Genomic DNA, 56018 nt, shown 5'->3' with positions numbered 1-56018 from the left:
GATCGCCGAACAGTCGCTGTCCGAAAAGGAGAGCGAAGCGGAGGAAGCCGCGGCCGAGGTCGATGATGGCGGCTTCACCATCGGCTCCGTCGCGCATTACCTGCAGCGCCACGATGTGCCTGTCGCGATCGCCATTTCTCCGGGCGGTGACGAGGGCTCGACTGCGACCGTCATGCTTGCCCGCGAAGTTGCCGAGAGCGGCCGTACGGTCGTGCTGGTCGATATGACCGGTTCTGCCGCCCCGACCCAGATGATGGCGGAAAATCCGAAACTGCCCGGCATCACCGACCTTCTCTGCGGTGAAACCGCCTTCGGCGATGCGATCCATCCGGACCGGCTTTCCGACGCGCATATCATTCCGCACGGCGCTTCCGATCCGGCGCGTGCCATGCGCGGCGTGGACCGCCTGGCGATGGTCATCGACGCGCTGGCGGATGCCTATGACCTGGTGTTGATCGAATGCGGCCCGGCCGAGATCGCCGGCATATCGCGCCTGACCCGCAACGCTATGGCGGAGATCGTCCTGTCGGTTCCGGGCTTCAGGGATGAGGAAGTCGCCGAGCTCGTGACGGATTTCGAAGCGGCCGGTTACAGCAACCTGCTGGTCATGGCACAGGCCGCCGACCGGCATTCGCCCCGCCCCGGCAAGCGCCGCGCCGCCTGACTAGTCGGCTGACGGTTCTGCGTCGGAGGCGGGCGCTTCCGACGCTTTCGGGCAGCGGCGCGACCGCCAGCGTTGCGCCATCGCATAAAGGTGCGGACTGCGCTTGACTGCCGCCTTCGCCCTGGTCACTCCGATCAGGACCGGGCGCATCGCCGAACCCTTCCAGGTCAGTGGCAGCAACATGTCGTGCTGCACCGTTTCCTGGGTGCACCAGTTGCGCTTGTAGGGCTGGTCGCCGACGCCGAAATCGAACACCGAAGCACCTTCCCGGCAGGACTGCTCGATCATCAGCCAGAACAGCAATTCGCCGGGGCTCGCCTCCGGGCAGATCGTTTCGTCGATCGAGCTGAACTGGCAGATGACATGGTCGCCTTTGCGCGACAGGCCGGCGATCGCCGCGATATGCCCCTCGTGCTCGCCGCGCAGTCGGATGGCATGCAGCGTCAGCGGCGTATCGGTTCCCCTGACCGGGACATCCATGAGGCGGTGGAAGAAATCCTGGATGCCGGGCAGCTGGAAGACGTCCGGCAGGCCGAACAGTCTCAGCCGCTCGCTTTTCTGGTGAAAGAAGGTATCGAGCAGGGCGTGTTTTTCGGCGGGATCGGTCGGGATGAAATGGTCATAACCGCCGATCGCCTCAAGCTTGCGGCTCTGCGAGCGGAACTTCTTGCGGCGGCTTTTCGCATTGAGTTGTGCCAGCGTCGCCTCGAAACCCTGAAGGAGCGGCAGCTGGAAGGAATGGTTCTGGTTTTCGATCGAAGCAAGCGCCGACAGCGGATGTTGCATGCCCCGCCAGGCGAGCGGGATATTGTCGAGAACGATCAGATCCGCCCGGTCGGAGAGCGCGAGCCTCAGGCCATGGGCAAAATTCTGCAATTCTTCCGCATCGGGTGCGGCGAGTTCGGCATCGAAGAGACCGGTATTGACGTTGTTGAACCGGTGGCCGAGCAGGCGGGCGATCCGGGCGCGGCGTTCCGACACGATTTCGAGCGGCAGGATGAAAAGCGTGCGGCCATCGACCACGCCCTGGACGATCGCAAGTTCGCTGCGATGCGCTTGAGCCCAGGCGCGACACCAGTCGAAACCCTGGTGCAGGGAATTCTGCGCAAGCTTTTCGAGCCGCCGCCACTCGGCTTCCACGGACCCGAGATCGTCGGTTGAAACAAGCGACAGCTCGGCGAGCCGGACGGTCTTGTGAGCCTTCGGCGCGTCGAGCACGTCCTCGACCTGATCTTCGTGGTGGATCTTCCGCTGCTGCATGGCTTTGCCCGCTGATGCCGTTTGGCCGGCAACATAGGGGGAGGGCACAAAAATTCGGTTTACCGGCGGCCCCACGCCCCGCGAAACCGCTGCCGCTGGTTAACCGACCGTAAAGCCGGCTATCCCCTGGGCTTCGGTCCTGCCATCCATTTGATGATCAGCATGGCCGGCAGGATCCAGAGGAGGCCGCTGATCAGGAAGTAGAGGAAATGCACCCACCACGGCGAAGTGGCAAGCAGCAGCGTCGCGAAGGTCGTCGCGGCAAGCGCATAGACGATCACCAGGATGATGATCAGGATGGTGCCGATGAAACTTCTCAAACGCGGGACCAAAACGTCTTCTCCTATCCGCGACCGCATGCCGCAAAGCGCCGGGGCTTGTTTTGCATGGGTTGATGGGGCAAAGCAACGCGAAATGCTTGTGGACGCTTATCCTGCACCAGCGTCCTTTTGGCTTGAGCGACAGGAGCATACCCATGTCGGCAACCGATGCTGTGATCATCGATGTCCTGAACCACACCAAGCGCCGCGAGCGTGACCGCAAGGCCGTGCGCATCTGGCTCGGCGTCGTCGTTTTCACGCTGTTCTGTCTGGTCCTTGTCGGCGGCGCGACGCGGCTGACCGATTCCGGCCTGTCGATCACCGAATGGAAGCCGATCCACGGCGTTATCCCGCCGCTGTCGGCCGAGGAGTGGGACGAGGAATTCCGCCTCTACCAGCGCATTCCGCAATACCAGGAAATCAACAAGGGCATGACGGTCGACGAGTTCAAGTCGATCTTCTGGTGGGAATGGGCGCACCGGTTCCTCGCCCGCTCGATCGGCCTGGTCTTCGCCCTGCCGCTGATCTTCTTCTGGCTCACCGGCCGCATCGAAAAGCGTTTGCGGGGTCCGCTGGTCGGTCTGCTCGCGCTCGGCGGTTTCCAGGGGTTCATCGGCTGGTGGATGGTATCTTCCGGCCTCACCAAACTGGTCAGCGTCTCGCAATACCGGCTCGCGACCCATCTGGTCATCGCCTGTCTGATCTTCGCTGCCTGCATCTGGATCATGCGCGGGCTGGCGCCGCATAGCCGTGACCTGCCGCCGACGGCAAGATCCAAATGGGCGGCCGGCGGCATCGCCTTCCTGGTCCTCTTCCAGATCTATCTCGGTGCGTTGGTGGCCGGGCTCGATGCCGGCCTCTCCTACAATACCTGGCCGCTGATGGACGGTGCCCTGGTCCCGGGCGATCTTTTCGTCCGGCAGCCCTGGTGGATCAACCTGTTCGAGAACCCGAAGACGGTGCAGTTCGTGCACCGCTGCGGCGCCTACGTTCTGTGGGCCGCCACCCTCGTGCACATGATCGCCTCTCTCCGGCTGGCTCCCGGCTCGACCCATGCCCGCCGTTCCGTCCTGCTCTTCGGGCTCGTGACGGTCCAGGCGGTCATCGGCATCTCGACGCTCGTCATGCAGGTGCCGCTCGATCTGGCGCTGACGCACCAGGCCGCCGCGCTGATCGTGCTCGGCTTTGCCGTCGCCCATTGGCGTGGCTTCGTCGGCGAATATCCGCCGGAGACCGCGATCGTCACGCGGAACTGATCTCCACCGCATTGCCAGAGACCTGCGAGAGGCGGGCGGATCGATTCCGTCCGCCTTTTTGCTGCGAAAAATCTGCGGCCCGATGTCGGCCACAGTGTCCGTCGCCCGTCCTTGAGACATAGTTCAAACGGCTTCGGCCAAAGGAGAGGGTAGGGTTATGGCAAGGACAATCGCAATTCTCGTCGCAAGGCTGATCTTCGGCGGCCTTTTCGTCATGGCGACGACATTCAAGTTTCTCGACATGCAGGCGACGGCCGTCTTCATCTCAGGCGCTGGATTTCCGTTCCCGCTGTTCCTCGCCTGGATCGCGGCGATCTTCGAGGTGGGGCTGGCGCTCGCATTCCTGACCGGCGCCTTCTTCTCCGAAGCGGCCTTGCTTGCCGGCGCCTACGTCATCTTCCTGGCCTTCGCTTTCCATGGCCCGAGCCATTGGGAAACAAACCAGGCGGAGTTCGGCTTCTTCGTCGACCACTTCACCTTCCTGGCCGGCCTGCTGTTTGCCGCCGTGCACGGTCCGGGCGAGAAGCTTGCCGTCAATCTGGGTCTGAAGCGGACGTTCGCTTAGGCCTGGAGCAATACGGTGCCGACGACCGTATCGGCGATCTGTCTGGCGGTTTCGATCCGCCGTTCGCCAGGGAAGGAGAAAGGGAAGGGAATGCTTTCGGCCATCAGGCCGAAAGCATCAGGTCCATGTTCTGGACGGCAGCACCCGAGGCACCCTTGCCGAGATTGTCGAGCAGGGCCACAAGATTGACATGCGCGCCGCCCGGCGTGCCGAACACGAAAAGCTTCATCGTGTCGGTATCGACCAGCTCCTCCGCGTCGACGCGGGCAAGCGCCTTGCTCTCTTCGAGCGGCACGACAGTGACGATGTCCTGGCCGGCATAATGCTCGACCAGCACCTTGTGGATGCCTTCGATCGTCGTGCCTTCCTGGAGATCTTCGAGGAAGAGCGGCACCTGCACGATCATGCCCTGTGCGAAGCGGCCGACCGACGGCGAGAAGAGGGGCGCGCGGTCGAGCTGGCCGTGGATCTTCATCTCCGGCACGTGCTTGTGCTTGAGCGGCAGGCCGTAGAGGAAATTGTTGGCCGAGATGGCGTCTTCCCTGGCCTGGTCTTCCATCTGCGCGATCATCTGCTTGCCGCCGCCGGTATAACCGGAAACGGCATTGACCGTGACCGGATAACCGTCGGGCAGGATGCCGGCAGCGCGCAACGGCCGGATCAGGCCGATCGCTCCGGTCGGATAGCAGCCCGGATTGGCGACGTGCCGGGAGGCCTTGATCTTGTCGGCCTGCGTCTTGTCCATTTCCGCAAAGCCATAGGCCCAGGACGGATCGACGCGGAAGGCGGTCGAGGTGTCGATCACCCGCACCTTGTTGTTGCCGGCAAGCATTTTCACGGCTTCCCGCGACGCATCGTCGGGCAGGCAGAGGATGGCGATATCGGCGCTGTTCAGGAGATCCTCGCGCATGGCGGCGTTGCGCCGCTCCGCTTCCGGGATCGACAGCAATTCGACGTCGCGGCGGCCGGCCATGCGGGTGCGGATCTGCAATCCCGTGGTGCCGTGTTCGCCATCGATGAAGATTTTCGCTGTCATGGTCATTGTCCTGTTAGATCAGTGCCTTGGATTGGATGCCGGATTCAGTTTACCAGCAAGTTGATTCAGAAAATTAACGGGCCGCGCATCGTTCGGCGCGCAGGCCGAGCATATACATCGCAACCGTCGCCCCTGCAATGGCGGTGATATCCGCATGGTCATAGGCCGGCGCCACTTCGACGACATCGCCGCCACGGATATCAAGGGGCCTAAGCTGGCGCAGGACCGAGAGGATTTTCGCGCTCGAAGGCCCGCCGGCGACCGGCGTGCCGGTTCCGGGCGCGAAGGCCGGGTCGAGGCAGTCGATGTCGAAGGTGAGATAGGCCGGCGTCTGTCCGACATGATCGAGGATCGCCTTTGCGATCTCGGCCGCAGTCATCTCCTCGACCTCGTGGCCATACAGGAGGCGGATCCCGAAATCTTCCGGCGCGTGGGTGCGGATGCCGACCTGGATAGACCGGGCAGGGTCGATGATGCCGGCCCGCACCGCCCGCGCGACGAAGGAGCCGTGGTCGATGCGTCCCTCGTCGTCGAGCCACGTGTCCTGATGCGCGTCGAACTGCACCAGCGCCATCGGCCCGTGCCTGGCGGCATGGGCCTTCAGGAGCGGCCAGGTGACATAGTGGTCGCCGCCGAGCGTCAGCAAAAACGCGCCGCTGTCGAGGATGACAGTCGCCTGGGCCTCGATCGCAGCCGGGGTCTTCTGGTGGTTGCCATAGTCGAGCAGGCAGTCGCCGTAATCGATGACGGCCATGTCGGCGAAGAGATCGCGCCGGAACGGATATTGCGGATCGTTGTCGAAGATCGCCGACGCCCGCCGGATCGCCTGCGGCCCAAAGCGGGCGCCCGGCCGGTTGGAGGTCGCGGCATCGAAAGGAATGCCCCAGACGACGGTATCGACACCCGCCAGATCCTTCGCGAAGCGGCGGCGCATGAAGGACAGCGCGCCGGCGAAGGTTGGATCCGTCGCGGCCGAGGTAAGGCTCTTTGCGGTGAAGGCGTGATCGATCGACTTTTCTGCCATGGCGTCCCTCCATCGTCAGGTGGCGGGACGTTGGACAATACCGGCCGACAAGGCAAGCCTGGAGGAAAGAAAATGCCGCGTTCAGGAAGCCTTGGCTTCGAATGCCGGCGCGAAATCCCCAAGCGCCTTGGCTTGCCTGATGCGCGCGCCGATATCCTCCTCGATGATCGATTCCAGCTGCGCGAAGCTGTCGATGACATAGTAGATCGGCTGGACGATATCGATGCGGTAAGGGGTCCGGAGCACCGTCATAAGATCGAAGGGCCGGAATTCCGCTTCCGTGCCTTCCATCGCCGCCCGCGTCTCGTTGGGGGAGGAGACGATGCCGGCACCGAAGCAGCGCCGGCCCTGCGGCGTGTCGATCAGGCCGAATTCGACGGTGAACCAGAAGATCCGGAACAGGTGCCAGGAATATTCCTTCCCGAGCCCGACCGCTTTTTCGCCGAAGCGGCGAACGAAATTGGCATAACTCTGGTTGGTCAGAAGCGGGCAGTGGCCGAAGACCTCGTGGAAGATATCCGGTTCCTCGATGTAGTCGATGTGTTCGCGGCGGCGGATGAAGGTCGCCAGCGGAAACTTGCCCTGCGACAGCAACTCGTAGAAGCGCGATGGCGGAATGAGGGCGGGAACGCCCTCCACGCCGAAGCCGGTGGTCTCGTTGAGACGCCGGTCGACATCCCGAAGCTGGGGAACTTTGTCCGGCTTCAGCCCGAGCGCCTTGACCCCGTCCAGATATTCCCGGCAGGCCTTGTCGGCCAGAAGCGTCATCTGGCGCTGGTAGAGCTCGCTCCAAATCAGGTCTTCCTCGCTCGTGTAGCGGTAGATGCCCTCCGCATCCGGCAGGTTTGCCGTGTAGGTGCTTTGCTTGCTCATGAACGACCTCCCATTCGTCAAGCCAATGAGCCAAGGGCATTCCAGCCGCCGGCTGCTAGATCACCAATATATCTCTGAATACGCGGGTAATCATTTCAGCTTTGCCGGATTAAGCGTAAATAATGGGAGGATATTTCGGGAGGAGGAAGCTTCATGAAAGAAAACCTGCAGGCCGCCCGCAAGCTTCTGCAGCTCGTGCAGGCGGGGGATGGTTCGTCGCTCGCCGAGCTGGCGGAGAAGGCCGGCATGTCGCAAAGCACCGCCTGGCGCAAGATCCAGGAACTGGAGGCCGAAGGAGTCATTCGAAAGCGGGTAGCACTTCTCGATCCCGCAAAGCTCGATCTCAAGCTCTGCATCGTCGCCCATGTGACGCTCGAGGACCACCACGAGGAGGCGATCGAAGCCTTTGCCACGGTCGTCCGCGACCGGCCGGAGATCATGGAGTGTTATGCGCTGTCCGGAACCTTCGATTACATGCTGAAGATCAGGGCGCGCGATGTCGAAGCCTATGAGGCTTTCATGACCCGCCATCTGATGCGCAACCCGCATGTGCGCAACGTGGTCTCCAGCTTTGTTCTTCGCGAACTGAAATCGACGACCGAACTGCCGATCTGAGCGTTGCCCAAACGAAAAAGGCCCAAACGAAAAAGGCGGAGCCGAAGCCCCGCCTTTTGAAAGTACAAGTTCCGAAGCGATTAACGCTTGGAGAACTGGAAGGAGCGGCGGGCCTTTGCCTTGCCGTACTTCTTGCGCTCGACCACGCGGCTGTCGCGGGTCAGGAAGCCACCCTTCTTGAGCACGCCGCGAAGGCCCGGCTCGAAATAGGTGAGGGCCTTGGAGACGCCGTGACGAACGGCGCCGGCCTGGCCGGAAAGACCACCACCGGTGACGGTCGCGACGATGTCGAACTGGCCGGTGCGGGCAGCGGCGATGACCGGCTGCTGCAGGATCATCTGCAGGACCGGGCGGGCGAAGTAGGTCGAGAAGTCACGGCCGTTGACCGTGATCTTGCCGGTGCCGGCCTTGACCCAGACGCGGGCGACGGCGTTCTTGCGCTTGCCGGTCGCGTAGGAGCGGCCGAGGCTGTCGACCTTGCGGACATAGACCGGAGCGGCAGCTTCGGAAGCCGGCGCGAGGTCCTTCAGGGAGGAAAGATCGGCCATTATCAGGCGCTCCTTACGTTCTTGCTGTTCAGCGATGCCACGTCGAGGGCGACCGGCTGCTGTGCTTCATGGGGATGGTTGGAACCGGCGTAAACGCGCAGGTTCTTCATCTGGCGACGGCCGAGCGGACCACGGGGAACCATGCGCTCGACAGCCTTCTCGATGACGCGCTCCGGGAAGCGGCCTTCGATGATCTGGCGCGCGGTGCGCTCCTTGATGCCACCCGGGTAACCGGTGTGCCAGTAATAGGTCTTGTCGGAATACTTCTTGCCGGTGAGGACGCACTTTTCCGCATTGATGATGATGACGTTGTCACCGTCATCGACGTGCGGAGTGTAGGTGGCCTTGTGCTTGCCGCGGAGACGGTTGGCAACGATGGTGGCGAGACGACCGACAACGAGGCCTTCGGCATCGATGATCACCCACTTCTTCACCACCTCTGCAGGCTTCTGAACGAAGGTTGACATGTTTTCAGCTCTTTCTTCTAGGACCCATGACATCCGAAACCTTCGAAAGCAGGGCGTTTCTTGTTGCTTGGATTGCCTTGGTCGAGACCGGCAAAAAGAAAGCGGGCCGAGATGGTCCGCGATCTGGGGCGGCTTATACCGAGGGAGGCCAAAAGCGTCAAGGCGACGGTTTTCCTGGGTCGAAAAATAGATACAGCAAAATCAATGGTTTATCTATGTGGTTCTATGATACCACAATTTTTCGGACGAAATACGAAGCGGCAAATGCCAAATCGTCGGCTGGGGCGCGCCGCGACTGCCAAGCAGCCGTCCGATCGCTCTTCCCCTGTCTCTCTGGTCCTGTCTCTCTGGTGATGGGAAATAAAACCTATCTTGTATCCGCGAACTGGAATTCCGGCGCGCGGCAAACTGGCTTGGAAACGGCTCCCGGACGCTTGAAAAGCTGTCGGGACGGCAGGGTGAGTTGCGCCACCCATCGTGCTTGTCCCTCGTTTAACATATATCCAAGGTTGCATAGGCGGACGGACGGCGGGGTTGGGGTCGAGCGGGCGAAATCCATGCTTTTTTGAAGGTCTCAGGTGGATTCCGCGGTGGCAGTAGCTGTCACCTGCTCACATTTCAATGGGATGCGAGGCAGAAGGGAAAACCTGACAAATGTTCAGAGAAGCAAGTTTGCCCCGGCAAAATTTAGTAGCAGTTTCTAATTCAACCATAAGATGGTGCTAATATGTACAAGTACAAATAGGGATCATAGTACGAACATTAAGGGAGCGCAGGCATCCGGGCATTCTCGATTTTTTCACTCAGGAAGCCACCTAATATCTCAGGCAGCCGGGCTGGAGAGGAAAACAATCTTCGGGATCGGGTCTTCTTTTGCACGCCCGGACGGGGCAGTTCGGCGTGTCGGCCGTCGGCACCGTCGCCCGGTCGGCGAATTCGTGGCCGTCACAGTAGCCGCTGTCGATGACATAGCGGTCGTAAAGGGTCATCCGCGCCTTGTTTCGGGACGGGTAACGCAGGATCACCGCGCCCTCCCGGCCGATCACCCGCTGTACGGCGGCGCAGGACATGCCGGTGGAATTGTAACGCGATATCGCGGCTGCCGGCTCGCCGGAGAGGAGGGTGACGGAGGCAATGATCGCGAGGCAGCCGATAAATTTTTTCATGACCTGCATCCCTTTTGACGAGACGCGGACTTACATAGCGCGGAAGCACTGCGCCGCCAGAGGCGCGCCACCACCGGAGCCGCCGTCATGAACCATGACCACTACGACAATGCCTACATCGCCGATATCCTAAAGGGCACCCGGACGATCGCGCTCCTCGGAGCGTCCCCGAACCCCGACAGGCCGAGCAACCGGGTCATGGGTTTCCTCATCTCCAAGGGCTATACGGTATTTCCGGTCAATCCCGGCCAGGCCGGCAAGCAGATCCTCGGCCAGACGGTCTACAGGACGCTTTCGGACGTGCCGCAGCCGGTCGACATGGTCGATGTCTTTCGGGCGGCCGAGTATCTGGACGGCGTGGTCGACGAGGCAATCGGGCTTGAAACCCGGCCGAAGGTGATCTGGGGCCAGCTGAGCGTGCGGGACGACAAGGCCGCCGAAAAGGCGGAAGCCGCCGGCATCAAGGTCGTCATGGACCGCTGCCCGGCGATCGAATACCCCCGCCTCGTTGCCTGAGAAGTCCATCTAAGCTGGGCTATTTGGCGAGCAGTTCCGGCCGGTTGCGCATGTCGTCGAGAACATCGGCATTGCCGCAATAGCTTGCGAAGTCGGAGGCGGCGCTGCCGTCGGCCAGTTCGCGCCGACAGCGGGTCTTCTCGCCGCAATGGGCACAGGTGATGTTCATGTCGCGGAATTCCGCCGGCTCTTCCAGCCTTGCTTCCTCCGGGTCGATGTTGAGCAGCTTCATCAGCGCCAGCATTTCGTCGGCAGCATGCGGGCCTTTGGCGATGAGTTCGCGCAGTTCCTGCGCCGACAAGGCGTTGTCCTGCGCCAGCAGCTTGACGGTTTCGTCGTCGAGGCTCGCGAGGAGCTTGGCTTCGTTGATCGCCGTCCATGTGGCGGAACACCAGCGCTTCAGCCTGTGGGTGAGATTTTCCGGGTTGGGGGCCGGGGTGGGAATTGTGTTGTCCATTGCAATCTCCTCTCTATTTCTTCGGAGGATAGATTCCGGAGAACGATATACCTTGATCGCGATCAACCGCCGGGGTCTGCTGGGGCGCTAACAACCATGCGCCAATTCTAAGGGGAGGGACTAAAATGCCGACACTCAATCCGGGGTTTTCGACGCTGGCCGTGCATGCGGGCGCGCAGCCCGATCCGACGACCGGGGCGCGGGCGACGCCGATCTACCAGACGACGTCTTTCGTCTTCAACGATGCGGATCACGCAGCCGCCCTTTTCGGCCTGCAGCAGTTCGGCAATATCTACACCCGCATCATGAACCCCACCCAGGCGGTGCTGGAGGAGCGGGTGGCGGCCCTCGAAGGGGGCACCGCCGCGCTGGCGGTCGCCTCCGGCCATGCGGCGCAGATGCTGACTTTCCACACGATCATGCAGCCGGGCGACAATTTCATCGCGGCGCGAAAACTCTATGGCGGCTCGATCAACCAGTTCGGCAATGCGTTCAAGAGTTTCGACTGGCAGGTGCGCTGGGCCGATACCGATGATCCGGCAAGCTTCGAGGCCGGCATCGACGAGCGTACCCGGGCGATCTTCATCGAAAGCCTCGCCAATCCCGCCGGCACGTTCGTAGACATCGCGGCGATCGCCGAGGTGGCGCAACGACGCGGCATTCCGCTGATCGTCGACAACACGATGGCGACCCCCTATCTCGTCCGGCCGCTCGAACACGGCGCCGACACCGTCATCCATTCGCTGACCAAGTTCATGGGTGGGCACGGCAATTCGATGGGCGGCGTGATCGTCGACGGCGGCACGTTCAACTGGTCGAAATCCGGCAACTACCCGATGCTCTCGGAGCCCCGCGCCGAGTACGGCGGCGTCGTCCTCTATCAGGCTTTCGGCAATATCGGCTTTGCCATCGCCTGCCGCGTGCTGGGCCTGCGCGATATGGGACCGGCCATCTCGCCCTTCAACGCGTTCATGATCCTGACCGGCATAGAGACGCTGCCGCTCCGGATGCAGAAACATTGCGACAACGCCGCCGCCACGGCCAAATGGCTGAAGGGACATCCGAAAGTCGCCTGGGTCAGCTATTCCGGCCTGGAGGACGACCCGAACCATACCCTGCAGATGCAATATTCGCCGAAGGGCGCCGGCTCGGTATTTACCTTCGGCGTCACTGGCGGCTACGAGGCGGGCAAGACCCTGGTCGAAGGCCTGCAGCTCTTCTCCCACCTCGCCAATATCGGCGATACCCGTTCGCTGGTCATCCATCCCGCCTCGACGACGCACCGGCAGCTGACCGAGGAACAGCAGATTGCCGCCGGCGCCGGGCCGGACGTCGTGCGCCTGTCGATCGGCATCGAGGATGCAGCCGACATCATCGCCGACCTCGACCAGGCCTTGTCGAAGATCTGAGAGAGGGGACAACGGCAAGGGTGAGGCGACGAACCGGCCGTCAATCGTCCGCCGGAAGCCGGTGACAAAAGGGACCAAACAATGAGCGCCTGGATCAAATACGACCTCTCGTCCCTCGAACCGGAGGAGGGCGCCCCGGCACCGGACCGGCTGGTCTCCGGCACCCCGACATTCCGCACCTGGAATTTCGAGGAAGCCGACGGCGGGCTCTATGCCGGCATCTGGGAGGCAACGCCCGGCAAGTGGCTGATCGTTTATGAGGAGTGGGAATATTTCCACATCCTCTCCGGCCATTCGATCGTCACGGAGGAGGGCGGCGAACCGGTCCACCTCAAGGCCGGCGACAGCATGATCCTCAGACCCGGCTTCAAGGGAACCTGGGAAGTCGTTGAAACGACTCGCAAGGATTACGTGATCAGGGTTTGAGAGGGGGCAGGCTTCAGTCGTTCCGGTTGAAGGCCTTCGCGAATTCGTCCGACGAAATGAATGCCAGCGTCCGGCGCAATTCCTCCGACTTTTCCTTGCCGAAAGCCTTGTCGAAACGGTCCTGGGCGATCTGCCAGCGGGCGGTGAGGTCGCGCTGCGTGGCTGCGCCCATGTCCGTCAGGCGGACGCGTTTGGCGCGGCGGTCTTGGGCATCGGGCACCAGTTCCACCAGTCCGTCGCGGATCAGCGGCTTCAGGGTGTGGCCGAGGGCTGAGAGATCCATCACCATCGCCTCCGCGAGGTTTTTTAACGTCGGCTCGTTGGATCGGGCGATCTGCGACATCAGGGAAAACTGCGTTCCCCTGAGGCTCGTATCGCCCATGGCATCCTCGTAGAGCTGGCCGAGATGCCGCGAGGCGCGGCGCACCGCGCTGTTGCTGCAATGAAGCCAGATGCCGTCCTCGGTCTGTCCTTGCTTGTCCTGCTTGTCTTTGTCCGTCATGTCTCGTTCCGATCTTGCCGCGGGACAATGCCCGCTTTTGGCCGGCCCTTCCACTCCGATGAAAAATTTGCGGCCGCCCCTTGCAGCTTCAAATCGTGCCTTTCATATATAGTGGCATATACCAGTAAATTCCAGATGCCGGAACCGCCGGCCGCAATCCCAGCCAAAACCAAAGGAGATGGACCATGACCAACAATTCGAAACTCGGAACCGCACTCGTGACCGGCGCATCGTCGGGCATCGGCGCGACCTATGCGGAAAAGCTTGCGCAGCGCGGCTATGACCTCGTCCTCGTCGCCCGCGACGCGGATCGCCTGAAGGCGCTTGCCGGCCGGCTGGCAAGCGAACATGGCGTCAAGGCAGATGTGCTGCGCGCCGACCTCAGCCAGCGCGCCGATGTGCTTCTTGTCGACAAGCGCCTGCGCGACGACGGTTCGATCACGCTCTTCGTCAACAATGCCGGCATCGGCCCGAAGGGTCCGCTGCTGAAGGCTGATCCGGATTATCTCGACCAGATGGTCGACCTCAACGTCACCGCCGCCAATCGCCTCGCCGTTGTGGCAGCCCAGGCCTTTGCCGCCCGGGGTAAGGGCGCCATCGTCAACATCGCCTCCGCCGTGGCGCTCGCCGCGGAATTCTTCAGTGGCACCTATGCCGCCAGCAAGGCCTTCGTGCTGGCTCTGACGGAAGCGCTGGCTTCCGAGCTGAAGGATACCGGCGTCGCGATCCAGGCCGTCCTGCCGGGCTATACCCGCACCGAAATCTTCGATCGCGTCGGCGGCTCGATGGACAATCTCGACCCGAACACGGTCATGGAAGTCGGCGACCTCGTCGATGCGGCGCTTGCCGGTCTCGACCGCGGCGAACTCGTCACCATGCCGTCGCTCTCCGATACGCAGCTTTATGATACCTACACGACCGCCCGCGGCGGGCTGCGCCCCTATCTGTCGCTCAACAAGCCGGCAACCCGTTACGGCGTTTCCGCCAAGGCTTGATCGCGACAATCGATGCGCAACTGCGGCAAGTGTCTGCAGTTGCGCAGTGATTCTTCGCATTGTTCTCAGCGGTTTACGCGATCGTTTTGATTCAGTGCCGATAAGCCGTGCCTATGCCTCACCAAGCCAGGTCCAGCCGCTCAAGCCCATGGAAATGGTAGACGTCCTTGACCACTGGCGGCGTGGCGATCCGCATTCCGGGCAGCCGCCGGAATAGGATCGGCAGCACGGTGTTCAGTTCCAGCCTTGCAAGCGGCGCGCCGATGCAGAAATGGATGCCGGCACCGAAGGAGAGGTTGGCGGCTTCCTGCCGGTCGGGCTTGAAGGCCAGCGGATCGGAGAACTTCTTCGGATCGAGATTGGCGGCGGCGAGGATCAGGCTCACCTTGTCGCCGCGTTTGAACTCAAGCCCGTCGATCTCGACGTCCTCGAGCGCCCAGCGCTGGAAGATGTGCACGGGCGCGCAGATGCGCAGCGTCTCCTCGACCGTTCGCTCGGTTGCCGCCTCGTCGCGGAAAAGGTCTGCCGGCGGAAGGCCGCTCTCCAGGATCACCCGCACCGAATTGCCGATCTGGTGCACCGTCGCCTCGTGACCGGCATTGAGCAGCACGATGGTCGTGGAAACCAGTTCGTCGTCGGTGAGATACTGGCCCTTGTGCTCCGTGTGGATCATGTGGGTGAGAAGATCTTCGCGCGGTTCCCGGCGGCGGTCGGCGATCAGGCCTTTGACGTAGTCGGAAAATTCTTGCGCCGCCCGGTCGGCGGCATGTTCGTCGTCCTCGGTCCGCTTGAACATGTACATGCCGACATAGGCATGTGACCATTTGAGAAGCTGCGGTCCCATCTCGTCCGGGATGCCGATCATCCGGGCGATCATCGTCACCGGGATGATGTCTGCGAAGGCGGAAAGCAATTCCGTCTCGCCTTGGCCCTCGAACTCGTCGATCAGCCTTTCGGCAAGTTCTGCGATCTCGGGCCGAAGCCTCTCGATATGCCGTGAGACGAAGGCGCGGTTGACGAGCGTGCGAAGCCGCGTGTGCTCGGGCGGTTCAAGCTCCAGCAGCGAATACCGCTCGGCGAGATCGAAGTTTTCGAGATGAGCCGGGGGTTCGGGCAGGCCGAGTTCCTCACGGCTGGCGATATGCAGGATCTGCCGGCCGAACCGACGGTCGCGCAGCAGGCCGTTCACCTGGTCGTAGCCGGTGAAGAACCATTGTCGCTGCTCTTCCCAGTAGAAGGTTGGACAGTGCTCGTGGAGGAGGGCGTAGACGCGGTTCGGATCGCTGTAGAAAGCCGGGTTGCGGCCGTCGAGCGAGACGCGGCGGGTTTTGGGATCGATGTGCAGGAAGTCGGGCAGAATGGTCATCTCTGGAGACCTAGCGGATTTTCTCCGCGCCGGAAAGATTGCACAATTGACGCAATTCAGGATTGCGGCCATGTTTCGCTACAGGAGCGGCTACCGAGCGGGGGGAAGCCTTGCGTCTGCAATCGCGCGAATACAAGGTCATGCTGCATGCCAAGGTGTTCACAGGCGATGAGACCGCCTGCCGGGCCGCGGTGGCGCGCTTCTGGGAGTATATCCGCGCGGAGTTGCAGGCTGCGGATATCGATACTCACGGCAAGCTCGATGCCCTGAACGACAGCAAGCAGCGCGACGTCTTTTTCCTGGATACCGGAAAACGCGACCTCTACCATCGTTCCGATCTGGTTTTCCGCCTGCGCCGCAAACTCGGCTCCAGCAAAGCCTGGGAGGCGACGCTGAAATTCCGGCATGGCGACCGCCTGCTTGCCAGGGCACAGGATTTTGACCTGAGGGACAAGGACGACAAGGAGCCCAAGTTCGAGGAGGATGTGAAGGGGATGCTGTCCGGCGACACGCCCCGTTTATGGGCGCTGTTCAGCCGCTCGGTGGACGCGGATTTCGATCCAGGGCACATGCCCGCGACGGTCGGCGAGTGCCTCGCGCCCTACAAGGAAATTCGACAGGCCGGGCTGCCGGACCCGGACACCCCGGTCCAGACCGTCGCCGGCCTGCATATCGTCGAGCATGTCTACGAGGAGGGGTGGATCCGGCTTTCGAAGGAGATCGACGGGGAATGCGCCCTCATCCTCTGGTGGAAGAACAGCGAGCCCCAGACGCCGATCGCCGCAGAGTTCAGCTTCCGCTTCGCCCTCGAAAAAGGTCACGCGGATATCAAGGTCGTGCGCAAGGCCTGGGTGACGCTGATGACGCTTCTCAAGTCGCCGCTGGTCGATCCCAACGGGCCGACCAAGACGGCCCTCGCTTATGGCGACGCGGAAATGTGATCATTCCCCGACCGCCACGCCCTCGCGGCGCGGGTCGGCGCTGCCGGCAAGGCCGCTCGCGGTGATTTCGATCGCATGCAGGCCGGAATTCATCTCGCCGGGCTTCACCTCGTAACCCAGTGCCTTCAAAGGCTCGGCAAGCTTTTCGGCCTCGGTGCCGGCCTCGATCTCATAAGGTCCGAAACGGTTGATGAAATGCGGCTGGGCGACGATCTGCTCCACCGGCATGCCCCAGTCGATATAGGCGATCAGCGCCTGGGCAACGTAGCCGATGATCTGGCTGCCGCCGGGTGAACCGATCGCCAGCAGCGGCTTGCCGTCCTTCATCACGATCGTCGGCGCCATCGAGGAGCGCGGCCGCTTGCCCGGCTCGACCCGGTTGGCGACGGCCAGGCTGCCGTCATGGGTCTTGAAGGAGAAGTCGGTCAGCTCGTTGTTGAGCAGGAAGCCGTTGGTCATCAGCCGCGAGCCGAAACCGCTTTCGATCGTCGTGGTCATCGAAACGACATTGCCCTCTCTGTCGACGATGACGAAATGGCTGGTGGAAGGCAGTTCGATCGCCGCATCGCGGCCGAACAGCAGCGCATGGTCCCATTCCGGCTCACCGGCCTTCACCAGGTCGGCGCCGAGAGCTTTCGTCCCGTCGAGCAGCGAAGCGCGCTTGCCGAGATAATCCTTCTTCAACAGGCCCTTGATCGGCAAGGGTTGGAAATCCGGGTCGGCGAGGTAGCGTTCGCGGTCGGCAAAGGCAAGCCGCTGCGCGTCGCCGATGATCCGCCAGCTCCCGGCGTTCTGTGGGCCGAGGGATTTGACGTCGAAATTCTCGATCAGCCCAAGCATCTGGCCGATCGCGACCGCGCCGGAGGAGGGCGGACCCATGCCGCAGACGTCGAGCGCCCGGTAGGCGGCGCAGACCGGCTCGCGTTCCTTGATGCGGTAATTGGCAAGGTCGGCGAGCGACAGGACCCCGGGATTTCCCGGTGCTTCGCGCACCGTTCTGACGATCGCCTCGGCAATCGGCCCCTTGTAGAAGGCGTCGGCGCCGCCGGTCGCAATCGCCTTCAGCGTTTCCGCATAGGCAGGGTTCTTGAGTACCGTGCCGGCCTTCAGGGGCGCGCCGGATGCGTCGTAGAAGTAACCCCTCGGACCGTCGTGTTTCTTCAGCCGGTCGCCGTCGGCGGTAATCAGCGAAGCCAGGCGGGGAGAGACCTGGAAACCGTCGGCGGCAAGTTTCTCCGCCCGCTCGAACAGGCTCGCCCAGTCGGCTTTGCCGTAGCGCTTATGGACTTCGGAGAGGAGGCGCACCGTGCCCGGCGTGCCGACCGAACGGCCGCCGATAACCGCCTCCATGAACTTCAGCGGCTGGCCCTGCGCGTCGAGGAAGAGTTTCGGCGTTGCCTCCATCGGCGCCGTCTCGCGGCCATCGAAGGTGGTGAGCTTGTTGGCGGCCGCATCGTAATAGACGAGGAAGGAGCCGCCGCCGAGGCCGGAACTCTGCGGCTCGACGAGACCGAGCACGGTCTGCACCGCGATCAGGGCATCGATCGCATTGCCGCCGCTGGCGATCACATCGCGCCCGGCTTCGGCCGCCAGCGGATTGGCGGCAGCGACCATGAAGTTTTTCGTCTCGACGCGCTTTGCGGATGTGAACCCCGTTGCCCGTTCCGGCGCAACGGTATCGGACGCCTGCTGGGCAAGCGCCGTGCCGCCCGGAAATATCGAGGCAGAAAGAAAAATGCCCGCGAAAAGACTGATCCCCGAAAATCCGGCCCGCATGACGCACCCTCCGCGTTTTATCCCTGCGGAAGAATGTGGGTTTCAGGATGACGAGGACAAGAGCACGTCAGCGCTTGCCGAGCGAAGCGAGGCGTTTCAGGGCTGCGACCTGGTGGCTGGCGCGCACGTCGGTTGGCGTCTCCTCCTCGCCCTGCCGGTCGACGGCCGGAACGATCGAGGCTTCGGTGCCGGTATCGATCGCCGTGCGGTCGCGGCCGCTGTCCTTGGCGGTATAGAGGGCCCGGTCGGCGGCGCTGAGCAGGAGGTCGAGGTCGGCGGTTGCTGCGCCCGCGAGCGCGATGCCGGCGCTGACGGTGACCGTGATATTGTGCTCGCCGGCGGCGATGGTCTGGCGCTTGAGCGTCAGGCGGATCGCCTCGGCGATGCTGGCGGCCTCGATCATGTCGACGACGCGCAGGATGGAGGCGAACTCCTCGCCGCCCATGCGGCCGAAGAAGCCGCGGCCGCGCAGCGAGGTCTGGCCGACCTGCGAAAAGGCGACCAGCACCGAATCGCCTGCCTGATGGCCGCAGCGGTCGTTGATCTGCTTGAAGTTGTCGAGGTCGAAATGCAGGAGCGCGATGAGCGGCTTCTCCTCGTTCTCGAGTTTTTTCAGGGCATGGAACTGGTCGATCAGGCCGCGCCGGTTGAGAACGCCGGTCAGCGGATCGGTAACGGCAAGCGTCTTGAGTTTCTCTTCCGACCGCTCGGTCAGCAGCTTGGAGCCGGTCATGATGCTGGCGATGAAACAGATTGCCGCCGGAACGAGCAGCCAGGGGGATTGCGGCGACGGCCCGAAGGATTTTGCCTCACCGATGACCGCCAGAACTGCGACCACGCCGTTCGCGCAAAATTGTATGGCAATGAAGGCCGCAAGCACCCGCCGCGTTATCCTCGACGCGCCGTTGTTCCTGAGGAGGATGGAGATCATCATCGCATGGCCGACCATGGTCGCGACATTATGGAGAGCCACCCGGTTGGCGAAGTTCTCGCGTATCGGATAGAGGAACATGCCCGCCACCCAGAGAAGCGCCGGAATGGCGATATAGGCGTCCACCGGCTTTCGGTCGAACTGCAGGAGGCCGGCGATCCACAGGCCTACGCCGGCGAGCGCGAGCGTATTGGCGATCTGGATGGAGACGAAATCGGGAATGTCGCCGCGCAACGCGACAAGGATAACGCCGATCCCGTGCAGCGCAAAACCGCTGCCCCAGCTCAGGTAGAACCGGTCCCGCTCGTAATACCAGCGTGAGCACAGGAGGACGGCAAGCGTCAGCGCCTCCGCCGCCCAGATCATCAGGCCCGTTAAAATATCCACCCGAAACTCCAATACTCGAAATCGAGCGGGTCCAACATGACATGCAGTCTTTAAGACGAGGTTGCATCGAATCACGGAAAATCCCCGTTCGGCCCGTCGCGGGGGAATTTTCGAGACGATGTTCACGCCTGCTTTACCCTGATCGCGCAAAAACCTGTGCCATCAGGGAAAACGGCGCCTCTGCCGGCTGTGATCCGGGGAGAATCGTAATAGCGGTCAGCCTCGCGCATCCCCGGGCAGTTAAGGATATCGGATGCTCCGTCTTGAAGTACCGGGCGTTGACACTCTATGTAGGGATGACCCATTCCATTTGATTCCGGAGCGCTTATCCGCCTTCGGCAAGTGCTTGACAAAGGACGGACATGAGAAATCCAGTTGATACCGCAATGGCCTTGGTGCCGATGGTCGTCGAACAGACCAATCGCGGTGAGCGCTCCTACGACATCTATTCGCGTCTTCTGAAAGAGCGCATCATCTTCCTGACGGGTCCCGTCGAGGACTATATGGCGTCGCTGATCTGCGCCCAGCTTCTTTTCCTGGAAGCGGAAAACCCGAAGAAGGAAATCGCCCTCTACATCAATTCGCCCGGCGGCGTCGTTACCGCCGGTATGGCGATCTACGATACGATGCAGTTCATCAAGCCGGCGGTTTCGACGCTCTGCATCGGCCAGGCCGCTTCCATGGGCTCGCTGCTCCTGTGCGCCGGCGAGAAGGGCATGCGCTTTGCTACCCCGAACTCGCGCATCATGGTGCACCAGCCCTCCGGCGGCTTCCAGGGCCAGGCGTCCGATATCGAACGCCATGCCCGTGACATATTGAAGATGAAAAGACGTCTTAACGAGGTCTACGTGAAGCATACGGGCCGCACGTTGGAGGAAGTCGAAAAGACCCTCGACCGCGACCACTTCATGACGGCCGACGAAGCCCAGGATTGGGGTGTCATCGACAAGATCCTGACATCGCGTCAGGAAATGGAAGGTGGCTCCGGAGACTGAGTCTGATTGCGGGACCTGTGCACCTCACCCCGATGTGAGCAAAAAGGGGTTTCAAGTCGCACGGAAAGCGCTATTAGTACTTATTAATGCTGTGGTGAACTTTTATGACATAGCATTCGTTTCTTAGGGGTTTCGTTGCCGCTGATCCCGCATGGTGTGCGCAGGATCGGTAGAGTACCCTTAAGGCAAGGCAGGCGCGCAAGGCCCGTCGGGCGCGCGCCGGCAAGCGGTAGAGTGGACCGCGCCCGTTTTGACGAGAGTGCGGAGTGCTGGAAGGAAAGTGATATGAGCAAAGTCAGCGGCAGCAACGGCGGCGACTCCAAGAATACCCTGTATTGCTCTTTCTGCGGAAAGAGCCAGCACGAAGTCCGGAAGCTGATTGCCGGGCCGACCGTATTCATCTGCGATGAATGCGTCGAACTGTGCATGGACATCATCCGCGAAGAGAACAAGACCTCGATGGTCAAGTCCCGCGACGGCGTGCCCACGCCTCAGGACATCATCAAGGTCCTCGACGAATACGTCATCGGCCAGAAGCAGGCAAAGCGCATTCTGTCGGTCGCGGTGCATAACCATTACAAGCGCCTGGCGCACGCCTCCAAGGGCGGAGACGTCGAGCTTGCGAAGTCGAACATCATGCTGGTCGGCCCGACGGGCTGCGGCAAGACCTATCTTGCCCAGACGCTCGCCCGCATCATCGACGTTCCCTTCACGATGGCCGATGCCACGACGCTGACCGAAGCCGGCTATGTCGGCGAGGACGTCGAAAACATCATCCTGAAGCTTCTGCAGTCTGCGGATTACAATGTCGAACGCGCCCAGCGCGGCATCGTCTACATCGACGAAGTCGACAAGATCTCCCGCAAGTCCGACAACCCGTCCATCACCCGCGACGTGTCGGGCGAGGGCGTGCAGCAGGCGCTTCTGAAGATCATGGAAGGCACGGTTGCCTCGGTTCCGCCGCAGGGCGGCCGCAAGCATCCGCAGCAGGAATTCCTGCAGGTCGACACGACGAACATCCTGTTCATCTGCGGCGGCGCCTTTGCAGGCCTCGACAAGATCATCTCGGCCCGCGGCGAAAAGACCTCGATCGGCTTCGGCGCCTCCGTGAAGTCTGCGGAAGACCGTCGCGTCGGCGAAGTGCTGCGCGAACTGGAGCCGGAAGATCTCGTGAAGTTCGGCCTCATTCCGGAATTCATCGGTCGTCTGCCGGTTCTGGCGACCCTCGAGGACCTCGACGAGGACGCGCTGATCCAGATCCTGTCCGAGCCGAAGAATGCGCTGATCAAGCAGTACCAGCGCTTGTTCGAGATGGAAGACGTCGATCTGACCTTCCACGAGGATGCGCTGCGCGAGATCGCCAAGCGGGCGATCACCCGCAAGACCGGCGCCCGCGGGCTGCGCTCGATCATGGAGAAGATCCTTCTCGACACCATGTTCGAACTGCCGACGCTCGAAGGCGTGCGTGAAGTGGTCATCTCGGACGACGTCGTGCGTGGAAACGCCCGGCCGCTCTACATCTATGCCGACCGGCAGGATGAAAAGGCGAACGTTTCGGCCTGATCCGTCTGTGTTCCGGATCGCACCATGGAGAGGCCCTATCGGGGCCTCTTTTTTATGTTGGTGGATAGCCTTGCTTATTTCGATTTTTCCACCATTTTTGTCTCGCGAAGAATTGCACCATATTCGTCTTGCATTAGAGACGTTGCGGGAAGATCATCGATGTTCGGGCTGCTTCGCCTGCATGTGATCGCAGGTTGGCCGTTCCGGTGAGTCGCGTCCCGTGTCCTTGGCGTTTCGCGTGGCGTAATGTGCGCACGCTTTGTAATACCCCTGTCACAATCCCATGCGGCGGCGGCCTTGCAAGGCTTGAAATCAAATTTCGAAAACTCCACTTTGGGCGAGAGTGAAGTGCCCGGGTGATTTGCCCGGGACGTATCCCGGAAACGGGACGATGGAAAGGAAATGAAATGACGAATTCAACGTCTGCGACGCCTGGTAGCGAAACCTATCCGGTGCTGCCGCTGCGCGACATTGTGGTCTTTCCGCATATGATCGTGCCTTTGTTCGTCGGACGGGAGAAGTCTATTCGCGCGCTCGAAGAGGTGATGGGTTCCGACAAGCAGATCATGCTAGTCACCCAGATCAACGCCGGCGACGACGATCCCGAACCCTCGGCAATCTACAAGGTCGGCACCGTCGCCAACGTGCTGCAGCTCCTGAAGCTGCCCGACGGCACCGTCAAGGTTCTGGTCGAAGGCCGCTCGCGCGCCAAGATCGACGGCTATACCGATCGTGAAGAGTTCTACGAGGCGACGGCGAGCGTTCTTGCCGAACCCGACGAGGATGCGGTCGAGGTCGAAGCCCTGTCGCGCTCCGTGGTTTCCGAGTTCGAAAACTACGTGAAGCTCAACAAGAAGATCTCGCCGGAAGTGGTGGGCGCCGCAAGCCAGATCGAGGACTATTCGAAGCTGGCCGATACGGTCGCTTCGCATCTGTCGATCAAGATCACCGAAAAGCAGGAAATGCTGGAAACGGTTTCCGTCAAGCTCCGCCTCGAAAAGGCGCTCGGCTTCATGGAAGGCGAGATTTCCGTCCTGCAGGTGGAAAAGCGTATCCGCTCGCGTGTCAAACGCCAGATGGAGAAGACCCAGCGCGAGTACTACCTCAACGAACAGATGAAGGCGATCCAGAAGGAGCTCGGTGACGGCGAGGAAGGCCGCGACGAGATGGCCGAGCTGGAAGAGCGCATCTCCAAGACGAAGCTGTCCAAGGAAGCCAAGGAAAAGGCCGATGCCGAGCTGAAGAAGCTCAAGCAGATGAGCCCGATGTCGGCGGAAGCCACCGTCGTGCGCAACTACCTCGACTGGCTGCTGGGCATTCCGTGGGGCAAGAAGTCGAAGGTCAAGGCCGACCTCAACAATGCCGAGAAGATCCTCGAAGCGGATCACTTCGGCCTCGACAAGGTCAAGGAACGCATCGTCGAATATCTCGCCGTGCAGGCCCGCGCGACCAAGCTCAAGGGCCCGATCCTGTGCCTCGTCGGCCCTCCGGGCGTCGGCAAGACCTCGCTCGCCCAGTCGATCGCCAAGGCGACCGGCCGCGAATACGTGCGCATGGCTCTCGGCGGCGTCCGTGACGAAGCCGAAATCCGCGGTCACCGCCGCACCTATATCGGCTCGATGCCCGGCAAGGTCATCCAGTCGATGAAGAAGGCCAAGAAGTCCAACCCGCTCTTCCTGCTCGACGAAATCGACAAGATGGGCATGGATTTCCGCGGCGATCCGTCCTCGGCCCTGCTCGAAGTGCTGGATCCGGCGCAGAACTCGACCTTCATGGACCACTACCTGGAAGTCGAATACGACCTGTCCGACGTGATGTTCATCACCACGGCGAACACGCTGAACATCCCGGCGCCGCTGATGGACCGTATGGAAATCATCCGCATCGCCGGTTACACCGAGGATGAGAAGCGCGAGATCGCCAAGCGTCACCTTCTGCCGAAGGCGATCAAGGAACATGCCCTGCAGCCGAACGAATTCTCGATCACCGACGATGCCCTGATGGCGATCAGCCAGCAGTACACGCGGGAAGCCGGTGTTCGTAGCTACGAGCGCGAGCTGATGAAGCTCGCCCGCAAGGCCGTCACCGAGATCATCAAGGGCAAGACCAAGTCGGTTGCGATCACCGCGGCCAACATCTCCGACTACCTCGGCGTTCCGCGGTTCCGCCATGGCGAAGCCGAGGGCGAGGATCAGGTCGGCGTGGTCACGGGTCTCGCATGGACGGAAGTCGGCGGCGAGCTGCTGACGATCGAAGGCGTGATGATGCCGGGCAAGGGCCGCATGACGGTCACCGGCAACCTCAAGGAAGTCATGAAGGAATCCATCTCGGCGGCGGCATCCTATGTCCGCAGCAGGGCCGTGGATTTCGGCATCGAACCGCCGCGCTTCGACAAGTCGGACATCCACGTCCACGTTCCCGAAGGGGCGACCCCGAAGGACGGCCCGTCGGCCGGTGTCGGCATGGCAACCGCGATCGTCTCGATCATGACCGGCATTCCCGTTCGTAAGGACGTGGCGATGACGGGCGAGATCACCCTTCGCGGCCGCGTTCTGCCGATCGGCGGCCTCAAGGAAAAGCTGCTTGCCGCCCTTCGCGGCAACATCAAGACCGTTCTGATCCCGGAAGAAAACGCCAAGGATCTGGCCGAGATTCCGGACAACGTGAAGAACAACATGGAGATCATTCCGGTTTCCCGCATGGGCGAGGTGATCCGTCACGCGCTTGTCCGTCAGCCGGAAGCGATCGAATGGGACGGTACGGTGGAAACCCCGCTGATCACCACGGTCGAAGGTGTGGACGACGCAGGCGTGACCATAGCGCACTGATCGATAGCCTTTTGGGTTATGCCAAATTGGCACCAGCAATGAAAAAAGCCGGCACAACGCCGGCTTTTTTTGTGAAAAATAACGCGTACCCCTTGTTTTTCAGGCGATTGCGGAGCTTTTGGGTTGCCACGGGCGGGCTCCTGACTATTGTCTGCCCCGATTACATGAGTCGTTCCAAAACCGTTTGAAAGGGGTGGAAACATGAATAAGAATGAGTTGGTATCCGCAGTGGCCGAGAAGGCCGGCCTCTCCAAGGCTGATGCCGCATCCGCTGTAGACGCCGTTTTTGAGACCGTACAGGCTGAACTGAAGAAGGGCGGCGACATCCGTCTTGCCGGTTTCGGCAGCTTCTCCGTTTCCCGTCGCGAAGCGTCCAAGGGTCGTAATCCCTCGACCGGCGCTGAAGTCGACATCCCGGCACGTAACGTGCCGAAGTTCTCGGCCGGCAAGGGCCTGAAGGACGCAGTCAACAGCTAACGCGCTGCCTTTAAGGCATCCTGTTGCAGTCTCGCATTTGAAAAGGCCCGGGTTTTTCCCCGGGCCTTTTTTTACGAACAGCTAATCTCCGCCCGCCACGACCCCGGATGCGAAAACTGTCATCCGCCTGTCACGACCGTGGCTCACAAGCCACCTGTGTTTCATGGACAGGAGGGCTTCCCATGACGTTTTCACTTCGTGCCGCGTTGACCGCAGCACTTCTTGCTTCGGTTGCCGTGCCGGCAAGCGCCGAACAGGTTTTCAACCGCATCGCGTCTTTCCCCGTCGCCGCCAATCTTCCCGCCGACAAGGACAAGCTGAGCCCGAGCTCGGCCGAAATCGTCACTGCCAGCGAAGACGGCATGACGCTCATCTATACCGATAGCCCGCTCGGCGCGATCGGCTTCGTCGACATCACCGATCCGAAGGCCCCGAAGCCGCTCGGCGCGCTGACCTTCAAGGGCGAACCGACCTCGGTTGCGTCGGTCGGCAAGAAGGTTCTCGCCGCCGTCAATACCGGCGAAAGCAAGCAGAAGCCGACCGGCATGCTCGCCGTCGTCGACATTGCGACGAAGAAGGTCGACCTGACCTGCGATCTCGGCGGCCAGCCGGATTCGATCGCCGTCTCCAAGGACAAGACCTTTGCCGTGATCGCCATCGAGAACGAGCGCGACGAGGAGGTCAACGATGGCGCCCTCCCGCAGATGCCGGCCGGTGACCTGGTGATCGTCTCCCTGAAGGACGGCACCGCCGACTGCGCCTCGATCAAGCACGTGACGCTGACCGGCCTTGCCGGTGTCGCGCCGGAAGATCCGGAGCCGGAATTCGTCGCCATCAACGACAATGGCGAAATCGCCCTGACGATGCAGGAAAACAACGAGATCGTCATCATCGACGGCAAGACCGGCCAGGTCACCGGGCACTTCTCCGCCGGCAAGGCCGATCTCGAAGGCATCGACAACAAGACCGACGGCCAGCTGTCCTTCACCGGCAAGGCTTCGGCGCTGCGCGAACCTGACGCCGTCAAGTGGCTCGACAACAACCGTCTCGTCGTCGCCAACGAAGGCGACTGGAAGGGCGGCTCGCGCGGCTTCACCATCTTCGACCGCACCGGCAAGGTTCTCTACGAATCAGGCGCCTCGCTGGAGCGCGCGGTTGCCCGCCTTGGCCATTTCCCGGAAAAGCGCGCGCGCTCGAAGGGCATCGAGGTCGAAGGCATGGAAGCTGCGACCTTCAACGGCCAGAAGTATCTCTTCCTGCTCGCCGAACGCGCCTCTGTTGTCGCCGTCTACAAGGATACCGGCGCCGAACCGCAACTCATGCAGATCCTGCCGTCGGGCATCTCGCCGGAAGGTGCCGTCGCCATTCCTGGCCGCAATCTGTTTGTGACCGCCAACGAAGTCGATCTCGGCAAGGACGGCGGCGCCCGTTCGCATGTGATGATCTACGCCCTGGAAGAAGGCGTCGCCAACTATCCGAAGCTCGTCTCCAAGGACCTCGACGGCAACGTGCTCGGCTGGGGCGCTCTCTCGGGCCTCGTCGGTGACACCCAGAAGGACGGCATCCTCTATGCCGTCAGCGACTCGGTCTACAACATGCAGCCGTCGATCTTCACCATCGACACCACCAGAAAGCCCGCTGAAATCACCGGCGTCCTGCGCATCACCCGCGGCGGCCAGCCGGCCCAGAAACTCGACATCGAGGGCATCGCGCTCGACGGCAAGGGCGGTTTCTGGCTGGCGTCGGAAGGCGACTCCGCCAAGCTGACCGGTCACGGCCTCTACAATGTCGACGCCAAGGGCGAGATCAAGGCAGAGATCGGCCTGCCCGCAGACCTGCTCGCCGGCGAGACCCGCTTCGGTTTCGAAGGCGTGACGACGGTCGGATCAGGCGACGACATGGTTCTGTGGATGGCGATGCAGCGCGAGTGGAAGGACGACCCGAAGGGCACCGTCAAGCTCGTCTCCTACAAGCCGAAGTCCAAGGAATGGGGCGCCGTGCGCTACCCGCTCGAGAAGGCCGGGGCCGGCTGGGTCGGCCTTTCGGAAATCACCGCCCATGGCGATTATGTCTACATCATCGAGCGCGACAACCTGATCGGCGATGCCGCCAAGTTGAAGAAGCTCTATCGGGTGGCGATCGCCGACCTGAAGCCGGCCAAGATCGGCACCGATCTGCCGGTGGTCAAGAAGGAAGAAGCCCACGATTTCATCCCGGATCTGAAGGCTTCGAACGGCTACGTGGTTGACAAGCTGGAAGGCTTCACCTTCGACAAGTCCGGCAAGGCCTTCGCCGTCACCGACAACGACGGCGTCGATGACAGCTCCGGCGAGACGCTGTTCTTCCCGGTCGATCTCAAGGGCACCAACTAAGCCCCTTCAAGGCTGAAGCGGAAAAGGCCGGGTTCTGCCCGGCCTTTTTGTGTAAGGAGATGCGATGGATATTGGCATAGAACTGGCGTCTGCTGCGCACAAACCTCTGCTGAGGGATCTTCTGTCCGAATACCTCGCGGAGTCCGAACGGTATGGCGGCTCCGGCCCCGACTACCCGTATTTCGATGCCTATTGGCTGGAGCCAGAAGGCCGCTGGCCCTATCTCATCCAACGGAACGGCGAATGTATCGGCTTCGCCTTCGTCAATACCTGGTCACCATCCGGCCGAGGCACGGATTTCTCGATCGCCGAATTCTACATCGTGCCGCAAGCGAGGCGGCATGGTACTGGACGCGGCGCGGCGACCGCAGTCCTGCACGCGCATCCCGGCCTCTGGGAATTGAGCGTCATGGCGTTGAATACGCCCGCTCAGGCCTTCTGGCCGGGGGTGATCGACGCTGCCGGAGGACGTGACGTGGAGCGGATGAAATCCGATAGCGGGACGATCTACCGGTTCACGATCGGCGTGTAGAAGAAAAGCTAAGCACCGTCGGCGATAGCCCCTCATCCGGCTGCCGCCACCTTCTCCCCGTTCTGACGGGGAGAAGGGACTTGTGGCACCGCCGGTGCTCCATCTTCCTTCTCCCCGCGCGCGGGGAGAAGGTCCCGGCAGGGGGATGAGGGGCGGACCACTCCTGAATATTCTACCAGCGCTGATGCACATGCGGGGCGACCAGCCGCGCATAGATTTCCTTAGTCGCGGTCATCACGTCGTCCGAGATCGCAGGAAGGTCGGCTGCCGCCGCGTTGCCCCTGGCCTGCGCCTCGTTGCGGGCGCCCGGAATGACGACGGTGACAGCCTCGTTCATCAGAATCCATTTCAGCGCAAAGGCCGCCATCGACGCTCCTGCCGGTACCAGCTTGCGGACTTCCTCGACTGCCTGGAGGCCGACTTCGAACGGCACGCCGGCAAAAGTCTCGCCGACATCGAAGGCATCGCCATTCCGGTTGAAATTGCGGTGGTCGTCCTTGGCAAAGGCTGTATCGCGAGAAATCTTGCCGGACAGCAGGCCGCTTGCGAGCGGCACGCGGACGATGACCGCGACGTTCTTCCGCCTGGCCTCATTGAAGAACAGGTCGGCCGGGCGCTGGCGGAAGATGTTGTAGATGATCTGGATGCTGGTGACGCCGGGATATTCGATCGCCTTCAGCGCTTCCTCGACCTTCTCGACGCTGACCCCGTAATTCTTGATCTTGCCGGCACGGCGCAGATCGTCGAGCGCGCCAAAGACCTCCGGACGGTAAAGGACTTCGGTCGGCGGGCAGTGGAGTTGCACGAGGTCGAGGCTGTCGAGCTCGAGGTTCTTGAGGCTGCGGTCGATGAAGCCTTCGAGATTGGCCTTGGTATAACCCTCGGCGACATGCGGGTTCAGGCGCCGGCCGGCCTTGGTGGCGACCATCGGACGATTGCCGCCGCGCGACTTCAGGACGCCGGCAATGATCTTTTCCGAGCGGCCGTCGCCATAAACGTCGGCAGTATCGATGAAGGTGACGCCGGCATCGAGCGCCGCTTCCAGCGCCTTCGCCCCGTCCGCTTCGCCGACGTCGCCCCAGGAGCCGCCGATCTGCCAGGCGCCGAAACCGATCTCGCTGACGGTGAAGGATGTGCGTCCGAACGCGTGGTTTCTCATGGTGTCCTCCGAGTTTGATTGGGCTATCCACAGGCTGCGGAACCCCGAGCTTTCTTCGTGCCCGGCATTTGCCTAAAACACCTGATCTGCTCCGGCAACCGAAACAAGCGATTCGATGACCTCCTTCCGATTCATCCACGCCGCCGACCTGCATCTCGGCAGTCCCTTCCAGGGGCTGGCGCTGAAGGATGCCGCGATTGCCGAACTGTTCATCGAGGCGAGCCGCAGGGCGTTTTCAGCCCTGGTCGACCAGGCGGTCGAGCGCAGGGTGGACTTCTTCATCGTCGCCGGCGACGTCTATGACGGCGACTGGAAGGACAACAAGATCGGCCTGTTCTTCAACCGTGAAGTGGCACGGCTGGAACGCGCCGGCATTCCGGTCTTCCTGTTGAAGGGTAATCACGATGCCGAAAGCGTCATCACCAAAACGATCACCTTGCCGAAGAATGTCAGCGAGTTCCCGGTCAACAAGCCGGGCAGTTTCAAGCTCGATCACCTGAAGGTGGCGCTGCACGGCCAGGGTTTTGCCGAACGTTCGGCGACCGAGAACCTGGCGCTGGCCTATCCGAAGCCTGAAACGGGCTGGTTCAATATCGGTGTGCTGCACACCTCGCTCACCGGCCGCGAGCCGCATGCGCCCTATGCGCCGTGTTCGGTCGAGGACCTGCGCTCGCGCGGTTACGATTATTGGGCGCTCGGCCATGTGCATGATTTCGAGATCGTCGCCGAGGACCCGCTGGTGGTTTTTCCGGGCAATCTCCAGGGCCGCTCGATCCGCGAGCAGGGGGCGAAAGGCGCGGTCCTGGTGACCGTCGAGGACGGTCGCATCACCCATGAGCGGATCATTACCGACAGCGCCCGTTTTGCCGAGCTCGGGGTCGCAGTCGAACCGGACGACAACATCCCGGCGATCCTGCGCCGCACCGAGAATGGGTTGGAAGATGTCGTCGAGCGGATGGAAGGCCGGCCGCTGGCGCTGCGCATCCGTCTGACCGGAAAAAGCCGATTCCGCAACGAACTGACCGCCCGCGCCGAGGACTTCCGAGACGAGGTGCAGGCCGCCTGCCATCGCTCTCACCAGGACATCTGGCTCGAAAAGCTGGAAGTGCGGCTGGAACCGGCAACCAACGGCGCGAGCGTCGCGACCGACCTGCTCGGCCTCGAAGGCCTCATTCCCATGGGCGGCTTCGCCCCGGAACTGCTCGCCGATGCGAATGCCAAGATCGCCGAGATCACCGCCCGCCTGCCGGGTGGCATAGGTGCCGGCGATCTGGCACTCGGTGACGATGCCGAAGCGCTGCTGGCGGAGGCCCGCGATCTCCTGCTCTCGCGTGCGGCGAGGGCTGGCTGATCCATGCGTTTCAACCGCCTCGACATTCTGCGCTACGGCGCCCTGACGGACCGGATGCTCACCTTCCGCCCGGACGCCAGATTGCATGTGATCTATGGCCCGAACGAGGCCGGAAAATCTTCGGCGCTGTCGGCAATCTCAGACCTCCTGTTCGGCTTCCCGAGTGCCGCCGAATACAGCTTCCTGCATGACCCGACCGCGCTTCGCGTCGGTGCCGCGATCACCGCGCGCGACGGCCAGATGCTCGAATTCCGCCGCCGACGCGGCCGCAAGAACACGCTGCTCGCCACCAGCGAGGCAGAAGAGGCCATAGCCGAGGATGCCCTGGCGCCGTTCCTGGGGACCCTTTCCCGCGACGTGTTCGAACGCGCCTTCGGCCTCGATTCCGCATCGCTGCGGGCCGGCGGCGAGACGATGCTGAAAAGCGGCGGCGAGATCGGCAGCCTGCTGTTTTCCGCAGCCTCCGGCCTGACCGGGCTCTCGGACCTGCGCAAGTCGCTCGATGCGGAAGCCGACGGCATCTATGCGCCTCGCCGCTCCAAGGACCGCTTGTTCTATCAGGTCATCGACAGCCACGACGAGGCGCGCAAGGCCGAGCGCGACAACGAGCTGAAATCCGGCGACTGGAAAAAACTGCTTGGCGAACAGGCAGAGCTCGACGCGGACCTCGCCGCGGTGCAGGTCGAACGGCAGGAAACGAAACGCGCCCTCGATCGTTTGCGGAAACTGCAGCGGCTGGAACCGGTGCTGCGGGAGATCGACCGCGAGCGGCAATTGCTGACGCAATACGAGGCGCTGGCTCTGCTGCCGGCCGGCTTCGAGGAGCGCCTGTCCGCGGCTCTGGAGGCGGAGCACAAGAACGCGGAAGCGCTCAAGGCGGCGGAGGTCGAGGTATCGCGTCTGCGCGACGAGATCAGCGCCGTGCATGTCGACGAGGCACTGATCGCCGCGGCGCCCAGGATACTGGCCGCCCATGCGGAAAAGGGCGCCTATCTGAAGGCTCGGGAAGATATCGCCCGGGTGCGCGGCGAGGTGGACGATTTTGACCAACGTATCGGGCAGGCCGCCCGCCGGCTTGGTTTTGGCAAATTCGAGGAGCTTCAGCGCGCCCAGCCGGCCGATGCCGATCTCGTGCGCCTCCGCAAGCTGGTCGAGGAGGGCAGCGAGTTTGACCGGAGCCTGAAGCAGCTCCGCCAGCAGATCGAAGACGCGCAGGATGCCCTGCGGCGGCTCGGAGACCATGGTCCTGACGGCCGCCTGATCGATCCGAAACCGTGGGCGGAACAGCTCGCCGCACTACGCCCCGATATCAACGAAATCTCCGGCATCGAGACCCTGCAGGTGCGCGTCGCCCGTGCCGAAAGCGATCTTGCCGCCGCCGCCGCGCGCCTCGATCCGCCGGTCAAGGATATCGCCCGCCTTCTCTCGGTGCCGCTGCCGGATATCGCGACGCTTACCCATCACCGCCGGCTGATCGAAGCGGCCAAGGCGGAGAGCGCCCAGGCGGCCCAAAAACTCGCCGGCATCCGCGACGAAGTCACGGCGATCACCGGCCAGCTTGCGGCGCTGGAAGGGCAGGGGCGGATTGTCTCCCGCGCGGATATCGCAGCCGTCCGAGCCGGCCGCGATGAGAAGATCGAGGCGTTCGGCGCAAAGCCGTCTGCCGACAAACTCGACGAACTGAAGATCGCCGTGGAGGATGCGGACCGGTTGGCTGATACGGCGCTCGCCGATGCCGAACGTGTCTCGCGCCATGCCCAACTCACCCTGCGGCAGCGGGAACTGCAACAGGCTCTCGGCGCTGCCGAGATCACTGCCAAGGAAAGCGGCATTGCAGCCGCCGATGCGGTCACCGAATTCGAGGACCTTTTCCACGCAGCCCCGGTTGCGCCGTCCACACCGGAGCGGATGATCGAATGGCGCCGTGCCGTCGACGGGCTTTCCCTGCTGTCGGGGGCACTGAACGAGGCGCGCGACGAGTTGGAGGCGCTGCGTCTCAGGGAGGAAAAACTCAAGCCTGCCTTGCTGGTGCTGGCCGATGCCATCGGTCTCGCCGCGTCCGCACTGCCGCCGCTGGCACTCGCCCGTGGGCTGGAACGCCGGATCGGGGAACTGACCGAGCGCTGGACCGAAAGCCGTTCGCTGGAAGGCAAACGCCATTCCGCCGAGGAGGCGCTGGAAAAGCTGGAGGAACGCGAGACCGGTCTGCGCCGGGATATCGAACGCTGGCGCTCGACCTTCTCCAATGCCGCAGTCCTGGCGGGTCTTTCGGAAGACGCGACGGTCGACATGGCTCTTGCGGCGCTTGATGTCTGGCGCACCGTTCCCGATCTTCTCTCCGAACGCGAAAACCGGGACCGCCGCGTCAAGGGCATGGCGCGGGACATGGAGGATTTCGAAGCGGAGGTGAAGGCGCTCGCCGCCGCAGTGGCGCCGGATCTGGTCTCGCTGCCTGCCGATGTCGCGGCAGGCATGCTGAATGACCGCGCAACAGATGCAAGGACCGCCGCAAACCAGCGGGCGACGCTTACGACAGCGCTGGAGCGCGCCGAGCTCGCGGTGGCCCGGCACGCCGCCGACGCGGAAAGACTTGTGGCGGACCTGCGCGGGTTTGCCGCTGCCGCATCCAAGGATATCGAGGAGGCCGATGGCCTTCTCCGTGATCTTCGCGAACGCAATCGGTTGGAAACGAGCCTCGCGCAATGCCGCAGCCGCTTTGCCGAACAGGCGGACGGTGCGACCGAGGACGAGGCACGCGCCGCGCTTGTCGGTTTCGACAGGATCGCCGCCGGCCTGGAAATCGAGCGGCTGGATGCCGAGGATGCCCGGCAGGTCGAACGCATGAAGATACTCGGCATTGCCCAGGCCGATAGCGAGCGCCGCCGCCGCGAGCTGGAAACAGGCATCGGTGCCGAACGCGCCGTCTTCCAGAAGCTCGCTGCTGAACAGGAAGCCAAGGAACTGGCGCGGCGTTGGGTGGTTCTGAAGCTCGCCGCCGGCCTTCTGGCGAGCTCGATGGAAGCCTATCGCGAACGCCAGGCCGATCCGGTCATGCAGCGGGCAGGGAAGGTCTTCGCCGATTTGACCGGCGGCCGTTTCTCGCGCCTCGTCCAGGTTTATGACGAGCGTGACGAACTGCAGCTTGCGGTCGAACGGCAAACCGGCGAGCAGGTGAGGCTTGACGGCTTGAGCGAAGGCACAGGCGATCAGCTCTATCTGGCGCTGCGGCTCGCCTTCCTGGAAGACTATTGCAGCCGCAACGAACCGGCGCCGCTGATCCTCGACGACATATTCCAGACCTTCGACGACGAACGGACCGCGGCCGGCATCCGGACGCTCGCGGCGGCGGGCGAAAAATTCCAGACGGTGCTCTTCACCCACCAGATGAGCCTGGTCGAGACGGCGCGCCGCGAGCTGGGGGACGGGCTGGACCTCGTCCAGTTGGAGCGGGTTTAAGAGGCGGATTGCGGCTGAGACGGGCTGCGCAGCGCCAGGCAACCGATCGGCATGCGATAGACCGGCGCCGTCCATCTGTCCGGCGGGGGCGATGGGTGTTCACCGCATCCAGCCGCCTGGCGACGCGGCAGGATCAGCAGATTGTAGCGCCGCGCGTCGCTGATCTCACGGCTGAACGTCATCCGGTAGTTTTCGACGATCGAGCTGAACTCGGTGCGTCCCGCCAGTTTCTCGATCAGATAGGTTCTCGTTTCCGGCGTCATCGGCAGGCCGAAACGCTCGGTGGCCCCGATCGCTTCGCTGAGTACCGCAAGCTCCGTGGTCAGATCCGTCAGGCTGACCTTGATGCGGAAGCTGCTCATGATGTCGGGCTCCGTGCCGCGCGCCTGGATGAAGAGGGCGGCTGGTTCAGGCTCATTCCCGAACTCCTTGAAGAACAGGCATTCCCAATCTTCACCCGAACGGCTGAAGGTCGGTGCCGTGCCTCTGTCGTCCCGCAGCAGGTCGCAGCGCTCCGCGGCCGAAAGCGCCTCGGTCTTCTCGAACACCGCCATCCGCTCCAGGCCCGCCTTGAGAAGCCAGGGCGGGTAGTGTCTCTCCGGCGGCCGCGATTTGTGCCTGCCGACCCGCAATTGCGGCGCCGCCGGCGTGGGAAGAAGGTACTCCTCCAGCGCGAGTTGCCGGACCAGACGCTTATAGTTCCGGCCGTCGTTGACTGCGAGCACGGTTGCCGCGAGGGCGGCTAGGACGACCGCAAGGAGAAAGCCGAAAACCAACCCCGCCGAACGCTGCCTGCGGCGGCGATCGGCTGGTGTCTGTCTGTCTGCCTTACCCTCCTCCGGCATGGCTCCGCTTTCGATCGAGGATGCCCGGCGTCTGTCCCGCCGCCGACATAACACGCTTCTTCGGCCCGACGATCAAGCCGCCGCTGTTCTGGTAGCATCGGCGTCGGCTCGCCCATATCCCTGTCGTTCAAAGGAACGAGAAGCGTCCGCCGTCGATCTTGAGGACGGTCAGCCTGCCGGAGAAATAGGCGCCCGTATCGATGCCGATCCGGCCGGGTCCGAAATCCGGTTCCGGTTGCGGCGTATGGCCGTGGATGACGAGAAGCGGCAGCTGCGGCCCGGTGGCAAGAAACGCCTCGCGGATCCAGAGCATGTCTTCCTCGGTCTGCTGTTTGAGCGGGATCCCCGGCCTCAGGCCCGCATGGACGAAGACGAGCTTGCCGATCGTCAGGCTGGCCGGGAGATTGGCGAGGAATTTCCTGTGCGGCACCGGCACGGCCTCCATCAGTAGATCGCCGAACTTGGAGCCGCGCTTCCTGCCGCGGGCACCGAACTGGTATGGGTCCATGCCGTAGGACAGCAGCGTCTGTTCGCCGCCCATTCCCAGCCATTCGGAATAACGTTCCGGATCGTCCACGAACCTCATGAAGATATCGTCATGATTGCCGCAGAGCGCTATCCGCCTCAATCCGTACTCGCTCGGCCTGATCAGATGTTCCAGGACATGGCTCGAAGCCGGCCCCCGATCGACATAGTCGCCGAGCAGGATGACCATGCCGGGACGTCGGTTCTCTTCCATATCGTGAGCGATACGCGCCTCCGCATCCCGAAGCAGGTCGAGGCAGCCATGCACATCGCCGATCGCATAAATCGGATAGGGGGGCGGGGTCTGACCGAGATCGATCCGGCGGCGGCGAGGCCGGATCGGTCTTGCCGGCCGGCGTCCCCAAAACCAGTCCGTCAACTTTCGCATGCTTACCGCCATCCGCCTGATATGTACGATCCCGCCGCCAATGAGAAGTGGATGCCCCAAGGAGTGTTAACAACGTCCGAAGCGCCGGACTTTTGGAAACCGTTATCGTAATCGCCGCCGCATCTGTGGGGACAATTCCACAGGCGGACAAGGCCGTTCGACAGCGTTGGCGGCGAAGGGCTTGTATTCTGTGGATAGCAAATGATTAACCAAGTATGTTGTTGATTTGCCACAGCATGCGGATTTTCGATTCGCCCCCGGTTTACCCCTTAGAATCACCGGGTCCCCTCATCGGCTAAACCGATACCATACTTTGGGTTGTATGGCGGGGCGTATGTTTAGGTCCTTGGGTGCTGTTTTAACGCTTGCTACTATTGCGTTTTTGTCCGGCTGCATGGGACTTCCGAGGTCCGGCCCGGACCCGCACGCCGTTGAAGCCAATGCAACCGTGAAGGCTTTTTCCGCCGTCGGCAACAAGGCCGGGATCGACTACGCGCTAATCGACATCAACAAGGCAGTCCTGGCCCATCTGCCGAAATCGGCAGGGCCCGGCTTGAGCGCCGATTTCGGCTCTGGCAGCAGCGGTCCGCCGCCGCTCACCCTCGGTGTTGGCGATGTCGTTCAGGTCTCCGTCTTCGAAGCGCAGAGCGGCGGCCTGTTCATTCCCGCCGATGCCGGCGCCCGCCCCGGCAATTACATCACCCTTCCGAACCAGACGATCGGTCGTGACGGCACATTGAGCGTCCCATACGCGAACAAGGTGAAGGCCGCCGGCCGTCCGGTCGATGCCGTGCAGCTCGATATTGCCGAGCGGCTGGCCAACCGTGCCATCGAGCCCCAGGTCGTCATCTCGACGGTGACGAGCCGTTCGATGGGGGCGTCGGTGCTTGGCGACGTCAAGCAGGCGAAGAAGATCGAACTCAGCCCCGCCGGCGACCGCATCATCGACGTGATCTCCGAAGCCGGCGGTTTGAGTGTCCCCAAGGAAGAGGCGACCGTCACCCTGCAGCGCCGCGGCCGCAGCGTCACCGTTGCCTATCGGACGCTGAGCGAGCATCCGCGGGAGAATATCTATGTACAGCCGGGCGATACGATCTTCGTCGATCGCAACCGCCGGACCTTCTTGGCCTTCGGCCTGACCGGTGAAAGCGGACGTTTTGATTTCGACGATGCCAATCTGTCGCTCGGGGAGGCCTTGGCGAAGGCCGGCGGACTGCTCGATGACAAGGCCGAGCCGCAATCGGTCCTGCTCTACCGCCTCGTGGAGCGTGATTTCCTGCGCAATATCGGCCTCGACGTCAGCCGGTTCAGAGCCAGAGATGTGCCGGTGATCTTCCGCGCCAATCTGGGCGATCCGGCCGCGTTCTTCGCCGTCCAGCAATTTCCCATGCAGGACAAGGACGTGATCTATGTATCGACGGCCGATGCGGTCGAGCTTGCAAAATTCCTTACCGTCCTCAATTCGGTCACCGCTTCCACCCGGGATATCGCGAGTAGTCATGATGCGTGGCGCGACTGACATTCCGGCCGCCTGCGGCCGCTCCGGATCGGTCTGGCCCTCCGTGCACACCGGTCGGGTGATGTCATGAACCAGCGGGCCGTTTTTCTCACCCGCCACCGGCAGGAGCCTCGCGACGAGGACGCTCCGGAACTGGACATGGATGGCCTGATCGCCATCGTTCGGCGGCAGTGTCGGGTGGTCGGCCTCTGCGTCGCGGTGTTTCTGGCGCTCGGTATCGGGTTCCTCCTCACTGCCGTGCCTCGATATACCGCCAGGACCAGCGTGCTGATCGACCGCGGCAACCGGCAGGTGGTCGAGCAATTGTCGACGATCGGTGGGGTCATGGACGACGAGGCGTCGGTCCTCAGCCAGGTCGAACTGCTGCGCTCGGAGACGATAGGCCTGTCGGCAGTCGACAGACTGAAACTGCAGGATGATCCGGAATTCATGGGCGGAGGCCGAAATCCGTTGCTCGCCGCCGCATCCGAAATACGGTCGATGCTCGATGTTCGGCAATGGCTGCGAGGCGATGGCCCGTTGCGCCCCGATGAGAGCGAGGCGCAACGCCGCCAGGCGCTGGTGCGGCTTCTCGACAATATGAAAGTTTCGCGCGTCGGGCGTTCCCATGTCCTGGAAATCGCGTTCACGGCCACATCGCCGGGGCTTGCCGCAGCCGTCGCCGGCGCGATCGCGGATGCCTACCTGACCGACAAGCTCGACGCTAAATACGATGCCACAAGGCGGGCCGGCAACTGGCTGCTGGAGCGCATCGAGGAACTGCGGCAGCGCTCGCTGGAGTCCGATTTGGCAGTCCAGAGATTTCGCGCCGCCAACGGCCTCGTTGTCGCCAACGACAAGCTCGTCTCCGACCAGCAGCTTACCGAAATGAACAGCGCCCTCATCGTGGCGCGTGCCGATACGGCCAGGGCCCGGGCACGTTCCGAGCGGATCGAAGCGATCATCGCGAGCGGCGAGAGGGACGCGATCGTCACCGACGCGCTGGACAGTTCGGTCATCAGCTCGCTGCGCGAAAAATACCTGGAGTCGTCGAAGCGGGAGGCAGAGATATCGAGGCGGCTTGGGCCGGACCATGTTCAGGCGGCCCGCCTTCGCCAGGAGATGGCGGAATATGACCGGTTGACGTTCGACGAGATCAGGCGGATCGCCAGGAGCTACCAGAGCGAACTGGAAGTCGCCCGATCGCGCGAGCGCCAGATTACCCAAGGGGTACGCAACGCCACCGACGTCAGCGTCACCGCAGGGGAGACGCAGGTGCAGTTGCGGGAGCTCGAACGGGCGGCCGAAACCTACCGGAACCTCTACCAGAGTTTCCTGCAGCGATATCAGGAGGCCGTGCAGCAGCAGTCATTTCCCGTCACGGAAGCACGGATCATTTCCCGAGCCGTGCCGCCGACGGGCGCCAGCGAACCGCGGCTGTCGCTGGTGCTTGCGCTTTGCCTCGCACTCGGCTGCGGCGTCGGCGGAGCGGTCGGGGCATTCCGCGAGTTCCGGGACCGGTTTTTCCGCACCGGCGAACAGCTGAGGCATGTTCTCGGCCTCGAATACCTCGGGTCGGTCCCGCTGGTGGAACCGCAGCCGGGCGGAAGCCCCCCGGCGGAGCCCGTGAAGGGAGAGGTCTGCAGGAAGAATGGGCTATCGGCCTTTGCGACCGCGCATCCGTCTTCCGCCTTTGCCGAAACGTTGCGCAGCGCCCGGATCGCAGCGGACGTCCATATCGACAGGCCGCACAAGGTCATCGGCATCGTTTCGATGCTGCCTGGCGAGGGTAAATCGACGATCGCCATGAATTTCGCCCGGGCCCTGGCCGGAAGCGCGAGGACGTTGCTGATCGATGCGGATCTGCGCAATCCGGGTGCCACCAGGGCGCTGGGCCAGCATGCGCAAGAGGGGCTGATCGAAGTGCTGCTGGAAGGCCACACGCCGGCTTCCACGATGTTGATCGACCGGGAGACCGGCTTGAGGTTCCTGCCTGCGGTCGTCAAACGGCGGATACCTCATTCGTCGGAACTGCTGGCATCGGCCGCCATGGCCAGGCTGTTGGCGCAGATGGCCGGCGACTTCGATTATATCGTCCTCGACCTGCCGCCGCTTGGGCCCGTCGTCGATGCGAGGGCCATCGCCCCGCGTGTCGACGGCTTCATCATGGTCGTCGAATGGGGCGAGACATCCCGAAAAGCCGTCAAGGAAACGTTGGATGCCGAGCCTCAGATCGCCGGCCGTTGCCTCGGCGTGATCCTCAACAAGGTCGATGCCGCCAGGATGAAGCTTTATGAGGGATATGGTTCCTCGGACTATTATGCATCGCGTTACACGCACTATTATCATGAAGCGCATCCTGACCCGATGCCGGTTTCCACCGGCGCCGCAAGCAGGATGAAAACGGCAAGGGAGAAGCCTGACGACGGCCGATGATCTTTTCTGAAGCGTTTCACTGCAATGTTTGGCATAAGCCCGGGATGCTACGAATCACTGTATGTCTCGGATTCGCCGCATTCCGGGGGACATCACAATGGTGTTCCCAGTGCTTGCGACTGGCACATTGCGCGCATCGACGTGCACGTTTCACTTAAAGACTGACGGGTTCCGTTAGGGGGATATGATGACTGGAAATGTGAAGAGCAACGGCAAGGTAGCATTGATCACCGGGGTAACGGGCCAGGACGGCGCTTACCTTGCGGAACTGCTGCTGGCGAAGGGCTATACCGTCCACGGCATCAAGCGGCGCTCTTCCTCCTTCAACACCAACCGCATCGAGCATCTCTACGAAGATCCGCATGTGGCAGACCCGCGTTTCATCCTGCATTTCGGCGACATGACGGATTCCACCAACCTCATCCGCGTCGTGCAGGAAGCCCAGCCGGACGAAATCTACAACCTTGCCGCCCAGAGCCACGTGCAGGTCTCCTTCGAGACGCCGGAATATACCGCCAATGCGGACGGCACCGGCACGCTGCGCCTGCTCGAGGCGATCAGGCTCCTCGGCCTTTCCAAGAAGACCCGCTTCTACCAGGCCTCGACCTCGGAACTCTACGGCAAGGTCCAGGAAGTGCCGCAGAGCGAAACGACGCCCTTCTATCCGCGTTCGCCCTATGCGGTTGCCAAGCTCTACGCCTATTGGATCGTCGTCAACTACCGCGAGGCCTACGGCCTGCATGCCTCGAACGGCATCCTGTTCAACCACGAGAGCCCGATCCGCGGCGAGACCTTCGTCACCCGCAAGATCACCCGCGCGGCCGCCGCCATCCATCTCGGCCTGCAGGAACGCCTCTTTCTCGGCAATCTCGACGCCAAGCGCGACTGGGGCCATGCCCGCGAATATGTGCGCGGCATGTGGCTGATGACGCAGCAGGACGAGCCGGACGACTACGTTCTGGCAACCGGCGAGACCCATACGGTGCGCTCCTTCGTCGAAAAGTCCTTCGCCAAGGTCGGCATGCCGATCGAGTGGCGCGGCGAGGGCGTCGAGGAGAAGGGCTACGACACGACATCCGGCGAATGCGTCGTGGCGATCGATCCGCGCTATTTTCGCCCGACGGAAGTCGACCTGCTGATCGGCGACCCCACCAAGGCGCACCGTAAGCTCGGCTGGAAGCACGAGACCAACCTCGATCAGCTGATCGCCGAAATGGTCCGGGAGGACCTGAAGGTGATGGCGCGCAACGTACCGACCTCGGGCGGCAACAAGGGCCTCTCCCATGCCTGAGACGATCTACAGCCTTGCGGGGAAGAAGGTCTATGTCGCGGGACATCGCGGCATGGTCGGCTCGGCGATCGTCCGCCGTCTGGCCTCGGAAGGCTGCGAGATCCTGACGGCGGCGCGCGGTGATGCCGATCTGACGCGCCAGGCGGAAGTCGAGGCCTGGATGGAGAAGAACCGCCCGGACGCGGTGTTCCTGGCGGCCGCCAAGGTGGGCGGCATCCTTGCCAACGACACCTATCCGGCCGATTTTCTCTACGACAACCTCATTCTCGAGGCGAACATCATCGAGGCCGCCCACAAGGTCGGCGTCGAAAAGCTGATGTTCCTCGGCTCGTCCTGCATCTATCCGAAATTTGCCGACCAGCCGATCGTCGAGGAGTCGCTTTTGACCGGCTCGCTGGAACCGACCAACGAATGGTATGCGATCGCCAAGATCGCCGGCATCAAGCTCTGCCAGGCCTATCGCAAGCAGCACGGCCATGACTTCATCTCGGCCATGCCCACCAACCTTTACGGCCCCGGCGACAATTTCGACCTGAAATCCAGCCATGTCATGCCGGCACTGATCCGCAAGGCGCATGAGGCGAAGACCGGCCACCTTCCGGACATCACCGTATGGGGCACCGGCACCCCGCGCCGCGAATTCCTGCATGTCGACGACTGCGCCGACGCCTGCGTCCATCTGATGAAGACCTATTCGGCCGAGACCCATGTCAATGTCGGATCCGGCGAGGACGTAACCATCCTCGAACTCGCCAGACTAGTGTCCAAGGTCGTCGGTTTCCAGGGAGATATCTCTCATGATCTCACCAAACCCGACGGCACGCCGCGCAAGCTGATGAGCGCGGCCAAGCTGCGGGCGCTTGGCTGGTCGCCGAGGATCGGGCTGGAGCAAGGCATAACCGATGCCTACCAGGCCTTCCTCAAGGGCGAGTATCTTGAGCGCAAACGCGGAGATGCCGCCTGATGACAGCAGCCGCCCAGCCCCTCAGCGACGAATGCGAACAAACGTTCGACGCCGCACCGGGGCTGGTTACGGCAGCTGCCACAACACCGCGCAAAAGCGTGGTCGTTTATGCGATGAACTACGCGCCCGAAACGGCGGGCGTCGGCAAATATACTGGCGAGATCGCCGAATATCTTGCAGCCGAAGGCATGGACGTCACGGTAGTGACGACACCGCCGCATTATCCCGGCTGGGCGGTCCAGCCCGGATATCGGAACCGCTATTCATCGGCGATCGAGGGCCGTATCTCGGTGTTGCGAGCGCCGTTGATGTTGCGGCGGAAGATGGGCGGCATCTGGCGGCTGCTGGCGCCGCTCTCCTTTGCGCTTACCTCGGCGCCCTTGGTCTTCTGGCAGATCCTGCGTCGCCGCCCGGTCACTGTCTTCTGCGTCGAGCCGACGCTGCTTGCGGCTCCCGCAGCCCAGCTTGCAGCCAAATTGGTCGGCGCGCGGACCGTGCTGCATGTTCACGACCTGGAAGTGGATGCGGCATTCGCCGTCGGGCATCTGAGTTCCAAGACCTGGCTGAGGAGGCTTGGCCAGGTTTTCGAGCGCGGCGTGCTTGCCAGGTTCGATCGGCTGGTCACCATTTCCAACCGCATGGCGGAAAGCCTCGTCGGGAAAGGCGTTCCGAACGCAAGACTGTCCGTCGTCCGCAACTGGGTGGATCTTGCGCATATCCACCCCATGGAAGACGTCAGCCCCTATCGTGCGGAACTCGGCTTTAGCCGCGACGACTTCGTCGTTCTCTATTCGGGCAGTATCGGCGCCAAGCAGGGACTGAACGTACTGCTCGATGCCGCAGAGCGTCTCAAGGGCGAGGGGCGCATCCATTTCGTGATCTCCGGCGAGGGACCGCTGAAGCGGGAACTCGAAGCCTGTTACGGCCATCTTGAGAATGTCCGTTTCCTGGCCTTCCAACCCTATTCCCGGCTGAACGCGTTTCTCAACATGCCGGATCTGCACGTGCTGCCGCAGGACAGGAATGCCGCCGACCTGACGCTGCCGTCCAAACTCGGCGGCATGCTTGCCTCCGGAAGGCCCGTCCTCGTCACCGCCGACGCGGGAACGGAACTGGCCCAATTCGTCGAGGACGCGGTCTATCTGACCCCGCCGAACGATCCGGAGAAGCTGGCGGCCAACATCGTCCGGGCGATGTCCGAGCGGGACCAGTGGCGGCCGCATGCCCAGGAGGCTCTCGTGCAGAGCCTGTCGAAACGGCCGGCCATCATCGCCATACGGCAGCTCATCGACAGCGGTGAGCCATGAAGGTCGCCGGTCACATCCTCGCCTACAACGTCGATCGTTTTCTGCCGCACGTTGTCGAGAATTGTGGCCGTTTCGTCGACAAGATCTTTATCGTCCTTCCGGAGCGTCCATGGGCCTATCTGCCCGGCTCGCGCGCCGCGAGGAAAAATCCCACGACCAGGGAAAAGGTGGACGGGGCCATCGCCTTCGCCCGCGCGAAAGGCGTGAGTTGCGAGATCGAGGTGATCTGCAGCGACTTCGAGACCGAGGAGGACAGCCGCAACGACTGCCTCGACCGGGCGATCCGCGAAGGTTACGGCTGGCTGGTGATCCAGGACGCCGACGAGTTCTATCTGGATAGCGGCTGGGAAAGCCTGCTTGAATTCATGGCGGCGGACCGCAGGTATGACCGCATCCTGACACCATGGCATAATTTCTGGAAAACGCCCGAGCTGGTGCTGACCAGCGGCGATGGCTCGATCAGGGACGTCAATGCGGGGTTCGCGATCCGCTGCAGAATCGGCGTCCGCTTCGATACGGCCCGGAAGACCAGTCCGGCTGCGACCACCCTTATCGATGCACCCTGCTACCACTACGGCTACGTCATGAGCGATGCCGAGATGTGGGAAAAGATCACCAGCTGGGGACATGCGCATCAGGTGAATGCGCAAAAATGGTTCCGCCTGAAATGGCTCGGATGGACACCCGCCCATTCCTACCTCCATCCGGTGACGCCGCTGTTCTGGCCAAAGGCGGTTCGCTTTCCCGGCAGGCAACCCGCCTTCGCCTCTTCCTTCATGAACCCGAGCCAGGAAACCGCACCGCTCGGTTTTGTCGATTTCCTGGAAAACATGCTTGCCGACCGTGCGACGGATGTCCGCATCGTCGCGCGAAAATTATTGAGAAGGTCAACCGTGTAGCCGTAGGTCGCGTTTTCGATGAGTGTGTCAGTACGGCTAATCTCGGGCTCGATCGCCAATGGGGCGTTCATTGCCGCCAATATCCTGATCCAGGCGATCAGCGTGCCGATCATGCTCGGCTGGTGGTCTGCGCAGCAATTCGGGCTCTGGGTGCTGGTGCAGACGCTCTATTCCCTCTCCGTCGTGTTCGACCTCGGCCACCAGAACTACCTTGGTTATGAATTCCAACGCCTCGGCACCAGGGACGCCGTAAGGCGCGACTTCGCCTCGGCCATCCCGGCCGCCATTCTGCTCGGAACGATGCTCCTGTGCTTCTGGGCGGCTGTTCCGGCCTTGCGATGGGCTGACGCGTTGTTCGGAGATTTCGTTCCAGCGGAGCTGATGGGCGACCTTTCAGGTGCGATGACCGTCTATGCGCTCGCCTGGCTCGTCACCAGCTCCGTTGGCGGCATCCTCGGGCGGGCGCTCATCCCGTTCGGCTATTATGCAAGGATGGCGTGGTGGCGCTTTACGCTGCTCGTATGCGTCAACCTCGCGGCCCTCGCGACGGTCATGTCAGGCGGTGACGTCCTCGACGCAGTCATCGCCTCGTCGGTTGCCAATGTGGCCGTCAATGTCGTCATTCATCTCGACTGCTTTTGTCTCTGGCGGCGTGAGGAAAATCGGCTTCGCCGTCCCGGATCTGCGCAGGAGCTGCTCCAACCTCGCGAGGAGCCTGTTCCTGTCGTTCCGCGAACTGCTCGCAATCGGCAACCAGCAGGGCATCCGGCTGCTCATAGCACCGCTCGCCGGCGTTGGTCTTCTCGGTGCGTTCACCGCGACCCGGACGCTGTCCAATCTCGCGACGCAGGGCATCAATGCGCTTGCAGGTCCGCTCGAGCCCGAGCTTTTGCGTTATCTGAGGGAGGGGGAGGCCGGTGCGGCGGAAGCCGCGGTCACTTGCAGCTGGGTTTTCGTGCTGGTCGTCATCGGCCCCGCCTGCCTTTTGTTCCAATGGGCGGCGCCTGGCCTTTTCCTCTGGTGGACCCGTGGCAGCTTCCACCTGGACCCGTTGCTGTTCGGCTCGCTCTGCGCCTGCATCATCGTCTACGGTTTGGCCCAGCCGCTGGCTTCGATCGTCCGGGGAAACAATATCCTGCTGCCGCAGATCGTCGCGAACGGCATGTCTCTGCTGATTGCGGCGATCGGTTGTTACCTAACGTTGACCTCATGGGGGTTGTCGGGCGCCGGCTTCTCGCTTCTGGCGGCAGAGATCGCCAGTTTCCTGATTTATGCCGGAGCCGCCTGGGCCTTGCTCCGAAAACTGCGGTTGCCCCTGCCAATCATCCCCGCCTTCGCCGCATCCGCTTGCGGCGGCCTCGCGGTGATCGTCGGGCTGCTCGCCATGGCGATCTGGCCTCAATCGGCCGGCTGGTCGTCCATCCCGGCGATGATCGGCTCGCTGCTGGCTGCGTGGATGGCCTATCGGTCCCTGCCAGCCAACATGCAGTTGATCCTTCAAAGGCGTCTTCCAAACCTGTCCCGCAGGCGGGCTGTTCTCACGGGGGATCGGCCATGATCGGGAGCGGAGGTCTGGCGAGCGGCGATGTGGCATTCGGCCGTGGTTCCGTACAAGGGCAACGTCGCCGCAATTCCCGTTACGTTACCCAGGCCCGCTGGGGCGTGGCGATTGCGATCCTGCTCTGCACGGCAATCCAGCTGGCCATATCGCTTGAGTTGGCCAACATGTTCGGTGCCGTTTCAGCCGGATTGACCGGGATTCTGGTATTTTCCTACTGCACCAAACCGAGTCGCATCGAGCGTCATACGATCTCGACGCTGGTGGTGCTCGGTTTTCAGATCCATTCGAGCCTGGCTGCCCTCATGGTCCAGACATTCGCCTGGAAGCCGATCACCTTCAATCTCGAGGCGCCGGTAGCGACGTTTTCCGTTCTGGCTCTTCTGCAGATATGGGCGGTGGCGCTGCATTGGTTCTATGCGCAGTCGCGGCTAATGCAGGCCGCGACGGGTACCATCCGCCAAAGGATCTTTGCGCCGCTCGGCCTCTATCGTTCGCCCACAAACCGGCAATTGTGGTGGATGGGGTTGCTCGGGTCGTTTGCCTCCTGGTACGTGCATGCCGACCGCTGGGGCGAGGACAATTTCGGCGATATCGCCTTCAAACTGCTCGCCGGCCTGTCTCAATTTTCCGTCGCGCCCTTCCTGATCCCGATCGCTGGCTACCTCATCGATCCGCCGGGCGGCAAGCGCTCGGTCAACTGGCTGGCGCTAAGCGCCTACTGCGCCCTGACGCTCTATATCGCGCTGGCGCGCAACAGCCGCGGCGTGTTCGCGGTCAACGTCCTGACCGTGCTGATCTGTCTCGCCTTGGCAGTTGTGATAGGACGCTTCATCCTGACGAGGCGGCGCGGGATCTGGCTCGCGGTTACCGTCGTGATCAGCCCCATCCCGGCGGGCATCCTTTCGGATCTCGCGACCGCCATGGTCATTGCCCGTGACGATCGTTCCGACCTCTCGTCGCAGGACCTCGTCCTCTCGACCATCGACACGTATTTCGATCGGGAGGCGCTGCAATCCCGGCAGGAGATGGATCGGATACTGGCCGAGGGCAGCTATAACGAAATCTACATCGACAATCCGCTGCTGGCGCGCTTCGTCGCCACCAAATACATCGACCACAACATCGCTCTCGGGCTTTCGCTGTCGCAGACCGGTGAGGGGCTGGCCCGCGAAAACGCTGTCAACCAGCTGCTATTGCTGCTTCCGACGCCGGTCCTGAATTTCTTCGCGCCCGAACTCGAAAAATCCGGCAACGCCTTTTCGTCCGGCGATTATTACAACTTCCTCGTCACCGGCGATGAGCTGGGCGGGTATCGCACCGGCTCGTCGATCGCCGATGGCTTCGTCGTTCTCGGCTCGTTTTATCTGGTTGTGTTCGCCATCTTCGCCCTCGCCACTTTCATTGTCGGCGACGCGCTCGCGATCCGGATGCGGGATGGACATGTGCTGCTTTCAGCTCTGGCCTGCATCTGCATCGTCCGCTTCTTCATGAACGGCCTCATGGACGAATCCGTCGCGGTCCAGGTAGGCAACCTTGTCCGGGCGCTGCCGCAGACGGTGCTGCTCTACGTCCTGATGTTCTGGCTGACGAGGGGCGTGAAGCTGAGATGAGGCTCCTCTATATCGGTGCGGAATCGGGAACCAGCCTGCAGCGGGCAGCGGCATTCGGGCGTATCGGCCTGGAAGTTCTCCACCTGTCGCCTTATGCTCAGCTGCCAACCCATTGGGCGCCATGGCTGAACAGGGCCGGCGGCCCCGGCATCGACCGTCTCGTGGCAAACGGGCTCGGCCGGAGGATCGGCGGGCAGCGCTTCGATTTCGCCGTGGTGGATTGCGGCGACGTGGTCGGACCGGCCGCCCTGAAGATTATCCGGAATGCGGCGCCAGTCGTCGTCAACTATAACGCCGACAATCCCTATCTGGACCCGTCCCCGGAGCGCCTCCGCTGGACCATTTTTCACCGCGCCCTCCCGTACTACGATCTGGTCGTCGCCATGCGCCGCGACGGCATCGAGGAGATGATGGCGAGGAGAGGCGCAAGACGGATCGACACGATCTGGCAGTGCGCGGACGAGGTGGTGCATCGCCCTCCATCACTGACACCGGAGGAGAAAAGCCGATGGTCCTCCGAGGTCGTTTTCGTCGGCACGTGGATGCCCGGACGTGGCGCCTTCCTGGCGCGGCTGATCGAAAAGGGCCTGCCGCTCGCGATCCATGGGGCCCGCTGGAAAAGAGCAACGGAATACCGGCTGCTCCGCCCGCTCATCCGCTCCGATCACCTTGAAGCGGCGGACTACACACGCGCAATTTCCGGCGCGAAAATCGCTCTGGTTCTGCTGAACGGCCGAAATGCCGACCTTCATACGACCCGCTCCGCCGAAATTCCCGCCATCGGCACCGCCATCTGCGCGCCCCGCACGCCGCATCATCAACAGCTTTACAAGGAGGGTGAGGAGGCGGTCCTTTTCGACGGAGCGGATGAATGCGCGGAGGCTTGCAAACGCCTGCTGGCGGATGACGGCAGGCGCCAGACGATCGCCGATGCCGGTCACCGGCGCACGTTCGCGAACGGGACTTACAACGAGGCCCTGACCCGGCGGATCGTCGAGCGGGTCGCTGAGATAACGCGAGGCGGCGGGCGATGAGGACGACGGAGGCGCAGAATGCCGGCATTCTGTTTCTGGCTCTCGACACTTACGGCCGGACGGGCGGCATCCAGCGCTTCAACCAGCGGGTTATCGTTGCCCTGGCGGAGATCTCGGGCGAAAAGGGCTGGAAGCGGCCGGTCATAAACATCATGCGCGATGGCAAGGCCGACATTCCTGAAACCACATCGGCTGCAATCCGCACCTTTGGCCCCCGGCGACTGGATTTCATCGTTCTCTCGGCTGTCGCAGCCCTCAACTGCGAAATCCTGTTCCTCGGGCATATCAACCTCCTGCCCGTCGGGCTCATCTGCAAGCTGGTCGCTCCGAGAATAAAACTCGTGCTGTTCGTCCATGGCGACGAGGTCTGGAACGATCCGGGGCATCGCCGAATGCGGTTTTATGAGCCGCTTATGGCAAGAGCCCTCAGCCGGATCGCCTCCGTCAGCACCTTCACGGCAAGCCGGATGCAGAAGGCGTTCAAGGTTCCCGCCGAGACGTTCAGGCTTTTTCCGAATGCCGTCGACGATATCGACCGGCAGCCCGAATCGAGCGGCCGGAACATCCTGACGGTCGCCCGGCTGGATCGGCATGACCGCGGCAAGAATATCGACGCCCTGATCAAGGCGATGGCTCTTCTCAAGCGCCGCAACGTGGAATGTATCCTCCGGATCGTCGGCGATGGGCCGCTCAGATCGGAACTGGCGTCGTTGGCCCATGAACTTGCGGTCGAAGAGAGGGTCGAGTTCCTGGGCCGAGTATCGGATGCGAGACTGGCCGAGGCCTATGCCGAGGCCTGCCTGTTCGCGATGCCCTCCTCCAAGGAGGGGTTTGGCATCGTTTTCCTGGAGGCCTGGCTGCACGGCTTGCCGGTGATCTGCGGCACGCAGGATGCCGCGGCGGAGATCATTACCGATGGAGTCGACGGGTTTGCCGTGGACCCCGGGGATATCGAAATGCTGGCCGCGAAAATGGTGATGCTTCTCGCCCATCCGGACATTGCAGCGGCAATGGGAAGGGCGGGGACCGAAAAGGTCCGCTCCCGCTATCTCATGAGAAACTTCAAAGGAAATCTCGAAAAAATCATCGCGGAGCTGCCATGAGAATTCTTAACATGATCGCCAGCGCCGATCCCGAAACCGGAGGCCCGATCGAGGCGCTGCGGCTGACTGGACTGCAAATGGCGCGTCTGGGGCATGCGGTGGAAGTCGTGACGCTGGACAAGCCCTCGGCGCCCTATGTGAAAGAGTTTCCCTTTCCCGTTCATGCCTGCGGGCGATGGACGCGGAAGTATGGATACACGCCGGAACTGGGACGCTGGCTCGCCGCCAACGTCGATCGTTTCGACGCCGCGGTCATCCATGGCCTCTGGAACCATGCCTCCGTCGGCGGCTGGTCGGCCCTGAGGCGCGCCGGCCGGCCTTATGTCGTCTTCACGCACGGCATGATGGATCCATGGTTCCGCGAAACCCACCCGCTCAAGCACATCGCCAAACAGGCGTTCTGGCTTGCCTGGCAGGGCAGGGTTCTCCGGGATGCAGCGGCAGTCCTCTTTACCTGCGAAGAAGAGCGCCGCCTGGCGCGCGGCGTCTTCCGGGGCTACAGTTACGCGGAGCGCGTCGTCGCCTTCGGCACGGCCGATCCGCCGGCAGGGGTGGAGAGCCAGCTTGCCGGATTCCACCGGCTTCTGCCGGAGTTGAAGGCCAAGCGGTTCCTGCTGTTCCTCGGCCGTTTCCACGCAAAGAAAGGCTGCGCCCTCCTCATCGAAGCCTTCGCGAGGATCGCCGCGTCCGATCCCGATCTCGACCTGGTGATGGCGGGGCCGGATCCGTCCGGGCTGAAATCGAAACTGATTGCCCAAGCCGCCAGGGCCGGCATCGCCGATCGCATTCATTGGCCGGGCATGGTGGCAGGTGATGCGAAGTGGGGTGCCTTCCGGGCCGCCGAGGCCTTCGTCCTGCCGTCGCACCAGGAGAATTTCGGGATCGTCGTCGCCGAAGCCATGGTCTGCGCAACGCCGGTGCTTTTGACCGACAAGGTCAATATCTGGCGTGAAGTGCAAGCTTGCGGCGGCGGCATGGTCGGGCCCGACACGTCGGAGGGCATCGAAAACCTGCTCCGGTCATGGCTCTCGCTCTCCGGGGACGGCAAAAGCGCCATGCGCGCCCATGCCCGCGCGGGCTTCGAACGGCATTTCCGCATCGAGGCGGCGGCGCGCGATCTTATCACCATCCTGCACTCCATCTCCGCACGAGGCCTTCATGAAGCCGCTTGACGCGAAGACGTACAATCCGCGGGCGGGAGCCCCGAGCTTCCCGCTGAGACATCGGTTGTTCCGGCTCGCGTGGAACCTCGTCTGGAGCCTTTTCGGCCGCTGGACGCCGGTGCCGCTGTTTGCATGGCGCCGGTTCCTGCTGCGTCGCTTCGGCGCCCGGATTGACCGGACGGCGCGGATCTATCCCCGCGTCGAGGTCTGGTATCCGCCGAACCTCGCCATGGCCGCCTATTCCTGTCTCGGAAGGGGCGTGAACTGTTACTGTATGGATCGCATCGAGCTTGGCACTCACGCAATCGTCTCCCAGGGAGCCCATCTCTGCACCGGCACGCATGATGTCGACGATGCGGATTTCCAGCTGGTTACGAGACCCATCGCCGTCGGCGCGAATGCCTGGATCGCGGCGGAAGCCTTTGTCGGGCCGGGTGTCACTGTCGGGGAGGGGGCCGTGCTCGGCGCCCGCGCCGTCACCTTCCGCAACCTCGATCCGTGGACGATCTACGCCGGCAACCCGGCCCGGAAATTGCGGCGGCGCTTCGAGCAGGACAAGCCCGGCATCTTTCCGGTGCGGTTGAACTCCTGACTGGGACAAGTCGTCGAATGGCCAGCCTTGCCGTCCTCATCCTCACCTATAACGAAGAGCGCCACATCGCCCGCGCCTTGAAAAGCGTCGCGCCATTCGCATCCGAGGTCTTCGTCATCGATTGTTTCTCCACCGACGGCACGGTCGAAATCGCCCGGTCGCTCGGCGCAACCGTGCTCAGCAATCCCTGGATCAACTATTCGAAGCAGTTCCAGTGGGGGCTCGACAATGCCCCGATCACCGCTGACTGGATCATGCGGCTCGATGCGGATGAGGTGATCGAACCCGAACTGGCCGTGGAGATCGCCGACAAGCTTCCCACCCTCGCGGCCGATGTCGCAGGCGTCAATCTCAAGAGAAAACACATCTTCCTCGGACGCTGGATCCGCCATGGCGGACGGTATCCGCTCATCCTTACCCGCATCTGGCGGCGGGGGCAGGGACATGTGGAGGACCGCTGGATGGACGAGCACATCGTCGTGAAGGGCGGCCGCATAGTCCTTTTCGACGCACCGTTCTCGGATCGCAATCTCAACGATCTCAGCTTTTTCACGGCCAAGCACAACGGCTATGCAACTCGAGAGGCCGCCGACGTTCTGGGTCGTCGTTACGGGCTGTTTCCGGAGGATTTTGGGCTATCGAGAGAAGGGTCCTCGCGACAGGCTACCATCAAGCGGCGCATCAAGGAGCAGATCTATAACCGGCTCCCGTTTCAGGTCGCTGCGCTCGGCTATTTCCTGTTCCGCTATATCGGCCAGCTCGGCTTCCTCGATGGCCGCGAAGGGCTGATCTACCATGCCCTGCAAGGTTACTGGTATCGTTTCCTCGTCGGCGCGAAGGTCATGGAGTTCGACCGGTCGCTCCGCTCGCTTAAAACACTTGAGGAGAAGCGCGCGGCGCTGGCGCGATTGACGGGGCTGCCGCTCTAAAGCGACAGCCCTCAAAGCGCAGCGGTTCAGGCAACGCCTACACTCGGGAAGGCGGCCCAAAAGAGCGTGGAGCCCGCCCCTTCGGCGGCGACCACCAGCAGGCTTTCGCCGGCATTCAACATATAGCCGGTCTTGCCTGATATCTTGTTGAAGAGCTGTGTGCCGTTGGTATTGACCGCCAGATCCGCCGATCCGGCGTTGACGATATGAAACGGCAATCCTACCAGCGAGGACGCATCCGACGAATTCGTGATCGCGGGCAGCGTGCAGACGAGCATCGACGCGGCGTCGAAGGTGACGAGGCCGGCATCCAGTGGATGCAGCACGGTATTCGCGGTCTTGAGCGTCGACTTCATTCCGATTCCAAAGCGGGGATAGATGAAGCTGTTGCCACCCCTGACCTCCAGGTCACCTTGGTTCTCCCCTGCGTCGCCGCGAATGTTGAATGCAGCCAAGCCGTTGCGGGTCTGATCGGTCCACAGACCTGATAGCATTGCGTGGCGGCCAATTCCGCGCGCGCCGTGAAACTGGCTGGTGGCTGAGGCAGTGTCGAAATCGGTAGTTGTCGTGTTGCTGCTGTAGAACCGGCTGAAGCCGGTTGCGCGTCCGACGACGTCTGCATTCTTGTCGCCCGGCACTTCGGAGATGTTGAGGTCGCAGCCCTGCGCATTCTCCATGTAAATCCCGGCGCCGGAGGCGCCTTCAACGTCCACGCCGAGGAAGCGTGAATTGGAAACGAACGCGCCTTCGTTGCGGGTGGCCAGTTCGAAACAGGGCATGCCCCAGGACGAGAGCATCAGCGAGCCGCTGCCGGATGCGACTACGGCCGGGGAGGTGAAGGCCTTGCCGATCTCGATCGTATTGCCGCTCACCGACTTGACGACATAGACCCGCCCCGCGGTGATCCCGTAATCGCTGCTCGTGAACGCGACGGGCATGCGCGCCCGGAATTTGCTGCCGTCGGCGACTGCGATATTCGCCGAACCGTCGGAGAAAGTCGCGCTTACCAAAAGCTCGGTTCGGTTGAAGGCGTTGTTCTGGATGCGGTCGGCATACATCTCGTTCAGACGGGCGCCGTCTCCGCCGGCTTCGAAGACGATACCCCGGCAGAGTCGATTGTCTCGTCCATCGGCGGGAATGATGTTGAAGAGCGAATCGAAGCGGCTGTTTCCGGGCATCAGGGTCGAGCCCGGCAGCAACGATGCGTAATACTGGCCGTTTTCGCAAAGATGCGTCCAGACCCGGGAAACGTCCGTGTGCATGAAGTTGGCAAGGAACATGCCCCAATCGCTGCAGTCGCGGATGAAGAGATCGTGAATGGTGGAAAACTGCAGGCCGATATTGTTCACCGCGCCGATGCTGATGGCGCGCGTGAAGCCGGTAAAGCCGATATGCTCGCATCGCCAGCCGGTAATGCAATCGCTGGTGATCGTCGCGGACGGCGAGCCAAGGTCTGCGTCATTGGTGGCAAAAGCCGGAAACGAGCCGTCGCCGGCAAGCACGGTCCCGCCGATGAAATCCCATCCGCTGTCCGGGAGGGTGCCGTTGAGGTAGTTCAGCACCGGCTGCACGCCCTGGTAACCGATGCCGGAGGCGACGGGGAGGGGTTCCGTGAGCGTGATCACCGCATCCGGCAGCAGGATGATGCCGCCGCCGCCCGCCGCGACCGCTGCCGCATGGACGGCCCGGATCGCCGCTTCGGTGGCATCGGAGGGAATGTAGAGTTTTGGAATTTGGCGCGATGGCATCGTGTCAGTCCTCCAGGCCGATGAATCGGCTGATCGTGCGTTGGTTGATGGTGAGCCGATTGTTTTCCGCGTCGGCAAGCGCGTTGCCTTCGGCGTCCATTAGGGTGAACCCGTCCTCCTCGGGCGGCTTGCCGCCACCGGCGGAGAAAGTGCCGGGGCCAATCAGGGAAAGTCCGAGATCCAGCATCATCCCCTCCCGCCTCGAACGCTCACCGTCCGGCACGAAGCGCATCCGCCGTCGCCTCCCGTGTTGATGTCGTGTCCGAGATCATGTCTTCCCATTCCTGCCTCCTCGGGTTCCAGGCCGCACCACACGTTTTCCGTCGGCGGGCGTTTCAGAACCTGATTTTAGAAACGGGTTGAGGAGCGGGGACGAAGTGGCAGGAAAGATTCGACGAATGATCGGCGGCTCGGGGAACCGTTCGGCCGCGAAACACCTGATATGCCTCGCGGATCGGAAGCTGCGGGCCGGCCGCAACGGAGCTCGCTGTTGCGCTCGCGGCGGATGTTCATCCCCGCGATAGCCAAGAGAATCGAGTCGGATTGTGCGCGTTCGACCGGAAACCGGCGCGTCAGACGCATCGATTTGATCTTCCGGAGGAGTGGAAGCTGGTCGCAGATGCCATGGGGAGTGTGGAAATGGTGGGCGATGAGAGACTCGAACTCCCGACATCCTCGGTGTAAACGAGGCGCTCTACCAACTGAGCTAATCGCCCGTTCGCGATTGCGGAGCCTCAAGGCCCGCCGCGTCGGTGGCCGTGATCTATGCGGATCGCGGAAAAACCGCAAGGGCCTTCATGATGTTTTTTTGAAAATTTTGGGGAAGAGCCGACTGGACAGGGGCAGGAGAGGGCAAAGCGACAGGACGTCATCCTTTTGTCTTGAAACGTGCTTGACACCCGATCCCGAACCTCTTAGTTAGCCGCTCAACCGAGCGATTGAGGTCGCCCGGCCAAGAGGTTTCGACCTCAAGAGAAATGCGCGGGTGTAGCTCAGTTGGTTAGAGTGCCGGCCTGTCACGCCGGAGGTCGCGGGTTCGAGCCCCGTCACTCGCGCCATTCTCTTCTTTGAACAACCCGCTTTTTACGCTTTTTGGGCGTAGGGGGCGAGCCGTCAGTCGGCATTATGCGCGGGTGTAGCTCAGTCGGTTAGAGTGCCGGCCTGTCACGCCGGAGGTCGCGGGTTCGAGCCCCGTCACTCGCGCCATTCCCCACCCAGAAGAATGTGCTTCCCTATATGATCTGGCCGCCACAGGCCCCTCGCGGTTGCGGTCTGAGGTTGTCGCTATGATACAGCCGCTGATAATCGTTTGAACTGCTCCATTTTGGCGCAGGATGCGACATTCAAAAAGCTTGCGCCGGGGCTTCGGCTGCGCTAACCACGGCTTGTTGCAATGCACGTTCGCTTTGCCTGTGCATTGATAATTCAGGCGTCGTCTCCCGACGCTTCAGGCAAGCTGGGATCGAATACAATGAGTGAACTCCTCACTTCCTATATCCCGATCGCGATTTTCATCGGCATTTCCCTGGTGATTGGCATCGCGCTTCTGGTTGCGCCGTTCGCCATCGCCTACAAGGCGCCCGATTCGGAAAAGCTTTCGGCTTACGAATGCGGCTTCAACGCCTTCGACGATGCGCGCATGAAGTTCGACATTCGATTCTACCTGGTCTCGATCCTCTTCATCATCTTCGACCTCGAAGTCGCCTTCCTTTTCCCGTGGGCGGTGTCGTTCGGTGCGATTGGCTGGTTCGGCTTCTGGTCGATGATGGTATTCCTCGCCGTTCTGACGATCGGCTTTATATATGAATGGAAGAAAGGAGCGCTGGAATGGGAGTAGTCGACAACGGCAGCACCCTCGTCGCGCCGCAGCCCAAGGGGATCATCGATCCGAA

The 56018-nt window shown here is 62.4% G+C and carries 50 protein-coding genes and 3 tRNA genes (2 of these 53 running past the window's edge); 34 read left to right on the top strand and 19 right to left on the bottom strand.

Going from position 1 to position 56018, the window contains the following annotated elements; translation table 11 throughout:
* Positions 1-664, top strand: the 3' end of a protein-coding gene (locus tag ACZ9EJ_RS11330) for a GumC family protein (RefSeq protein WP_046640458.1). Its footprint begins 1568 nt before the window's first position; the window shows 664 of its 2232 coding nt (coding positions 1569-2232); its start codon lies off the left edge, out of view; it ends in the stop codon at positions 662-664.
* Here ACZ9EJ_RS11330 and ACZ9EJ_RS11325 read toward each other — a convergent pair whose 3' ends face one another.
* Together ACZ9EJ_RS11325 and ACZ9EJ_RS11320 are read right to left on the bottom strand one after the other, a co-directional pair.
* Entirely contained in the window at positions 665-1924 is a 1260-nt protein-coding gene (locus tag ACZ9EJ_RS11325; protein ID WP_046640459.1) for a GNAT family N-acetyltransferase, read from the bottom strand. It abuts the gene before it with no gap.
* A 119-nt stretch (positions 1925-2043) separates the two neighbouring features.
* Positions 2044-2256 (bottom strand): DUF2842 domain-containing protein, encoded by a 213-nt coding sequence (locus ACZ9EJ_RS11320; RefSeq protein WP_046635385.1) that lies wholly within the window; start codon positions 2254-2256, stop codon positions 2044-2046.
* Positions 2257-2399: 143 nt separating this feature from the next.
* On the opposite strand from ACZ9EJ_RS11320, the gene ACZ9EJ_RS11315 reads away from it, so the two are divergent.
* Together ACZ9EJ_RS11315 and ACZ9EJ_RS11310 are read left to right on the top strand one after the other, a co-directional pair.
* Entirely contained in the window at positions 2400-3500 is a 1101-nt protein-coding gene (locus ACZ9EJ_RS11315; protein ID WP_046640460.1) for a COX15/CtaA family protein, read from the top strand.
* 157 nt (positions 3501-3657) lie between these two features.
* A complete protein-coding gene (locus ACZ9EJ_RS11310) occupies positions 3658-4065 on the top strand; it encodes a DoxX family protein (RefSeq protein ID WP_046640461.1) in 408 nt (135 codons plus the stop codon).
* A 103-nt stretch (positions 4066-4168) separates the two neighbouring features.
* Here the strand turns inward: ACZ9EJ_RS11310 and argC are convergent, their stop codons facing one another.
* From argC to ACZ9EJ_RS11295, 3 genes are all read right to left on the bottom strand, one after another.
* Entirely contained in the window at positions 4169-5101 is a 933-nt protein-coding gene (gene argC / locus ACZ9EJ_RS11305; RefSeq protein WP_046640462.1) for an N-acetyl-gamma-glutamyl-phosphate reductase, read from the bottom strand.
* Positions 5102-5174: 73 nt separating this feature from the next.
* Positions 5175-6125 (bottom strand): agmatinase, encoded by a 951-nt coding sequence (gene speB / locus ACZ9EJ_RS11300; RefSeq protein ID WP_046640463.1) that lies wholly within the window; start codon positions 6123-6125, stop codon positions 5175-5177.
* 81 nt (positions 6126-6206) lie between these two features.
* Positions 6207-6998, bottom strand: a complete 792-nt coding sequence (locus ACZ9EJ_RS11295; protein WP_046640464.1) for a phenylalanine 4-monooxygenase — start codon at positions 6996-6998, stop codon at positions 6207-6209.
* Positions 6999-7151: 153 nt separating this feature from the next.
* Here ACZ9EJ_RS11295 and ACZ9EJ_RS11290 point away from each other — a divergent pair, with 153 nt between their 5' ends.
* Positions 7152-7613 (top strand): Lrp/AsnC family transcriptional regulator, encoded by a 462-nt coding sequence (locus ACZ9EJ_RS11290; protein WP_037080616.1) that lies wholly within the window; start codon positions 7152-7154, stop codon positions 7611-7613.
* Positions 7614-7693: 80 nt separating this feature from the next.
* On the opposite strand, the gene rpsI is transcribed toward ACZ9EJ_RS11290, so the two are convergent.
* The 3 genes from rpsI to ACZ9EJ_RS11275 all read right to left on the bottom strand — a co-directional run bounded on the left by rpsI (position 7694) and on the right by ACZ9EJ_RS11275 (position 9794).
* Positions 7694-8161 (bottom strand): 30S ribosomal protein S9, encoded by a 468-nt coding sequence (gene rpsI / locus ACZ9EJ_RS11285; RefSeq protein ID WP_037080614.1) that lies wholly within the window; start codon positions 8159-8161, stop codon positions 7694-7696.
* Positions 8162-8163: 2 nt separating this feature from the next.
* Positions 8164-8628, bottom strand: coding sequence for a 50S ribosomal protein L13 (gene rplM / locus ACZ9EJ_RS11280; protein WP_046640465.1), 465 nt, complete (start codon positions 8626-8628; stop codon positions 8164-8166).
* Between the two features lie 815 nt (positions 8629-9443).
* Complete coding sequence (locus ACZ9EJ_RS11275; RefSeq protein ID WP_046640544.1) at positions 9444-9794, bottom strand: hypothetical protein; 351 nt, start codon at positions 9792-9794, stop codon at positions 9444-9446.
* A gap of 87 nt (positions 9795-9881) precedes the next feature.
* On the opposite strand from ACZ9EJ_RS11275, the gene ACZ9EJ_RS11270 reads away from it, so the two are divergent.
* Positions 9882-10310, top strand: coding sequence for a CoA-binding protein (locus ACZ9EJ_RS11270; RefSeq protein WP_046640466.1), 429 nt, complete (start codon positions 9882-9884; stop codon positions 10308-10310).
* Positions 10311-10329: 19 nt separating this feature from the next.
* Here the strand turns inward: ACZ9EJ_RS11270 and ACZ9EJ_RS11265 are convergent, their stop codons facing one another.
* Positions 10330-10767 (bottom strand): DUF6455 family protein, encoded by a 438-nt coding sequence (locus tag ACZ9EJ_RS11265; protein ID WP_052764594.1) that lies wholly within the window; start codon positions 10765-10767, stop codon positions 10330-10332.
* A 125-nt stretch (positions 10768-10892) separates the two neighbouring features.
* Between ACZ9EJ_RS11265 and ACZ9EJ_RS11260 the strand changes: the two genes are divergently transcribed.
* Complete coding sequence (locus tag ACZ9EJ_RS11260) at positions 10893-12176, top strand: O-acetylhomoserine aminocarboxypropyltransferase (protein WP_046640467.1); 1284 nt, start codon at positions 10893-10895, stop codon at positions 12174-12176.
* 81 nt (positions 12177-12257) lie between these two features.
* The gene (locus ACZ9EJ_RS11255; protein WP_046640468.1) at positions 12258-12602 is read left to right on the top strand and encodes a cupin domain-containing protein; all 345 of its coding nucleotides are present in this window, start codon (positions 12258-12260) and stop codon (positions 12600-12602) included.
* Positions 12603-12615: 13 nt separating this feature from the next.
* Here ACZ9EJ_RS11255 and ACZ9EJ_RS11250 read toward each other — a convergent pair whose 3' ends face one another.
* Positions 12616-13104, bottom strand: coding sequence for a MarR family winged helix-turn-helix transcriptional regulator (locus ACZ9EJ_RS11250; protein ID WP_046640469.1), 489 nt, complete (start codon positions 13102-13104; stop codon positions 12616-12618).
* A gap of 185 nt (positions 13105-13289) precedes the next feature.
* Between ACZ9EJ_RS11250 and ACZ9EJ_RS11245 the strand changes: the two genes are divergently transcribed.
* Positions 13290-14099, top strand: coding sequence for an SDR family NAD(P)-dependent oxidoreductase (locus ACZ9EJ_RS11245; protein WP_046640470.1), 810 nt, complete (start codon positions 13290-13292; stop codon positions 14097-14099).
* Positions 14100-14217: 118 nt separating this feature from the next.
* Here ACZ9EJ_RS11245 and ACZ9EJ_RS11240 read toward each other — a convergent pair whose 3' ends face one another.
* Positions 14218-15465 (bottom strand): cytochrome P450, encoded by a 1248-nt coding sequence (locus ACZ9EJ_RS11240; protein ID WP_046640471.1) that lies wholly within the window; start codon positions 15463-15465, stop codon positions 14218-14220.
* 110 nt (positions 15466-15575) lie between these two features.
* On the opposite strand from ACZ9EJ_RS11240, the gene ACZ9EJ_RS11235 reads away from it, so the two are divergent.
* Positions 15576-16406: a hypothetical protein gene (locus tag ACZ9EJ_RS11235; RefSeq protein WP_046640472.1), complete on the top strand. Its 831-nt coding sequence runs from the start codon at positions 15576-15578 to the stop codon at positions 16404-16406.
* Here ACZ9EJ_RS11235 and ggt read toward each other — a convergent pair whose 3' ends face one another.
* Both ggt and ACZ9EJ_RS11225 read right to left on the bottom strand, forming a co-directional pair.
* Positions 16407-18182: a gamma-glutamyltransferase gene (gene ggt / locus ACZ9EJ_RS11230; protein WP_046640473.1), complete on the bottom strand. Its 1776-nt coding sequence runs from the start codon at positions 18180-18182 to the stop codon at positions 16407-16409. It abuts the gene before it with no gap.
* A 67-nt stretch (positions 18183-18249) separates the two neighbouring features.
* Positions 18250-19500 (bottom strand): GGDEF domain-containing protein, encoded by a 1251-nt coding sequence (locus ACZ9EJ_RS11225; RefSeq protein WP_251091093.1) that lies wholly within the window; start codon positions 19498-19500, stop codon positions 18250-18252.
* Between the two features lie 362 nt (positions 19501-19862).
* On the opposite strand from ACZ9EJ_RS11225, the gene clpP reads away from it, so the two are divergent.
* The 6 genes from clpP to ACZ9EJ_RS11195 all read left to right on the top strand — a co-directional run bounded on the left by clpP (position 19863) and on the right by ACZ9EJ_RS11195 (position 28267).
* Positions 19863-20495: an ATP-dependent Clp endopeptidase proteolytic subunit ClpP gene (gene clpP / locus ACZ9EJ_RS11220; RefSeq protein WP_007753416.1), complete on the top strand. Its 633-nt coding sequence runs from the start codon at positions 19863-19865 to the stop codon at positions 20493-20495.
* A 285-nt stretch (positions 20496-20780) separates the two neighbouring features.
* A complete protein-coding gene (clpX, locus tag ACZ9EJ_RS11215) occupies positions 20781-22058 on the top strand; it encodes an ATP-dependent Clp protease ATP-binding subunit ClpX (protein WP_046635404.1) in 1278 nt (425 codons plus the stop codon).
* 407 nt (positions 22059-22465) lie between these two features.
* On the top strand, positions 22466-24886 hold the full coding sequence (lon, locus tag ACZ9EJ_RS11210; protein ID WP_046635406.1) for an endopeptidase La: 2421 nt from the start codon (positions 22466-22468) through the stop codon (positions 24884-24886).
* A gap of 201 nt (positions 24887-25087) precedes the next feature.
* The gene (gene hupB, locus ACZ9EJ_RS11205; RefSeq protein WP_007753405.1) at positions 25088-25363 is read left to right on the top strand and encodes a DNA-binding protein HupB; all 276 of its coding nucleotides are present in this window, start codon (positions 25088-25090) and stop codon (positions 25361-25363) included.
* Positions 25364-25545: 182 nt separating this feature from the next.
* On the top strand, positions 25546-27735 hold the full coding sequence (locus tag ACZ9EJ_RS11200; RefSeq protein ID WP_046640475.1) for an esterase-like activity of phytase family protein: 2190 nt from the start codon (positions 25546-25548) through the stop codon (positions 27733-27735).
* 64 nt (positions 27736-27799) lie between these two features.
* The gene (locus ACZ9EJ_RS11195) at positions 27800-28267 is read left to right on the top strand and encodes a GNAT family N-acetyltransferase (RefSeq protein WP_046640476.1); all 468 of its coding nucleotides are present in this window, start codon (positions 27800-27802) and stop codon (positions 28265-28267) included.
* 172 nt (positions 28268-28439) lie between these two features.
* Here ACZ9EJ_RS11195 and ACZ9EJ_RS11190 read toward each other — a convergent pair whose 3' ends face one another.
* Entirely contained in the window at positions 28440-29426 is a 987-nt protein-coding gene (locus ACZ9EJ_RS11190) for an aldo/keto reductase (protein WP_046640477.1), read from the bottom strand.
* Positions 29427-29541: 115 nt separating this feature from the next.
* Here ACZ9EJ_RS11190 and ACZ9EJ_RS11185 point away from each other — a divergent pair, with 115 nt between their 5' ends.
* Together ACZ9EJ_RS11185 and ACZ9EJ_RS11180 are read left to right on the top strand one after the other, a co-directional pair.
* Entirely contained in the window at positions 29542-30777 is a 1236-nt protein-coding gene (locus ACZ9EJ_RS11185) for a metallophosphoesterase family protein (RefSeq protein ID WP_046640478.1), read from the top strand.
* Between the two features lie 3 nt (positions 30778-30780).
* On the top strand, positions 30781-34233 hold the full coding sequence (locus ACZ9EJ_RS11180; protein WP_046640479.1) for a YhaN family protein: 3453 nt from the start codon (positions 30781-30783) through the stop codon (positions 34231-34233).
* On the opposite strand, the gene ACZ9EJ_RS11175 is transcribed toward ACZ9EJ_RS11180, so the two are convergent.
* Both ACZ9EJ_RS11175 and ACZ9EJ_RS11170 read right to left on the bottom strand, forming a co-directional pair.
* Entirely contained in the window at positions 34230-35078 is an 849-nt protein-coding gene (locus ACZ9EJ_RS11175) for a DUF6030 family protein (RefSeq protein ID WP_251091096.1), read from the bottom strand. The two genes, ACZ9EJ_RS11180 and ACZ9EJ_RS11175, sit on opposite strands and share 4 nt — an antisense overlap.
* A 127-nt stretch (positions 35079-35205) precedes the next feature.
* Positions 35206-35991: a metallophosphoesterase gene (locus ACZ9EJ_RS11170; protein WP_046640481.1), complete on the bottom strand. Its 786-nt coding sequence runs from the start codon at positions 35989-35991 to the stop codon at positions 35206-35208.
* Between the two features lie 448 nt (positions 35992-36439).
* On the opposite strand from ACZ9EJ_RS11170, the gene ACZ9EJ_RS11165 reads away from it, so the two are divergent.
* The 13 genes from ACZ9EJ_RS11165 to ACZ9EJ_RS11105 all read left to right on the top strand — a co-directional run bounded on the left by ACZ9EJ_RS11165 (position 36440) and on the right by ACZ9EJ_RS11105 (position 52378).
* Positions 36440-37510, top strand: a complete 1071-nt coding sequence (locus ACZ9EJ_RS11165; protein WP_251091097.1) for a polysaccharide biosynthesis/export family protein — start codon at positions 36440-36442, stop codon at positions 37508-37510.
* 138 nt (positions 37511-37648) lie between these two features.
* Positions 37649-39925 (top strand): polysaccharide biosynthesis tyrosine autokinase, encoded by a 2277-nt coding sequence (locus ACZ9EJ_RS11160; protein ID WP_251091100.1) that lies wholly within the window; start codon positions 37649-37651, stop codon positions 39923-39925.
* A 184-nt stretch (positions 39926-40109) separates the two neighbouring features.
* On the top strand, positions 40110-41216 hold the full coding sequence (gene gmd / locus ACZ9EJ_RS11155; RefSeq protein WP_370649721.1) for a GDP-mannose 4,6-dehydratase: 1107 nt from the start codon (positions 40110-40112) through the stop codon (positions 41214-41216).
* Entirely contained in the window at positions 41209-42180 is a 972-nt protein-coding gene (fcl, locus tag ACZ9EJ_RS11150) for a GDP-L-fucose synthase (RefSeq protein WP_046640483.1), read from the top strand. Before gmd ends, fcl begins: the two co-directional genes overlap by 8 nt.
* Entirely contained in the window at positions 42180-43487 is a 1308-nt protein-coding gene (locus tag ACZ9EJ_RS11145; RefSeq protein WP_046640484.1) for a WcaI family glycosyltransferase, read from the top strand. Before fcl ends, ACZ9EJ_RS11145 begins: the two co-directional genes overlap by 1 nt.
* The gene (locus ACZ9EJ_RS11140) at positions 43484-44386 is read left to right on the top strand and encodes a hypothetical protein (RefSeq protein ID WP_046640485.1); all 903 of its coding nucleotides are present in this window, start codon (positions 43484-43486) and stop codon (positions 44384-44386) included. Before ACZ9EJ_RS11145 ends, ACZ9EJ_RS11140 begins: the two co-directional genes overlap by 4 nt.
* Positions 44387-44999: 613 nt before the next feature.
* On the top strand, positions 45000-45944 hold the full coding sequence (locus ACZ9EJ_RS11135) for a polysaccharide biosynthesis protein (RefSeq protein ID WP_476099089.1): 945 nt from the start codon (positions 45000-45002) through the stop codon (positions 45942-45944).
* The gene (locus tag ACZ9EJ_RS11130) at positions 45941-47557 is read left to right on the top strand and encodes a hypothetical protein (RefSeq protein WP_046640487.1); all 1617 of its coding nucleotides are present in this window, start codon (positions 45941-45943) and stop codon (positions 47555-47557) included. The genes ACZ9EJ_RS11135 and ACZ9EJ_RS11130 overlap by 4 nt, the downstream gene beginning before the upstream one ends.
* The gene (locus tag ACZ9EJ_RS11125; protein ID WP_046640488.1) at positions 47554-48591 is read left to right on the top strand and encodes a CgeB family protein; all 1038 of its coding nucleotides are present in this window, start codon (positions 47554-47556) and stop codon (positions 48589-48591) included. Before ACZ9EJ_RS11130 ends, ACZ9EJ_RS11125 begins: the two co-directional genes overlap by 4 nt.
* A complete protein-coding gene (locus tag ACZ9EJ_RS11120) occupies positions 48588-49694 on the top strand; it encodes a glycosyltransferase family 4 protein (RefSeq protein WP_046640489.1) in 1107 nt (368 codons plus the stop codon). Before ACZ9EJ_RS11125 ends, ACZ9EJ_RS11120 begins: the two co-directional genes overlap by 4 nt.
* The gene (locus tag ACZ9EJ_RS11115; RefSeq protein WP_046640490.1) at positions 49691-50866 is read left to right on the top strand and encodes a glycosyltransferase; all 1176 of its coding nucleotides are present in this window, start codon (positions 49691-49693) and stop codon (positions 50864-50866) included. The genes ACZ9EJ_RS11120 and ACZ9EJ_RS11115 overlap by 4 nt, the downstream gene beginning before the upstream one ends.
* Positions 50853-51449 (top strand): LbetaH domain-containing protein, encoded by a 597-nt coding sequence (locus tag ACZ9EJ_RS11110; RefSeq protein ID WP_046640491.1) that lies wholly within the window; start codon positions 50853-50855, stop codon positions 51447-51449. The genes ACZ9EJ_RS11115 and ACZ9EJ_RS11110 overlap by 14 nt, the downstream gene beginning before the upstream one ends.
* Positions 51450-51466: 17 nt before the next feature.
* Positions 51467-52378, top strand: coding sequence for a glycosyltransferase family 2 protein (locus ACZ9EJ_RS11105; protein WP_046640492.1), 912 nt, complete (start codon positions 51467-51469; stop codon positions 52376-52378).
* A 26-nt stretch (positions 52379-52404) separates the two neighbouring features.
* Here the strand turns inward: ACZ9EJ_RS11105 and ACZ9EJ_RS11100 are convergent, their stop codons facing one another.
* From ACZ9EJ_RS11100 to ACZ9EJ_RS11090, 3 genes are all read right to left on the bottom strand, one after another.
* A complete protein-coding gene (locus ACZ9EJ_RS11100; protein WP_046640493.1) occupies positions 52405-54126 on the bottom strand; it encodes a hypothetical protein in 1722 nt (573 codons plus the stop codon).
* A gap of 4 nt (positions 54127-54130) precedes the next feature.
* Entirely contained in the window at positions 54131-54358 is a 228-nt protein-coding gene (locus ACZ9EJ_RS11095; RefSeq protein WP_046640494.1) for a hypothetical protein, read from the bottom strand.
* Positions 54359-54766: 408 nt separating this feature from the next.
* A tRNA-Val gene (locus ACZ9EJ_RS11090) sits at positions 54767-54842 on the bottom strand.
* Positions 54843-55107: 265 nt separating this feature from the next.
* On the opposite strand from ACZ9EJ_RS11090, the gene ACZ9EJ_RS11085 reads away from it, so the two are divergent.
* From ACZ9EJ_RS11085 to ACZ9EJ_RS11070, 4 genes are all read left to right on the top strand, one after another.
* Positions 55108-55184: transfer RNA gene (locus tag ACZ9EJ_RS11085), tRNA-Asp, on the top strand.
* Positions 55185-55255: 71 nt separating this feature from the next.
* Positions 55256-55332 (top strand) — tRNA-Asp (locus tag ACZ9EJ_RS11080).
* A gap of 265 nt (positions 55333-55597) precedes the next feature.
* The gene (locus ACZ9EJ_RS11075) at positions 55598-55963 is read left to right on the top strand and encodes an NADH-quinone oxidoreductase subunit A (RefSeq protein WP_046635498.1); all 366 of its coding nucleotides are present in this window, start codon (positions 55598-55600) and stop codon (positions 55961-55963) included.
* Positions 55954-56018, top strand: the beginning of a protein-coding gene (locus ACZ9EJ_RS11070) for a NuoB/complex I 20 kDa subunit family protein (protein WP_007754646.1). The gene runs 517 nt beyond the window's last position; only the first 65 of its 582 coding nucleotides appear in the window; its start codon is at positions 55954-55956; its stop codon lies beyond the right edge, outside the window. The genes ACZ9EJ_RS11075 and ACZ9EJ_RS11070 overlap by 10 nt, the downstream gene beginning before the upstream one ends.

It is taken from the genome of Neorhizobium sp. USDA 3394, assembly GCF_056280385.1.
This window is presented reverse-complemented; position numbering and strand designations above follow the sequence as displayed.

Excerpts from the sequence above, each read along its gene's own strand:
- ACZ9EJ_RS11325 (WP_046640459.1), bottom strand. The coding sequence starts at position 1,924 with ATGCAGCAGCGGAAGATCCACCACGAAGATCAGGTCGAGGACGTGCTC.
- ACZ9EJ_RS11315 (WP_046640460.1), top strand. The coding sequence starts at position 2,400 with ATGTCGGCAACCGATGCTGTGATCATCGATGTCCTGAACCACACCAAG.
- ACZ9EJ_RS11310 (WP_046640461.1), top strand. The coding sequence starts at position 3,658 with ATGGCAAGGACAATCGCAATTCTCGTCGCAAGGCTGATCTTCGGCGGC.
- argC (WP_046640462.1), bottom strand. The coding sequence starts at position 5,101 with ATGACAGCGAAAATCTTCATCGATGGCGAACACGGCACCACGGGATTG.
- speB (WP_046640463.1), bottom strand. The coding sequence starts at position 6,125 with ATGGCAGAAAAGTCGATCGATCACGCCTTCACCGCAAAGAGCCTTACC.
- ACZ9EJ_RS11295 (WP_046640464.1), bottom strand. The coding sequence starts at position 6,998 with ATGAGCAAGCAAAGCACCTACACGGCAAACCTGCCGGATGCGGAGGGC.
- ACZ9EJ_RS11290 (WP_037080616.1), top strand. The coding sequence starts at position 7,152 with ATGAAAGAAAACCTGCAGGCCGCCCGCAAGCTTCTGCAGCTCGTGCAG.
- rpsI (WP_037080614.1), bottom strand. The coding sequence starts at position 8,161 with ATGGCCGATCTTTCCTCCCTGAAGGACCTCGCGCCGGCTTCCGAAGCT.
- rplM (WP_046640465.1), bottom strand. The coding sequence starts at position 8,628 with ATGTCAACCTTCGTTCAGAAGCCTGCAGAGGTGGTGAAGAAGTGGGTG.
- ACZ9EJ_RS11275 (WP_046640544.1), bottom strand. The coding sequence starts at position 9,794 with ATGAAAAAATTTATCGGCTGCCTCGCGATCATTGCCTCCGTCACCCTC.
- ACZ9EJ_RS11270 (WP_046640466.1), top strand. The coding sequence starts at position 9,882 with ATGAACCATGACCACTACGACAATGCCTACATCGCCGATATCCTAAAG.
- ACZ9EJ_RS11265 (WP_052764594.1), bottom strand. The coding sequence starts at position 10,767 with ATGGACAACACAATTCCCACCCCGGCCCCCAACCCGGAAAATCTCACC.
- ACZ9EJ_RS11260 (WP_046640467.1), top strand. The coding sequence starts at position 10,893 with ATGCCGACACTCAATCCGGGGTTTTCGACGCTGGCCGTGCATGCGGGC.
- ACZ9EJ_RS11255 (WP_046640468.1), top strand. The coding sequence starts at position 12,258 with ATGAGCGCCTGGATCAAATACGACCTCTCGTCCCTCGAACCGGAGGAG.
- ACZ9EJ_RS11250 (WP_046640469.1), bottom strand. The coding sequence starts at position 13,104 with ATGACGGACAAAGACAAGCAGGACAAGCAAGGACAGACCGAGGACGGC.
- ACZ9EJ_RS11245 (WP_046640470.1), top strand. The coding sequence starts at position 13,290 with ATGACCAACAATTCGAAACTCGGAACCGCACTCGTGACCGGCGCATCG.
- ACZ9EJ_RS11240 (WP_046640471.1), bottom strand. The coding sequence starts at position 15,465 with ATGACCATTCTGCCCGACTTCCTGCACATCGATCCCAAAACCCGCCGC.
- ggt (WP_046640473.1), bottom strand. The coding sequence starts at position 18,182 with ATGCGGGCCGGATTTTCGGGGATCAGTCTTTTCGCGGGCATTTTTCTT.
- clpP (WP_007753416.1), top strand. The coding sequence starts at position 19,863 with ATGAGAAATCCAGTTGATACCGCAATGGCCTTGGTGCCGATGGTCGTC.
- clpX (WP_046635404.1), top strand. The coding sequence starts at position 20,781 with ATGAGCAAAGTCAGCGGCAGCAACGGCGGCGACTCCAAGAATACCCTG.
- lon (WP_046635406.1), top strand. The coding sequence starts at position 22,466 with ATGACGAATTCAACGTCTGCGACGCCTGGTAGCGAAACCTATCCGGTG.
- hupB (WP_007753405.1), top strand. The coding sequence starts at position 25,088 with ATGAATAAGAATGAGTTGGTATCCGCAGTGGCCGAGAAGGCCGGCCTC.
- ACZ9EJ_RS11200 (WP_046640475.1), top strand. The coding sequence starts at position 25,546 with ATGACGTTTTCACTTCGTGCCGCGTTGACCGCAGCACTTCTTGCTTCG.
- ACZ9EJ_RS11195 (WP_046640476.1), top strand. The coding sequence starts at position 27,800 with ATGGATATTGGCATAGAACTGGCGTCTGCTGCGCACAAACCTCTGCTG.
- ACZ9EJ_RS11190 (WP_046640477.1), bottom strand. The coding sequence starts at position 29,426 with ATGAGAAACCACGCGTTCGGACGCACATCCTTCACCGTCAGCGAGATC.
- ACZ9EJ_RS11185 (WP_046640478.1), top strand. The coding sequence starts at position 29,542 with ATGACCTCCTTCCGATTCATCCACGCCGCCGACCTGCATCTCGGCAGT.
- ACZ9EJ_RS11180 (WP_046640479.1), top strand. The coding sequence starts at position 30,781 with ATGCGTTTCAACCGCCTCGACATTCTGCGCTACGGCGCCCTGACGGAC.
- ACZ9EJ_RS11175 (WP_251091096.1), bottom strand. The coding sequence starts at position 35,078 with ATGCCGGAGGAGGGTAAGGCAGACAGACAGACACCAGCCGATCGCCGC.
- ACZ9EJ_RS11170 (WP_046640481.1), bottom strand. The coding sequence starts at position 35,991 with ATGCGAAAGTTGACGGACTGGTTTTGGGGACGCCGGCCGGCAAGACCG.
- ACZ9EJ_RS11160 (WP_251091100.1), top strand. The coding sequence starts at position 37,649 with ATGGATGGCCTGATCGCCATCGTTCGGCGGCAGTGTCGGGTGGTCGGC.
- gmd (WP_370649721.1), top strand. The coding sequence starts at position 40,110 with ATGATGACTGGAAATGTGAAGAGCAACGGCAAGGTAGCATTGATCACC.
- fcl (WP_046640483.1), top strand. The coding sequence starts at position 41,209 with ATGCCTGAGACGATCTACAGCCTTGCGGGGAAGAAGGTCTATGTCGCG.
- ACZ9EJ_RS11145 (WP_046640484.1), top strand. The coding sequence starts at position 42,180 with ATGACAGCAGCCGCCCAGCCCCTCAGCGACGAATGCGAACAAACGTTC.
- ACZ9EJ_RS11140 (WP_046640485.1), top strand. The coding sequence starts at position 43,484 with ATGAAGGTCGCCGGTCACATCCTCGCCTACAACGTCGATCGTTTTCTG.
- ACZ9EJ_RS11135 (WP_476099089.1), top strand. The coding sequence starts at position 45,000 with ATGTCGTCATTCATCTCGACTGCTTTTGTCTCTGGCGGCGTGAGGAAA.
- ACZ9EJ_RS11130 (WP_046640487.1), top strand. The coding sequence starts at position 45,941 with ATGATCGGGAGCGGAGGTCTGGCGAGCGGCGATGTGGCATTCGGCCGT.
- ACZ9EJ_RS11125 (WP_046640488.1), top strand. The coding sequence starts at position 47,554 with ATGAGGCTCCTCTATATCGGTGCGGAATCGGGAACCAGCCTGCAGCGG.
- ACZ9EJ_RS11120 (WP_046640489.1), top strand. The coding sequence starts at position 48,588 with ATGAGGACGACGGAGGCGCAGAATGCCGGCATTCTGTTTCTGGCTCTC.
- ACZ9EJ_RS11115 (WP_046640490.1), top strand. The coding sequence starts at position 49,691 with ATGAGAATTCTTAACATGATCGCCAGCGCCGATCCCGAAACCGGAGGC.
- ACZ9EJ_RS11110 (WP_046640491.1), top strand. The coding sequence starts at position 50,853 with ATGAAGCCGCTTGACGCGAAGACGTACAATCCGCGGGCGGGAGCCCCG.
- ACZ9EJ_RS11105 (WP_046640492.1), top strand. The coding sequence starts at position 51,467 with ATGGCCAGCCTTGCCGTCCTCATCCTCACCTATAACGAAGAGCGCCAC.
- ACZ9EJ_RS11100 (WP_046640493.1), bottom strand. The coding sequence starts at position 54,126 with ATGCCATCGCGCCAAATTCCAAAACTCTACATTCCCTCCGATGCCACC.
- ACZ9EJ_RS11095 (WP_046640494.1), bottom strand. The coding sequence starts at position 54,358 with ATGCGCTTCGTGCCGGACGGTGAGCGTTCGAGGCGGGAGGGGATGATG.
- ACZ9EJ_RS11075 (WP_046635498.1), top strand. The coding sequence starts at position 55,598 with ATGAGTGAACTCCTCACTTCCTATATCCCGATCGCGATTTTCATCGGC.